Genomic DNA, 50,981 nt, shown 5'->3' with positions numbered 1-50,981 from the left:
CTCACCAACCCGATCACCGGCAAGCACCGCCAGCACCGCCCGATACCGCTGCTCAACTTTCGACAACTCCGTCAGCGCCAATCCCGGCCTCCGGACCACGCGATGCCCGCAAACATCACGCGATCAACAGGCCAAACTCAGCACCTGTCAAGCAGCTACTGGGACGCCGATGTCAAGCATCTACCGGGACAGCACATCCTCGCGCCCATCGGCTCTGTCGAAACTTTCCACACGAGGTCAAGGCGGCTCCGAAGCGCCGCGCCGGGCCCGGAACTGGGCCTCGGCGCTCTGCCTCCGGACGCGCCAGGCCGAGTTCGGCGTAACCATGCATTGGTCGCATCTAGCCGAGATCTTCTGTCGACCGTGTCAGTTTCTTCCGAATGCAGCCACAGCGAAGATGGCTGCGATCAGGTGCAGGGCAGTGGCGACGGCGAGGGCGGCGGTCATCGCTGCACCCCCAGTTCCAGCGGCTGGCTGGTGCAGCCCGCCGCGATGTCGGCCCCGGCGGCCAGCAGCATCGACAGATCGCGTGCGGCTTGTGCGGCCAACTCGTACGCGTCGCCCGTCTTGTCGCGGGAGTTGGCCATTTCAAGGTGGATCTGCGGGCCTTGACCTAGCCCGATGTCGACAATCTCGACAGTCAGGACGAGGGTCGGGCCGCATTTGATCTCGCCGATGAACGCGGTGTGGGCGAGGAGGCGGTCGAAGTGGTTGCGATCGCACCAGGTGGGGTGTCGGGGTGGAATGGCCGATTCGAAGGTGCCGAGCACGTTGACGACGTGCGGTTGGCTGGGATGTGACACTGCTTCTTACCTCCGGTCAATTCGGGGGAGTGGCGGCGCACCCGAGGTCCAAGTCGGGGTGTGCCGCTGCGTTACTTGCCCAACCTCTGTCACTGAGTGATAGTTAGTCGCGTCGCGAGCGGCCAATTTGGTCGCACCCGTCCAGTGAGCCGGCGTTGGCCACCCAACCGCGTACCTAAGTGCGCGGGGCACCCCGCCACGTCGTCACTCTGCTGTCGTGGCGGGGTGCCCCGTTGGGTGGCCGTGGGAGATCCGGCCACTGCTAAGCCCTCAAGCGCCAACCCGAGGACTAGTGAGCAACCTATCTCACTCAACTTATCTATATCAAGAGGCGCAGCATGCTCTGGCGGTAAGTGAGGTGAGTGCGGTACTACTGGGGGTGCCAACCCGAGGACGTGCCCCAATGCCTATGCCGATGAGTTCGACCGAGATCGCCGAGGACATCGCAGCCCGGATCAAGACGGGCGAGTATCCGCCCGGATCTCGGCTGCCCTCGTACGCGCAGCTGAAGGAGATCTATGCCCCCGTCTCGGTGGCGACGATCGCCCGGGTGATTCGCGACCTGCGTATTCGAGGAACGGTCGTGGGGTCGCCTGGTCGTGGGGTCTACGTGCCGGAGTAGCCGCTGGGCTAGCAAGGCCAGGCGAGACCCGGCCGACCTGCCAATACGGCGAAGGGGCGGATGCATGTCGCATCCGCCCCTTCTCATGTACGCCTGTCAGGCGAGCGCTTCGCTCACCCCAGGGGCAGCAGGCCCGCGGCGGTGCCGACCAGCGGCAGCCCGCGCAGCACCTCCATGGAGGTGGCCATGTTGCCCAGGATCGGCAGGTCGTTGATCAGCGGCAGGTTGCCCAGCAGGCCGCTGACGGGCAGGCCGCTCGCGCCGCCGGCACCGCCGGACAGGCCGCCGGTGAGGCTGCCGAGCAGCGGCAGCTCGCCCAGGCCGGGCAGCCCCGCCTCGGTGGTAGCCGACTCTGCGTACTCGGCGTCCTCGCCGGCGACCGGCCGCTCGGTGGCCCGGTGCCGTCCGACGTGCTGCGACGCGGGTGCGGGCAGCGTGGTCGGGCCGGTGAGCTGCTGGCCGGCCGGGAGCTGGGTGTCGACGACCGGAGCCGGGTTGAGCAGGTTGGCGCCGCGGCCCGGGCTCATGCCGTTCAGGCTGCCGGTGACCTTGCCGATGGCGTCGCCGACGATCGGCAGCGAGCCGACCACGGGCAGCGCGGTGCCGGGCTTGCCGCCCTGCACGATGCCGCCGGTGATCATGCCGCCGACGACGGGGAGCTTGGTGATGGTGTCCAGGCTCAGCTGGCCGTTGGCCAGGTCGCGTACGCCGGGCAGTTGCTTGGCGATGTCGCCGACGACCAGCAGGCCGTCCAGCGGGCCGCCGTTGCCCAGCACGTCGCCGAGGATCGGCAGCTTGTCGACGAACGGCAGGCCCTCGGGGTTGGTCATCCCCTCGGTGGCGAGCAGGTCGTCGGCGCTCTTGCGGCCCATCGCGTCGGCGATGAGCGCCGGCACGATCTGCGAGGTCGCGTCGGCGACCTGCCGGGACAGCGCCGGGTCGAGCGTGACGCCCTGGCTGTCGGACGGGTCGAGCGCGTCGACGTCGCCCAGCAGCGGGTCGGGCGTGCTCTGGCGCATCAGCATGTCGGACGGCATGCCGGTGGGCGCGCCGCCGACCCATTCGCCGAAGGTGTCCTGGGTGGCGTCGCCGGCCGGTGCGGGCGCGGGTGCGGGCTGGAGCCCGGCCACGTCGTTGGCCTCGCCGGTGAGGCCGCCGGTCAGGCCGCCCAGGGCGTCGCCGCCGGTGAGGCCGGTGAGGCTCGCCAGCGGGTCGGCGGCACGTCCGCCGCCGTTGAGGCCGCCGCTGAGCCCGCCGGTCAGGTCGCCGAGGCCGCCGGTGAGGCCGCCGAGCGGGCTGTCGCCGCCGGTCAGTCCACCGGTCAGCCCGCCGAGCGGGCTGCTGTCCCCGCCGCCGAGCAGGCCGCCGAGGGTGCCGCCGCCGTCGGTGCCGCCGAGCAGGCCGCCGGTGAGGCCGCCGAGCGGTCCGCTGGAGAGGCCGTCGAGCGGGCTGCCGCCGGGCTGGCCGCCGATCAGGCTGCCGAGCGGTCCGCCGGAGAGCATGCCGGTGACGCCGTCCAGGCCCGGCAGGTTCTCCTCCTTGGAGGTGCCGTTGAGCAGGCCGCTCGTGCTGTTGAGCAGGTCGGTGCTCGGCAGCGCGCGGGTCAGGTCCGGTGCCTTGCCGGTGAGTGAGATGTTCTGCACTCCGGGTGCGTACGCGGTGACGCCGAAGTCGCCGGAGCCCCGTGTGATCGAAAGGGGCCCGTTGTCGAGCAGCCCTGCGTTCAGCCTCGTGTCGGGCATGTCGATCGACAGGCCGAGGTTGTGCAGGCCGCCCGTCGGGGAGAAGAGATCGGCGACCAGCCCTCGCATGGCCTGAAGATCGGCGGTCGGCTGGGCCTCGGTGACCGTTTCAGCGTGCGCGACGCCATTGCCGAGAAGCATGACGCCGCCCGCCACGCCCACGACGCCGACGGCACGGTAGAACCACTTGTTCATGTCCATCCATTCGATTGCTGACCGGTGCACCCCGAAACGCAGGGTGCTGCTTGGTGCACTCGTCTGAAGGAGCAACGACCAAAAGGGGCATATCGTCGCGGGAAAGGCATCTCTGGCGATCCCTCAGGGGTGGTACGGGTGGTGCGCGGTCGATAGCATCCGGGCGTGCTGACCCCCTCCTCGGTCGTGGCCAACCTCCGCCGTGCCCGCAACAACCACTTCGTCATCAACGGCTCCGACGGCCTGGCGTACCGCCTCGCGGAGCAGTTGACCACGCGCTACGGCGTGGACGTGGTGGTGTTGATGAGCGGCGAACAGCGGCGCGACGCGCGCGATTTCAGCGAGCTGCCCCGGGTGCGCGTCGTCGTGGTCGACCGCGTCGACGAACGTGCCCTGGTCAAGGCCGACGTCGCCACGGCGATCGGGCTGGCGCTCACCGTCCAGGACGACGTCGGCAACATCCACGTCGCGCTGCAGGCCCGTGATCTGGTGCCGGGGCTGCGGCTGGTGGTCCGGATGTACAACTCCCATCTCGGCCGCGGCATCGAGGAGCTGCTAGGCAACGCCCGGGTGCTGTCCGACGCCGAGATCGCGTCGCCCGCTCTGGTCGCGATCGCGCTCGACGAGGTCAACGCGGTGCCGCTGCCGGTCGGCGGCCGTACCCTCGTGGTCGCCCGGCGGGCCGACGTGACGCCCGACGACGTGGTCTGCGGGCTGGTGGACACCACGACCGGGGGCACCGCGCCGGACCTGCTGCCCGCCGACCCCGGCCGGGCCGACCTGGTGCTGGCCGAGGCGCGGGTGAGCAGCGGGGTGGCCGACAGCGTCGCCGACACGGTGACCACCGTCGCGCGTACCGTGCGGCGCAACGCGCGACGCTGGCGGCTGCCCGCGGTCGTCGACACCGCGAAGACGCTGATCTCACGCCAGTTCCGCATCGCGGTCGCGGTGGTGCTGCTGATCCTGGTCGGCGCGGGCTTCGCGTTCGCGCGCACCCGGCCGGAGGTCGCCTCGTTCTGGGACGGCGTATACGTCACGCTGGTCAACGCGCTCGGCGGCCCGCAGCTCGACGCGGACATCCCCGGCTGGCAGCAGGTGCTGCAACTGCTCGTCGCGCTGGCCGGGCTGGCCCTGGTGCCGTTGATCACGGCCATGGTCGTCGAGGGCGCGGTCAACGCCCGGCTCGCCGTGGCGCAGGGGCGGCTGCGGCTGCCCGAGGAGGGCCACATCGTGCTGGTCGGCCTGGGCAACGTCGGCACCCGCGTGCTGCGGCTGCTCTACGACCGGGACATCCCGCTGGTCGCGATCGACGTCAAGGAAGAGGCGCGGGGTGTGCCGCTGGCCCGCGAGCTCGGCGTACCGCTGATCATCGGCGACGCGAGCCGGGAGAGCACGCTGCGCTCGGCCCACGTGCAGAACTGCCGCGCGCTGATGACGCTGGCCAGCAACGACGTCATCAACCTGGAGGCGGCGCTGCACGGCCGCAACCTGCAGCCGAAGCTGCGGGTGCTGGTCCGGCTGTTCGACGGCGACCTCGCCGCCCGGGTGCGCAAGACGTTCAGCATCCGGTTCACTCGGAGCGTGTCCTACCTGGCCGCCCCGGCCTTCGCCGAGGCGCTGATGGAACGCGAGGTCATCGGGACCATCTCGGTCGAGCGGCGGGTGCTGCTGGTCGCGGAGGTCGTGGTCGGCACGGGCTCACCGCTCGTCGGGCAGCGGGTGGCCGTGGCGGACATCGCCGGGGCGGTACGCGTGATCGCGCTGGCCGAGTTCGGAGAGCCCCGACCGCTGTGGCGGCCCGCCCCCAACCGGGTGCTCCAGGCGCGCGACCGGATCACCGTGGTGGCCAGCCGCGACGGGCTCAGCCGGCTGATGCGCCAGGCCGCCGGAAACGGGGCAGACGACGACGCGGACCCGGTCGAGCAGGGAGCAGGCGCGACCGCGCCGTGACCAGGCAGCCGCCACCGGCCAGGGCCAGCAGCACCAGGCCCGCGGTGCGCGGCAGGCCGGACGTGTCGACCGGCGGCCCGGAGACCTGACGCCAGGAGTTGAAGCCCACCCCGGCGGCGAACAGGGCGACGGTCGCGTCGCAGCTGCCCGGGGTGGAGTCGGCGACGCACTGCACGCGCAGGTCATGGTCGAGCAGCACGTCGATCTCGGCGCGGGCCGTGGAGTCCAGGGGCGCGCCCCGGCGCTGCGCGTACCGCAGCAGGTCGTAGCCGAAGTCGTGCGCCTTGCATGCGACGGCGAAGTCGAACGGGCGACCCTCGCCGGGCACCGAGCACGAGCCGTCCGGGTTGATCACCCGCAGGGAGCCGTCGGCCAGCCGTGCGGTGGCCGGGGTGTAGTTCATGACCTGCGCGAAGTCCTCCGGCACGGCGGAGAGGTCGCCGGCCGGGAGCGCGTGGATCATGCGGGTCGCGGCGGCGTCCGCGCCGACCTGCGCGTTGCCGGGCGTCGCGACGGTCAGCGCCGCGGCGATGCCGACACCGAGCACCAGCAGCGAACGCAGCCAGCCCGGCAGCGGCCGGCGGTCGGCGGTCGGCACGCGGCGGTCGGCGGCCGGCACGCGGCGGCCGGTGGACGGCGTCCGGCGTGACCCGGCGTGGGCCTGGCCGTCGGATCCGGCCCGGTCGGCGGTGAGCCTGGCGAGGGCGGCCAGGCGCGTCCGTGATCGCATCGTCGCGACCCTTTCGCTGTGCACGGCCCGGCGGGGTGGCACGCCGCTCGGCAGAGCGGCGCGTCCGGACCGAGCGGCCACGCTACCTGCGGTTTTGCTGATCGCCCAGCCTCGTCACCCACGCGAGTTTTATAGACGTTGGCCTATTAGATCGAGAATTTGTAGATCGAACTCGATGTAATAGGCCAACGTCAATGCAAAACGGGGGCGCCGTCAGCGGGCGGCGGGGTCCGGGTCCTCGTCCTCGGTGATGTCGTCGTCGGGGATGAGGTCGGGGTCGGGTTCCTCGTCGGGGTCGTACCCGAGCACGGCCTGCTCGTCAGGGCGGTGCACCAGCACGTTGTTGAGGAACGACTGCACCGCGGGCGCGAGGCCCATGTCCCGGCCGGCGTTCTCGCTCAGCGTCCACCGGTGCTCGATGATCTGCACGAACAGCTCCGGCGGCTCCAGCTTGCCGCGCAGGTGCGGCGGGACCGCGCGGATCACCGGCTCGAACACCTCGGTCAGCCAGCGGTGCGCGGCCTGCGACTCGTCGGGCAGGTCCTCGGACTCGGCCCGGTACGCGTCGAGGTCGTTGAGCAGCGCGCGGGCCTGGTTCTCCTCGGCGTCGAGGCCGGTCAGGCGCAGCAGGCGGCGGGTGTGGTGGCCGGCGTCGACGACCTTCGGGCGCAGCATGATGCTGCGGTGCCCGCCCTCCTCGACGACGGACATCGACACCTCCTCGACGTCGAAGCCGAGTTCGTTGAGGCGGCGGATGCGCTTGTCCATCTGGCGGCGGGTGTCGGTCTCGACGGCCTGCTCGTGGGTCAGCTCGTGCCACAGCGTCTCGTAGCGGCGGACCACCTCGTCGGAGACGTGCTCGGGGTCGATGCCGTCGTGCAGGAAGCCCGCGGCCTGCAGGTCCAGCGCCTCGCCGAAGATGTTGGTGCGGGCGATCTCCAGGTCCTCGCCGCGCTGGCCGGGGGACAGCCGCAGGTGCAGCTGACCGGTCTCGGCATCGACGAGGTACGCGGCGAACGCGCCGGCGTCGCGGCGGAACAGGGTGTTGGACAGCGAGCAGTCGCCCCAGAAGAAGCCGAGCAGGTGCATCCGCACCAGCAGCGCGGCGAGCGCGTCCAGCAGCCGGTTCATGGTGTCGGGGCGCAGCGTGTGCGAGAACAGCGCCCGGTACGGCAGGGAGAACTTGAGATGCCGGGTGACCAGCACCGGTTCCAGGTGCTCGCCGTCGGCGGCGATCCGGTCGGCGACGATCGCGACCGCCTCGACGGACGGGGCGCTGATCCGTTCCAGTGCGCGGAGCAGGTCGTACTCCCGCTCGGCGATCTTCTCGCGGGTCTCCTTCACGGCGTACACGGTGCCCTGGAGTTTGACGAAGCGGACCACGTGCCGCGAGATGCCCTGGGGCAGGGCGACCAGGTGGTCGGCCGGCCACTCCTCCAGTGGAGTGGACCAGGGTAAATCGATCAGGGCAGGGTCGACGAGCGCCGAAGTGATCCGCACGCGAACAGCCTACGGATTCGCCTACAGCTGCCGCGAATCCTCTTTTCGGCCGAGGCACCGGCCGCAGCGCTGCGTCGTTGCACGTAGGGAGCTTGTCCGGAGTCGTTCAGGAGGCTGGTCGCATGCGCCGTACGGTCGCGCTGGTGATGGGAATCTCTGCCGTGTTGGCGCTCACCTCGGCAGCGGGCGCCGCGGTGCTCGGTGAAGGATCCCCGCCCGCCGCAGGGCCGGATGACGCCCGATCGATGATCACGGCGGTGCAGTCCGCCGAGCCGGTGGCCGTACCGCCGGCGGCTGCCGGGGCCGGCGCTCCGGTCACCAGGAGGGGCGGCCAGGACGCGGTGCCGCAGCAGACCGGCCGGGCCGAGGCGGGACGGGTCGAGTCCACGCACGCGGTGCTCGGCTACCTCGACGCGGACCGCAGCGCCACGCTGCGTTACCCCGGTGCCGAGTACGTGAAGGTGCACTTCTCGCAGTTGCTGCTGCTGCCCGGCGACTACCTGACGGTCAGCGACCCGAAGCGCGCCGAGGTGCACCGCATCGACGGCGACGCGGTCGGCTCGGTGCTCGGCAGCGCGGGCCGCTGGGCCATGTCGGTCACCGGGGACACCGCGCTGGTCGAGCTGCACAGCTCGAACCTGGACCTGCTCGGGCTGGGCGGCACGGTGGCCCGGCTCGGCGTCGTGATCGACAAGGTGAGCCGTGGGCACACCGAGCCGGAGCGGGCCGCAGCCTCGGAGTCGTACCAGCGGGCCAAGCGGGAAGCCGCACGCACCGGCCGGGAGGAGACCATCTGCGGCTCCGACCAGAAGGCCGACGCGGTCTGCTACCGCACCACGGAGCCGGTGGTCTACCGGCGCGCCAAGGCCGTGGCCCGGATGCTCATCGGCGGCGTCGAGCTGTGCACCGCCTGGCGGGTCGGGCCGCGCAACCTGCTGCTGACCAACAACCACTGCGTCGCCGACAAGAGCGAGACCAGCGACGTCGAGGTGTGGTTCAACTACCAGTGCGCCGAGTGCGGCGGGTACGACGTGTTCCGGCCGACCAAGGTGTGGCTGAGCGAGCTGATCGCCACGGACCGCACGCTGGACTTCAGCCTGTTCTCGGTGACCGACTTCCCGCTGGTGGAGAAGTTCGGCTACCTGGAGTTGGACCTGCGTCGCCCGGAGAAGGGCGAGGAGCTGTACATCCCGCAGCACCCGGCCGGCGCGCCGGCGATGGTGGCGATCGCCAGTGACCGGGACCGGGCCGGCAACTGCGCGGTGGAGGACAGCGACTACGACGGGTACGCCAAGGACACCGACGTCTCCTACTACTGCGACACCGAGGGCGGCTCGTCCGGCTCACCGGTGCTGTCCCGGCGTACGGACAAGGTCATCGCGCTGCACCACTTCGGCGGGTGCCCGAACTCGGGCGTACGCATGGAACTGATCGGCAAGAAGCTCGCCGAACTGCTCTGAGCTGAGCTCCGCTCCGGCAAGACCCGAAGGAAGGGCACCTTCTTATCGCTATGCGTATAAGAAGGTGCCCTTCTTAACCCTCGCGCCGTGACGTGGCGGAGATGTGCGGGGTCGTGCGGGGCCGGTGCAGGTGTGCCAGGTCGCGGGGCCGGTCAGGCATAGTGGGCCGGTGCGGATTCCGACGCGGCGGTTGAGCCGGTTCGACAGCTGGTGGTGGGACGTCGCCCTGGTGGCGGTGCTGGTGCTGATCACGGCACTGGCGGCGCGCGGTGCGACCGAAGGGCTGGACCTGGGCGTACGCGACTGGGTGCAGAGCCACCAGCCGGGCTGGGCGCATGTCGTCGCGCGGGTGCTGAACTTCCTCGGGCAGGGCTGGCTGGTGATGTGGATCATCACGGGCGGGCTGACGGTGACGCTGCTCGTGCGAACCAGGGACCTGCGGGTGCTGCTGCCCGGGTTGACCGGGTTCGTGCTGACGTACCTCACGATCGGGCCGCTGAAGCTGTGGACGCACCGGGACGCGCCGAGCAGCGCCCTGCCGAACGCGGTGGAGCTGTTCAACCCGCTGGCGGTGGCGTACTCGAACTCGTATCCGTCCGGGCACGTGGTCAACGCGATCGTGTGGTGGGGCGTGATCGTCATCCTGGCCTCGCGGCTGTGGCGGCTGCCGCCGACGCTGGTGCGCTGGATGCGGGTCGCGCCGCCGGTGATCGTGCTGTGCACGACGACGTACCTGTCGCACCACTGGGTCACCGACGGCCTCGCCGCGCTGGCCCTGGGCCTGCTCCTGGACCGGATCATCCACCGGATCGACTGGGACGCGATCCTGCCGCCCACCCGCTGACCCGGGTCCGCGCGGGCCGTGCGCCGCCGCGCTGCCGTGCGCCGCGCTGCCGTGCGCCGCGCTGCCGTGCGCTGGCTGCCGTCAAGATCGCTGTTTCGTGTCGAAAACTGCGGTCGAGCGCTGGATTTCGACACGAAACAGCGATCTTGACAGGGGACGGCTGACCGGCCGGCGCCCGCCGCAGCGGAGGACGCGCTGACCTCGCGGTTCGCGGGGTGAGGGTTGAGAAGGCGCCCCTCCTATACACATAGCGTTAAGAAGGTGCCCTTCCTTTCTTCAATGGGGGCGGGCTAGCCTGCGGGCGTGAACTCGATGTTGGTGCGGCGGCTGGGGTTCGGCGACGCCGTCGTCATCGGGCTGGGGGCGATGCTCGGCGCGGGCGTGTTCGTGGTGTGGGGGCCGGCTGCGGCCGCCGCGGGCACGAGCGGGGCGCTGCTGACGGCGCTGCTGATCGCAGCGGTGGTGGCGGGGTGCAACGCGACCGGTTCGGCGCGGCTGGCCGCCCGGTATCCCGAGTCCGGCGGCACCTACGTGTACGGGCGCGAGCAGCTCGGCGCGTTCACCGGGTTCCTGGCGGGCTGGGCGTTCGTCATCGGCAAGACGGCGAGCTGCGCGGCGATGGCGCTGACCATCGGGTACTACCTGTGGCCGGCGTACGCGCGGCCGGTCGCGGTCGCCGCGGTCGTGGTGCTGACTCTGATCAACATTCGGGGCGTCACGAAGACGGCCGCCGCGACCCGGATCCTTGTCGCGATCACGCTGCTGGTGCTGGTCACGGCTGTGGCGGTCGGGCTGTGGGGCGGCGGTGCGCCGGAGGCCGGGGCGGCCGGGCCGGCGGGGCCGTTCAGTGCGGCGGGGCTGCTGTTCTTCGCGTTCGCCGGGTACGCCCGGATCGCCACGCTGGGCGAGGAGGTCCGCGACCCGGCCCGGACCATTCCACGGGCCGTGCCGGTGGCCCTGGGCGTGGTGCTGGCCGTGTATCTCGTGGTCGCGCTGGTCTGCCTGTCGGTGCTCGGCATGCCGGCGCTGGCCAGGTCCACCGCGCCGCTGGCCGACGTGGTCGCCGCGGCCGGCGTGTCCGGCCTGGTGCCGGTCGTGCGGGTCGGTGCGGGCGTCGCGGTGTGCGGGGTGCTGCTCAGCCTGCTGGCCGGGGTAGGCCGGACGATCCTGGCCATGGCGCGGCGCAGTGACCTGCCGCGGCGACTGTCCGCGGTGCACGGCCGCTACGCGACCCCGTGGCTCGCCGAGCTGGCCGTCGCCGCGGTGATCATCGTGGTGGTGCTGGCCGCGGACGTGCGCGGCGCGATCGGGTTCTCCAGCGTCGCGGTGCTGACCTACTACGCGATCACCAACGCGGCCGCGTGGACGCTCGGCGGGCCGAAGCACCTGCGGGCGACGGCGGCGCTGGGGCTGATCGGCTGCGTCGTGCTCGCGATGACCCTGCCCGAGCCGACGGTGCTGGCCGGTGCGGGGATGCTCGCCGCCGGCGTGCTTGCCTACGCCGTCGGCCGCCGCAAGGGCTGACGCTCAGAGCGCCGGCGCCACTCCGGTGATGACCGCGGCGAGGCGGGTGCCCGGCGCGAACTCGCCTCGTGCGGCCAGGTCGAAGAGGGCGGCGAGCATCTTGCCGGTGTAGACCGGATCCAGGGCCAGGCTGTGGCGGCGGTGGAAGTCGGCGACGAAAGCGTCGAGTTCCGCGGTGCGTTTCGCATACCCGCCGAAGTGGTGGTCCAGGTCGATCCGCCAGTTGGCGGTCGGTGCGCCGAACGCCTGGCGCTGCAGCTCGGTCACCTCGTCGGTGAGGAAACCCGCGCCCTTGAGCACGGCGACCCCGAGCGCACGACGGTCGCCGGTCAGGCCGCCCGCGAGGCCGGCCAGGGTGCCGCCGGTGCCGACCGGGCAGCAGAGCACGTCGAACTCGGCGTCGATCTCGGCGGGCAGTTCCGCGCAGCCGCGCACCGCGAGCGCGTTGCTGCCGCCTTCCGGGATCACGTAGCAATCGCCCCAGACCTGCTTCAGTTCGGCGAGCACGGGGTCGGTGTGCTTGCGGCGGTAGGTCTCCCGGTCGAGGTAGGACAGGGTCATGCCCTGGGCGGCGGCGTACGCCAGGGACGGGTTGAGCGGCAGGTGCTGCTCGCCGCGCACGATGCCCACGGTCCGCAACCCGTGGCGGCGTCCCGCGGCCGCGACGGCCCGCAGATGGTTGGAGTACGCCCCACCGAAGGTCAGCAGCGTGCCGTACCCCTGCTCCCGCGCCGCCACCAGGTTGTACTTGAGCTTGCGCCACTTGTTGCCGGGCAGCTCCGGGTCCATCAGGTCGTCGCGCACCAGCAGCATGGTCACCCCGGCCCGGTCGAGCCGCTCGTCACGCACGCGCTGCGCGACCAGCCCCGCGCGACGATCTTGCGCGAACTGTTGCCGATCGGTCCGGTCTGAGTGTGTCATCCCCACCGTCCGCGCAAGATCGTCTTGGTGGTGGGTCAGAGCAGGGTGAGGAAGTGCTGGACCGTCGCGGACATGGCATCGCGGGCCGGGCGCAGGTATTTGCGCGGGTCCACGAGTTTCGGGTCGGCGGACAGCACCTCGCGGACCGCGGTGGTGGCGGCGATGTTCAGCGCCGTGCCGATGTTGATTTTGACGAGGCCGCCGCGGACGGCGCGGCGCAGCTCGGCGTCGCCGACACCGGACGAGCCGTGCAGCACCAGGGGGACCGTGACGGCCTGCTTCAGGGCGGCGATCAGGTCGTGGTCGAGGGCGGCGTCGCGGCTGGTCATCGCGTGCGACGAGCCGACCGCGACGGCGAGCGCGTCGACGCCGGTCTCGGCGACGTAGGCGGCCGCCTCGGCCGGGTCGGTGCGCGCGCCGGGAGCGTGCGCGCCCAGCGGCGGTGCGCCGTCCTTGCCGCCGACGGTGCCCAGCTCGCTCTCCAGCCACAGCCCGTGCCCGTGGCAGAACTGCGCCGCGGCCCTGGTCGCGGCCACGTTCTGGCCGTACGGCAGGGTCGAGGCGTCGAACATGACCGACGAGAAGCCGTGTTCGGGGGCCTGGTGCAGCAGCGCCGCCGACTCCACGTGGTCCAGGTGCAGCGCCACGTCCACCGCGGCCAGCTCGGCGACGGCGCGGGCGGCGGCGGTGACCGGGCCGAGCCGTCCGCCGTGGAACTTCACCGCGTTCTCGCTGATCTGCAGGATGACCGGCCGGCCCGCGGCGGCCGCCCCGGCGGTGATCGCCTCGGCGTGCTCCAGGGTGATGACGTTGAACGCGGCGACGCCGGTCCCGGCCGCGGCCGCCTCGGCGACCAGCTTGCCGGTGGACACCAGGGCCATCAGATCCACTCTCCCGACTTCATGACGCGTACGACGTGCATGTCGGCGTCCAGTTCGACCAGGTCGGCGCGCAGGCCGGGGCGCAGCGCGCCCAGCTCGGCGGACAGGCCGATCGCGCGGGCGGGGGTGGTCGCCGCCATCGCCGCCACGTCCGTGATGGACAGGCCCGCGCCGAGCGCCTGGCGCGCCGCGGCGTCCATGGTCAACGTGCTGCCGGCGATGCTGCCGTCGCGGGCCAGCCGGGCCACCCGGTCGGCGACGGTGACGGCCAGGCCGCCCAGGTCGTACTCGCCGTCGGGCATACCGGCAGCGGCCATCGCGTCGGTGATCAGCGCGGCCCGCGCGCTGCCCGCGCTGTGCGCCGCGAAGGCCAGCGTGCCGTCGTGCAGGTGCACGCCGTCGGCGACCAGCTCGCAGACGACGGCGGGGGAGTCCAGCAGCGCCACGATCGGGCCCGGCTCGCGGTGGTGCACCGGGCGCATGCCGTTGAACAGGTGCGTGCCGACCGTCGCACCGGCCTCGACCGCGGCCATGACCTCGGCGTACGTCCCGTCGGTGTGCCCGACCGCGGCGACCACGCCGTGCTCGGCCAGCAGCCGGATCGCGTCCAGCGCACCGGCCCGCTCCGGCGCGATGGTGACCATGCGCAGCGTGCCGTCGGCGATCTTGATGATCTCGGTCAGCTCGTCGAGCGACGGGTCGCGCAGGAACTCCGGGTTCTGCGCGCCGCAGCGCGCGTGCGACAGGTACGGCCCCTCGAAGTGCACCCCGGCCAGCACGCCCTCGGCGACCAGCGGCGCGTACGCCAGCACCGCGTCGCGCATCAGCTCGAACGGCGACGAGACCAGGCTCGCCAGCAGCGTGGTCGAACCGTGGCGCAGGTGGAACGCGGCCGCCTCACGGGCCGCCGCGGCGTCGCCGGTGGTGAAGGTGAAACCACCGCCGCCGTGGGTGTGGATGTCCACGAACCCGGGCAGGATCCACCGGTCCGCAGCCGCCGTGCCGGGCTCGATTGCCGCGATACGGTCGCCGTCCACCTGGAGGGAACCCAGGACGACGCCGTCGGGGGTGACGATCCGTCCGCTGACTCGCTCGCTCATGCCTGCTCCTCGCTGCGCTCGATCAGGTCCAGGGCGATCAGGGCAGCCCCGAGGCTGCCGGACTCGTCGCCCAGTTCGGCGCGCACGATCTCCGGTACGCGGTGGAAGGTGACCTTCTTGCCCAGCGCGTCGCGCAGCGGGGCGAGCAGGGCCTCGCCGGACTCGGCCAGGCCGCCGCCGATGACGACGAGTTCCGGGTCGTACAGCGCCTGGCCGGTGAGCAGACCGTCGGCGAGCGCGTCGACGGTCTCCGCCCACACCTGGTCGGCGTGCCTGTCGGCGCCCAGCCGCCCGGCGACCTGCGCCGCGGTGGCGGGGCTGCCCGCGAGTTCGGCGTAGCGGCGCTCGACGGCGCTGGCCGAGGCCACCGCCTCCAGGCAGCCGCGCTGGCCGCAGCCGCAGAGCGGGCCGCCGGGGCGTACCACGATGTGGCCGATCTCCCCGGCCGCGCCGTGCGCGCCCGTCATGACCGTGCCGTCGACGACGTGGGCGGCGGCGATGCCGGTGCCGATGGGCATCACCAGCACGTGCCTGCGCCCGCGGCCCGCGCCGAGCCGGGCCTCGGCCAGGCCGCTGGCCCGCACGTCGTGGCCGACCGCGGTGGGCAGGCCGGTGCGCTCGCCGACCGCGTGGCGCAGCGGCACGTCCCGGAAGCCGATGTTCGACGAGTACGTCGCGATGCCGTTGGCCTCGTCGACGATGCCCGGCACGACCACGCCCGCCCCGACCGGCCGCCAGCCGCGCTGGGCGGCGGTCGCGGCCAGTCCCGCGGCGACGTCGAGGATGGTGCCGAGCACCGCCTGCGGCCCGCGCTCGCGGCCGGTGGCGTGGCGCTCGGTGTGGCGTACCCGGTGGGCGACGTCGACCAGGGCGCACTTCATACCGGTGCCGCCGACGTCGATGGAGACGACGACATCATCGGGCTGGTGGGCAGTCATGCTGTTTCCTCCGGGCCGGTGCCGATCGGGTTCGGCTGACTCATGACAGCACTACCGAGCGGGTCAGGTGGCGCGGGGTGTCGGGGTTCAGGCCCTTGTGCCCGGCCAGCGCCACGGCGAAACGCTGCGCGACTACCAGGTGGGCCAGCGGGTCGAGCGACGGGTCGTGCACGAAGGTCGCGCCGGTCGCCTCGACGTCCTCGCGCAGGCCCGGCGGGACCTCGCCGAAGGCCCACACGGCGCGGCCGGTGGTGCTGATCGAGATGGGGCCGTGCCGGAAGTCCATCGCCGGGTACGCCTCGGTCCAGAACGTCGCCGCCTCGCGGCACTTCAGCGCGGCCTCCTGGGCCAGGCCGTTGGTCCAGCCCCGGCCCACGAAGGTGACCTGCTCGATCGTCGCCGGGTCGAGCGGCAGCGGCAGGTCGAGCGCGCGCTGCGCGTCGTCGGCGGCCTGGGCCAGGTCCTCGCCGAGCGAGGCGCGCAGCAGGATGAGCGCGCTGGTGGCGAAGCGGGTCTGTACCACGGACCGCTCGTCGGCCCAGGGCAGCGCGATCACGTCGCGGGCCAGCGTCACCGCCGGGGTGTCCACGTCGCCGACCAGCACCGTGCTCCGGTCACCGGCCTTGCGCAGGATGTCGAGGACCTCGGTGGTGGTGCCGGACCGGGTGATCGCGATGATCCGGTCATAGGGCCGCTCGACGGGACTGCCATTCCGGTTCCCGGCCAAACGAGTTGCCGGGAACTCGCTGCCCGCGAAGGCGTCGGTCTCGCCCTGGCCGGCGGCCTCGCGCAGCGCGGCGTACGCCATGGCCATGAACCAGGAGGTGCCGCAGCCGACGACGGCGACGCGCTCGCCGGGGCGGGGCAGCGCTCCGGTCACCTCGGCGGCCTGGGCCGCCGCCCGTCGCCAGAGGTCAGGCTGGCTGTTGATCTCTTCGGCGACGTACGTCATGAGGTGGGCTCCTCCAAGCAGGCGTGCGCGTAACGGCTCGAAAGTACGGGTTTTCGCGCGCTATTCTGCGTGACGCCTGGGGCGATGGCAACTCAAGAGTCACATACGCGCAGCACATCGCGTTGCATGGGCGGGTTTCGCGCACTAGTGTGCACGCATCCGCTCAGAAATCGCGCAAACGGAGGTTCGGTGGACCGGTACGCCCGCTGGAACGCGCTGCTGGAACTGCTGACCGAATCCGGCCGGGTGAGCGTCGAGGAGGCCGCCGAGCGGCTGGACGTCTCCCAGGCCACCATCCGCCGCGACTTCGACCAGCTCGCCCAGCAGCAGATGATCACGCGTACCCGGGGCGGCGCGGTCGCCAGCGGCGTCTCCTACGACCTGCCGCTGCGCTACAAGACCGCCAAGCACTCGGCCGAGAAGCAGCGCATCGGCACCGCGGCGGCCGCGCTGGTGCAGCCCGGCATGGTGGTCGGCCTCAACGGCGGCACCACCACCACCGAGGTGGCCCGCGCCCTGGCCGTACGCCCCGAGCTCAACTCGGTCTCCGAGGGCGCTCAGCTCACCGTGGTCACCAACGCGCTCAACATCGCCAACGAGCTGCTGGTCCGCTCCCGGATGAAGATCGTGGTGACCGGCGGCGTGGTGCGCCCGCAGTCGTTCGAGCTGGTCGGGCCGCTCGGCGGCGGCATCCTGCGCGAGGTCACCCTCGACCTGGTGCTGCTCGGCGTCAACGCGATCGACGTGACGCTCGGCGCGGCCGCCCACCACGAAGGCGAGGCGGCGATGAACTCGCTGATGGTGGCCCGCGCCAAGCGTGTGGCGATCATCGCGGACTCGTCCAAGCTGGGCAGTCACGCGTTCGCCCGGATCTGCCCCGTCGAGCGCATAGAAACCCTGGTCACCGACTCCAACGCCGACCCCGCCGCGGTCGCCGCGTTCCGCGAGGCCGGCCTCAACGTCATCGTCGCCTGACCCCATTCCGTAGGGGCTTCCCTACGGGGTGCGGTTGTGAAGAAACCGGGAAGATCAGGGCTGCGTCTCAGGGTGCATACCCCGTAGGGTGCGGGGGTCACTGATACCTAGGAGGTCGCCCGTGACCGCTGTCTTGGAGATCCAAGGCCTGCGTAAGACGTACCGAGCCCGGGGTGGCCCCCGTCGGGCACTGGACGGCTTCGAGATGTATGTGGAGGCCGGACAGGTCCACGGCTTCCTGGGGCCCAACGGCTCCGGCAAGACCACCACCCTGCGTACGCTGCTCGGCCTGATCAAGCCGGACAGTGGCGAGATGCGCATCCTCGGTCACGAGCTGCCGCGGCACCTGCCGCAGGTCGTCGCCCAGGTCGGCGCGATCGTGGAGAGCCCGCAGTTCTTCGCCCACTTCACCGCGCGCGACACCCTCTCCCTGCTGGCCGACGCGGGCAGCCTGCCCAAGGAGCGCGTCGACTGGGCGCTGGAGCTGGTCGGGCTGCGCGAGCGCGCCAAGGAGCGCGTCAAGACGTACTCGCTCGGCATGAAGCAGCGGCTGGCCGTCGCGTCGGCGCTGCTGAAGCAGCCGAAGCTGCTCATCCTCGACGAGCCCGCCAACGGCCTGGACCCGGGCGGCATCCGCGAGATGCGCGACATGATGGCCACGCTGTCGGCCGGTGGCATGACCGTGGTGCTGTCCAGCCACATCCTCGGCGAGATCCAGCTCATCTGCGACAGCGTCACCATCATCTCGCTGGGCCGCCGGGTCGCGGCGGGCCCGGTCGCCGAGGTGCTGCAGGCGCACTCGTCGGGCCAGGTGCGGGTCGCCCTGGAGACGCCGGCGGACCTGTCCGCGGCGGCCCAGGTGCTGATCGCGGCAGGGTTCCAGCTGCAGGCGAACACCGACCACCTCACCCTGTCCGGGGTGGACAAGCCGGCGCTGGTGGCGCGGCTGCTGGCCGAGCGCCAGCTCTACGTCAGCGAGCTCACCCCGGTGACCGCGGACCTCGAAAGCGTGTTCCTGGAGCTGACCGGCACCGCCCCGGTGCCCGGCCAGGTCCGCTCGGTCGATCAGAGCGTGCGGCCGGAGCTCACGCCGCAGAACGGGGTGGGGGCATGAGCGAGCTTTGCGAGCGAATCAGCGGGCTCGGCGATGCCGCCGACGAGCGCAGCGAGGAGAAGGCATGAGTCTGGCGCGTGCTGAGCGGCGGCGCTTCTTCAAGCGCCGGCTGACCCGCTGGGTGTTCCCGATCGGTCTCCTGCTGCTGGTGACGATCGCGTCGATCCTGTTCGCATTCCACTCCAAGCCGACCGCCGAGGCGCGTGCCAGGGGCGAGGTGGCGGCCGAGGCGATGTACCAGGAGCAGGTTCGCTACTACGAGCAGTACAAGCGCGAGTGCGGCGAGAAGTGTCCCGAGGACGGCTGGACCGGACCGCAGCGGTCCGACTTCCGGGCCGAGGACTTCATGCCGCCGTCGTTCGACTTCAAGTCGATGTACGGCGAGCTGTTCCTGGTCTGGGCCGCGATCATGGCGATGGTGGCGTTCCTGCTGGGGGCGTCGTTCGTCGGGGCGGAGTGGGCCTCCGGGTCGATGATGAACCTGCTGACCTGGCAGCCGAAACGGATGAAGGTGCTCGGCACCAAGCTGGGCGTGATGCTGCTGTCGGTGGCCGCGCTGTCCATCCTGGCGCTGGGTGTCTGGACCGGCATCCTGTGGGCGGCAGGTGAGCTGCGCGGCACCACGGAGGGCCTGACGCCGGGGGTGTGGCAGTCGTTCGGGCTGACCGCGTTGCGCGGGCTGGGCATGATCCTGGCGTTCGGGGCGCTCGGCTTCGGGCTGGCCTCGATCGGGCGGCACACCGGTCTCGCGCTGGGCGCGGCCCTGGCCGTGGTGATCGTCGGGCAGGTGGGCCTGACCATCCTGTTCCAGATGGTCCGGGTGCCGTTCTGGGAGCAGTACCTGGTGCCGATCCACATCTTCGCCTGGATGAACAAAGAGATGAAGCTGGTGGACTGGAGTTCGCCGGAGACCGTCTGCGACAACGCGGGCAACTGCAACCCGCCGGAGCTGCTGATCACCTGGCAGGACAGCGGCTCGATGGCGCTGGGTCTGGTCGCGGTGGTGCTGGTGCTCGCCTTCTGGCAGATGCGTCGTCGCGACATCAGCTGAGGCACGCATAGGGCCGGGCGGCCCGGGTATCCGGTCTACGGACACCCGGGCCGCCCGGCCTCTTTTGTGGCACGGCAACCCTGATCACAGGTCTTTCGTTGATCACGACAGCGCACCTAGACTCGTGGGACGTGGCCCATGGGGAGGGGACAAAATGGAGCAGGTCAGACATCGTCCGCGTGCCGACGGCAGCGACCTGGAGGAACTGCCCCTGCTCCCGGCTCCCCGGCGCGAGCCGTCCCCGCTCGACCTGGTCCCGTCCGCCGAGCGCGACGACGAGGTCGACTCCGACCTGCCCGCGGCGGCCGTGGTCACCGAGGACGAGGCGCTGTCCGAGCGGGACCGGCACATCCTCGCCTTCGAGCAGCAGTGGTGGCGGCACGCCGGGGCCAAGGAGCAGGCGATCCGCGATCAGTTCGAGGTCTCCGCGACGCGTTACTACCAGCTGCTGAACGCGCTGCTCGACAACCCGGCGGCGCTGGCGCACGACCCGGTGCTCGTCGGCCGGCTGCGGCGGCTGCGCGGCAGCCGGGCCCGCACCCGCAGCACCCGTTGAGCACTGTCCGCGGCACTCGTTGAACCCTGCCCGCAGCACCGCTGACCCCTGGCGGCGGCGCCGAGTGCCGCAGTTCGGGGGCGGCTGTCATCTTCGCGATCTCTTGATCGTTCCGTGATCCACCGCTGAGACCCTGCCAGCCATGCGATCGAACCTCCGCCGTTGTCTCCCGCTCCTGGCCTTGGCTGTGCTGGGCCTCACCGCCGCCTGCGACGACGGCGGCACCCCCGCCGCCGCGCCCACGGCCATCACCTCGCTTTCCCCGTCGGCCGTGCCGAGCAGTGCGGCGGCTCCCGCGCCGAGCGCCAGCCCGAAGGTGGACAAGGGCTTCATCACCGCAGGCGGGTACGGGCCGTACAAGATCGGGCTGGCCCTGGCCAAGGCCGACGCCGACAAGCTGGTCACCAAGAAGCAGAGCGCGGCGGGCTGCCCCGGCTGGGTCGCCGGGTTCGGCAGCGGCGCGTACGCGGACGTGGCGGTGGTCTTCTACAACGGCGAACTGCTGTGGTTCAGCACGGACGGCAAGTCGCACCAGACCGCGGCCGGGGCGAAGGTCGGCGCGAAGCTCGCCGACGTCAAGGCGATGTACGCCGGGGCCAAGGAGCTGCCCGGCCCGAACGGCGAGAAGGCGCTGTCGGTCAACAGCGGCAAGAACACGCTGTTCTTCCGGTTCACCAAGGCGGGCGTGCTCCAGGGCATCGAGGCGGGCAGCGCCGAGACGCTGGAGTTCCGCTACACCGAGGGCGAGGGCTGCTGAAAGCTGGAGGCCACCCGCACGCCGGCTGAAAGAACTCTCAGCTTGCGTGGGGGTTGTCCCCGATGGGTCCACCGGTGCTGCGCCGTACTGTGGCGGTCATGCGCGCGCTCGCGGCCCGAGTACGGGCGAAGATCAATAGACGGTGGATCGCCGGAGGCGTCGGCGTGGTGCTGCTCGCCGGTCTGGCGGCCTGGGCGGTGTGGCCCGCGGACCCCGGCTACCGCACGGTGGACGAGCGGGTGGCGGTACGCACCGGCCCGCTCGGCGACTCCGATGTCACCCTCGACACCCGGCTCTACCTGCCCGACGGCGCGTCCGCCGGGAAGAAGGCGCCGGCGCTGCTGCTGGCGCACGGGTTCGGCGGCACGAAGGAGAGCGTCGCGACGGACGCCCAGGACCTGGCCGGGCTCGGCTACGCGGTGCTCACCTGGACCGCGCAGGGCTTCGGGGCGAGCACCGGGCAGATCCACCTGAACTCCCCGGACTACGAGGTCCGCGACGCCCAGCGGCTGCTGGACCACCTCGCCAAGCGCGACGACATCCAGCTCGACGCCTCGGGCGACCCGCGGGTCGGCGTGCTCGGCGGCTCGTACGGCGGCGCGCTGTCCCTGCTGCTCGCGGCGCAGGACAAGCGGGTCGACGCGATCGTCCCGATGATCACGTGGAACGACCTCGGCAACTCGCTGTTCGCGCAGTCCGCGGACACCACCGACGACGGCGTGTTCAAGCAGGCGTGGGCCGGGGTCTTCTTCAGCTCTGGCATGTCCGGCGGACGCGGCGGCGGTGGCGGCCTGGACCTGGAGTCACTCGGTGCGGGCGGCGCGAACGGTGCGGGCGGCACGGGCGGCGCGGTGCCGGGTGACGGCGCGGCCGGGCCCGCGAACCTCAACCCGCAGTGCGGGCGCTGGGCCGCCGACATCTGCCAGACCTACCTGCGCGTGGCGGCCGCCGGACGGCTCGACGCGGCCTCGCGAGAGCAGCTCGCGCAGCGCAGCCCGGCCTCGGTGCTCAACCAGATCAAGGCGCCCACGCTGCTGATCCAGGGCCTGGCCGACTCGCTGTTCCCGCTGAGCGAGGCCGACGCCAACGCGCGCGGCATCGCCGCGAACGGCACGCCGGTGCGGGTCGCCTGGTTCAGCGGCGGCCACGACGGCGGCGACGGCCCGCAGTCCGACTCCGACCGGCTCAAGTACCTGACCGCGCAGTGGTTCGACCACTACCTCAAGGGCAACGGCGCGGCCCCGGCGGGCAGTTTCACGTACTCGCGGATCACCGGGCTGGACGCGGTGGACCGGGGCACCATGGCGACCGGATACCAGGTCACCGACTATCCGGGACTGGCCGGGCAGGGCACCGTGCAGGTGCCGGTGAGCGGCGGTCCGCGTACCGTGGCCAACCCGCCCAACGGCACCCCGGCCGCCCTGTCCTCGCTGCCCGGCACGGGTTCGGGCGCGCTGTCGAGCTTCGTCAACGGGGCCGTCAGCGACCTGCCCGGCCAGCACGCGCGCTTCGAGTCGGCGCCGCTGGAGCAGGCGGTGAGCGTGGTCGGCACGCCGAGCGTGCTGATCCGGGCGGCGTCGCCGACGGGCGAGGCGGTGCTGTTCGTCAAGCTGTACGACGTCGACCCGAACGGCTCGGCCGCGCTGAGCATGGGCCTGATCGCGCCGGTGCGGCTGACCGGCCTGCCGACCAGCATCGACCAGGCGCACCCGGTGCGGGTGACGCTGCCCGGCATCGTGCGCGAGTTCGAGGCCGGCCACCGCCTGCGGGTCACCGTCGCCACCGCCGACCAGTCCTACCTGGGCCCGGTAGCCCCGGTCGACTACACGGTGGCGGTCGGCCCGGCCGACGGCGGCGCGGCGGTCACCCTGCCCACGGTCCCCGGGACCCCGATCGCCACCGCCGACGCGATCTGGCTGTACGTGCTGCTCGGACTGCTCGCGCTGCTGGCCGTCGGGCTGGCGATCGTGATCTTCGTGGCCCGGCGGCGGCACCGGCGGGTGGACCACTCGGTCTCCGCCGCGCACGCCGACACCCCGCTGTGGGTGCGCGGCCTGCGCAAGACGTACGGCGACTTCGTGGCCGTGGACAGCATCGACTTCACGGTCGAGCGCGGCCAGGTGGTCGGCCTGCTCGGCCCGAACGGCGCGGGCAAGACCACCAGCCTGCGCGTGCTGATGGGGCTGACCCAGGCCACCGCCGGTGAGGTGCTCATCTTCGGGCACCGGCTGGCCCCGGGCGCGCCGGTGCTGTCCCGGATCGGCGCGCTGGTCGAGGGCCCCGGCTTCCTTCCGCACCTGTCCGGTGAGCAGAACCTCGCCGCGTACTGGCGGGCCACCGGGCGGCCGTGGGAGGAGGCCCGGTTCGACGACGCGCTGGCCATCGCGGGCCTCGGCGACGCCGTCAAGCGCAAGGTCAAGAACTACAGCCACGGTATGAAGCAGCGCCTGGCCGTGGCCCAGGCCATGCTCGGTATGCCGGAGTTGCTGGTGCTCGACGAGCCGACGGACGGGCTCGACCCGCCGCAGATCGCCGAGATGCGCCGGGTGCTGCAGCGATACGCCTCCGACGGGCGGGCCGTGCTGGTCTCCAGCCACCTGCTGGCCGAGGTCGAGCAGACCTGCACCCACGCGGTCGTGGTGCACAAGGGACGGGTGGTGGCGTCCGGCCGGGTCGACGAGATCGTCGGAGACAGCCCGACGACGCTGCTCGACGTGACCGACATCGACCTGGCCAGCAAGACCCTCGACCGCCTCGACGGCGTCGCCGGGTACGCGGTCGACGGCGAGCGCACGCTCGTGGTGGACCTCGGCGACGTCAGCCGCACCGAGGCGGTCTCCGCGCTGGTGCGGGCGGGCGTCGGCATCGACCGGGTGACGCCGCGGCGCCGCCTGGAGGACGCGTTCCTGGCCCTGGTGGGCGACTCGACGGCGGGAAGTGGTGACCGATGAGCGTAGAGCTGAAAGCAGAACGCGCAGCGCAGGGCGACGGGGCGGCGGCGGGGTACCGCGCGGGCCGCACGCTGACCTACGCCGCCGAGTTCGCCCGGCAGTGGCGGCGCAAGCGGACCCAGCTTGCGCTGGGCTTCATGGTGGTGCTGCCGATCATCCTGCTGGTCGCGTTCGAGCTGGGCGGCAGTGACGACGACGGCCGCTCCGGCCGGGGCCAGTTCTCCCAGCTGTCCGACGCGGCGATCTCCGGCGGGCTGAACTTCGCCATGTTCGCGCTGTTCGTCTCGGCCAGTTTCCTGCTGGTCGTGGTGGTGGCGCTGTTCCACGGGGACACGGTCGCCGCCGAGGCGAGCTGGGGCAGCCTGCGCTACCTGCTGGCGGTGCCGGTGCCGCGGGCGCGCCTGCTCGGGATCAAGCTGGCGGTCGCGCTCAGCTACTCGGCGCTGGCGATCCTGACCCTGCTCGGCACGGCCCTGCTGCTGGGCACGCTGCGCTACGGCTGGCATCCGCTGCAGTCGGGTATCGCCGCGGAGATCCCCGCCGGGGAAGGCATGCTGCGCCTGCTGGCCACCGCCGGCTTCCTGGGCATCAACATGCTGGTCGTGGCCGGGCTGGCCTTCCTGCTCTCGGTGCTCACGGACGCACCGCTCGGCGCGGTCGGCGGCGCGGTGCTGCTCTACATCGTGTCCTCGATCCTGGACCAGATCACCGCCCTGGGCGAGCTGCGCAACTTCCTGCCGACGCATTTCGCGCAGGCCTATCTGGGGTTGCTCACGACGCCGATGCAGTTCGACGACATCATCAAGGGCACCATCTCGGCGGTCTGTTACTTCACCGCCTTCTGCGCCCTGGCCTTCTACCGTTTCTCCCGCAAGGACGTCGTCTCCTGACAGACCGCGCGAGCGGCGTGGGCCGCGGCTCGGGGCGCTTCGCAAAGACGTTGGCCTATCTGATCGAGTTCGATCTTCGAAAACTCGATCAGATAGGCCAACGTCTATTACGGGCGGGGTGTCGGGAGCTGCGTCCGGCCCGGTGCCCGGGGTGATCCTGACGTGGCGCTTACATGGCGGGCGCTCCGGTCTGACATGGCGTGGGCAGAGTGCGGTTCATGAGACGTGCCATCGCCATGACGGCCCTAGCGGTCGCCCTCGGGGTCGCGCTGAGCGGGTGCCGTGGGGGCGGCAACCGGGACGCGCTGCCGCCGGCCGGGCCGGACACCGGGAGCGGCGTCGTCGCCACCACCCCCGCGTCCGCGCCGAAGACGACCGCGCCCGTGGACGCGGCCGCCGCGGTCAGCCAGGCCGACAAGGACCTCGTGGAACTCGACAAGCTGCTGGCGGAACTCGACGGACAGCTGAAGAAGGCAGAGGAGAGCCCGAACGATGAAGACTGACCTGCTGATCCGCCGTGGGCTGCTGTTCGCCGCCATGACACTGACCGCGACCGCGCTCGCCGCCGCCACCGGGATGCCGGCGCAGGCGGTCACCCCTGTCGCCGGAGTCGCCGTGCAGGCGGCAGACCAGGCCGCGAACCTGGCCAACGCCAAGAAGCTGACCACCGTACGCATCGACGGCCGGCTCGCCCTGCTGCGCGCCGAGGGGGTGGCGATCCGCAACGCGGCGCGCCTGACCGACGCCCACCAGACGGCGCTGCAGAAGATCATCGATGCGGACATCGCGGGCCTGACCGAGCTGCGCGCCAAGGTCGCCGCCGAGACCACGCCGGAGGCGGTCCGCGCCGACGCCCGCAGCATGGTCGAGGACTACCGCGTGTACCTGCTGGTCCGTCCCCAGGTCCATCTGACGCTGGCGGCAGATGTGGAGTCCGCGGCCCTGACCCGGCTGCGCACCCTGCACGACAAGCTCGCCCAGGCCGTCGCGGCGGCCAGATCCGCCGGCAAGGACGTCGGCGACGCCGAGGCCAAGCTGGCGCACATGAAGTCCGAGCTCGACGCGATGGGATCGGCCCTGTCCGGCCTCGCCGACGAGCTGCTCGCCGTCCAGCCCGGCCCCGACGCCGCCGCCATCAAGGCCAGGACCACCGCCGCCCGCGCCGACGCCCGCACCGCGCGCACCCACCTGCGCGCCGCCACCACCGACGCGAAAGCAATCCGCGACCTCCTCAAGCCTTGAGGAAAGGATGATCGGCCCACGGCAGTGAGACGGGCAGCGGCTCTGCTCATCGGTATACGTGGAGCAAGGGCGCCTTCCTGACGCCCACGGGTCGCGACGGTCTCCCCACCGTCGCGACCCGCCGGTTTTCGCCGCTGTGGCGGGTGAGGCGTGCATCTCATCCGCTGGGAACGCTGGAAACGGCGATCTCGGTTCTGCTTAACTGCAAAGCACAACTGAATACCCTCATCCAGAGGAGCTGAGGGACACGGCCCGACGACGCTCCGGCAACCACCATCGATGGCAGGTGCCAACTCCGTCCGGCGGGCCAGATCGGTGACGCCGGGAAGATGAGAGGAAACATCTCATGACGTCTGCCGTCATCGCGCCCCTCGGTGTCGATTCCCCCGCGCGCGGCCTGGAGTGCCGCGGCTGTGGCGCCCGCTTCCCGCTCGCGGCCCAGCACGCCTGTTACGAGTGTTTCGGCCCGCTCGAGGTCTGGTACGACGCGGAGTCGCTGGCCAAGGTGACCCGCGCCCAGATCGAGGCGGGGCCGCAGAACATCTGGCGGTACGCGGGCCTGCTGCCGGTCGGCCAGCACGCCGCCGACCGGGTGACGCTCAACCCGGGTCTGACCCCGCTGGTACGCGCCGACGCGCTGGCCGCCGAGATCGGCCTGCGCGCACCGCTGTGGGTGAAGGACGACTCGGCCAACCCGACGCACTCGTTCAAGGACCGCGTGGTGTCGGTCGCGCTGACCGCCGCGAAGGCACTCGGGTTCACCCGCTACGCCTGCGCCTCCACCGGCAACCTGGCGAACTCGGTCGCCGCGCACGCCGCCCGCGCGGGTGTGCCCTCGATCGTGTTCATCCCGCACGACCTGGAGCCCGGCAAGATCATCACCACCGCGGTGTACGGCGGTGACCTGGTCGCCATCGAGGGCTCGTACGACGACGTCAACCGGCTGTGCTCCGAACTGGTGGAGACCGACGAGTTCGAGGACACCGCGTTCGTCAACGTGAACGTGCGCCCGTTCTACGCCGAGGGTTCCAAGACGCTGGGGTACGAGGTGGCCGAGCAGCTCGGCTGGCGCATCCCTGCGCAGGTGGTCGTCCCGATGGCCTCCGGCGAGCTGCTCACCAAGATTGACAAGGCGTTCGAGGAGCTGGTGTCCTCCGGCCTGGCCGTCGCGCCCGAGGGCGGCTGGAAGGTGTTCGGCGCGCAGTCGCTGGGCTGCAACCCGATCGCCACCGCGCTGCACGCGGGCACCGACGTGATCACCCCCGTGAAGCCGACCGGCATCGCGAAGTCGCTGAACATCGGCGACCCGGCCGCCGGCCTGTACGCGCTGGAGGCGGTGCGCCGCACCGGCGGCTGGATGGACTACGCCTCCGACGACGAGATCCGGGACGCGATCCGGCTGCTGGCGCGTACCACCGGCGTCTTCGCGGAGACCGCGGGCGGGGTGACCACCGCGGTGACCGCGAAGCTGGTCGCCTCCGGCCGGCTCGACCCGGACCTGGAGACGGTCGTCTACAACACCGGCGAGGGCCTGAAGACCCTGGACGCGGTGGCCGAACTGGTCGGTCCGACGTACCGGGTGAAGCCGTCGCTGAAGGCCGCCCGCGAGGCGGGCCTGCTCGGCTGAGCTCTATGGCTGCTGAAGGCGCCCTTCCCGCTCAGGTGGGAGGGCGCCTTCTCGCATGCCGAGGTCGTGGCCGCGGTGTGCCCGGGCCGCGGACGGCCGCGTCCACGCAGGCCACGCCAGGTGTGAAGTTTGGAAGGTGCCCTTCCTCCACGTATAGCGATGTGAAGGTGCCCTTCCTTCGCAAAAACGGGGTGCGGTGGGGATGGGGGTGGGAGGACGCTGGCGGGCATGAGTCTGCGAATCGCCCCCGTCAGCGTTGACGATCCTGCCTCCATCGACGCGTGGGTGGAGGTGATGGGGCGGATACAGGAGCACGAATTTCCGTATCTTCCGCCGCGGACCAGGCGGTCGGCGGAGTTGATGCTCGTTCACATCTTTCCGGCGCGGGCTGTCGAACACCGGTTGGCCTGGCTGGACGGCGAGCCTGCGGGGCGGCTCGAGGTGTCCCGGATGACGGAGGAGAACCTGAAGGTCCTCTTCTTCACGATCGAGGTGGCGCCGCGTTTCCGGCGGCGGGGCGTGGGCCGGGCGCTGTTCGGCGAGGTGCTGGCGTACGCCCGCGAGCACGACCGCACCGTGCTGATGACGGGCAGCTCGCTGTCCATGCCGGACCTGCCCGCGCCCGACGAGTCCCCGGCCGCGTTCGCGACGGCGTTCGGGTTCACGAACACGCTGCCGGAGCTGCAGCGGCGGCTGACGCTCGCGGAGGTCGACGAGGACGTGCTGGCCGGCATGCTGGCCGCGGCGCAGGCCAAGGCCGCCGGCTACCGCGTGGTGCGCTGGCACGACGCGGCTCCCGAGGAGCTGGCCGAGGGCGTGGCCTATCTGGAATCCCGGCTGATGACCGACGCGCCGACCGGTGACCTGCAGGTCGAGCCGGAGAAGCCGGACGTGGGCCGGCTGCGCCGGTTCGAAGAGGTGGTCGCTGCGCGCGGGCGGCGCACGTTCCACACCGGGGCGGTGCACGAGCAGACCGGCGCCCTGGTCGCCTGGACGACGATCTCCTCCGACGAGGAGACGCCCCGGCACGCCTGGCAGCAGATCACCATCGTGGACCCGGACCACCGCGGCCGTCGGCTCGGCGCGCTGGTGAAGGTGGAGAATCTGCGCTTCTTCCGGGCCGAGATGCCGCAGGTCGAGGTGGTGGACACCTTCAACGCGGCGGAGAACAGCTTCATGATCTCCATCAACGAGCAGATGGGCTTCCGCAGGCTCGCCGCATTCCAGAACTGGCAGCGTGACCTGGCCAAGGACGGTTCCGCCGGGTCGGCGGAATAAAACGGGCCATTTGCCTAAAACGGACTAGCCATAAGACCGGCACCCCGGGGGTGTCGTGATCGTTGATCAGGGACATGAGGCCCCGATTGCTCGTGTCCCTGATCGCCGCCCTCACCGTCGTGCCCACGGCGCTCGCCGTGCTGACCACTCCCGCCACGGCGCTCGCGCCGCCCGCGGGCGGCACGCTCACCGCCAAGGTCTTCGCGACCCGGGAGGGCCTGGTCGGCTGGAAGACCGCCAACGGACACAAGATCACCAAGCGCGACTGGTTCGCCGCGCTGCCGTCGTGGCGCGGGCTGTCGGACCGCGGCGAGGGGGACAAGAGCGTCCGGGTCTGCCACTCCGGCACCGACCGGTGCGTGTTCCTGCCGGTGTGGGACGTCGGCCCGTGGAACACCAAGGACGACTACTGGGCCGACGACCGGCACATGTGGGAGAAGCTGCCGCGCGGCAAGCCCCAGGCGCAGGCGGCGTACCAGGACGACTACCACGACGGCGAGGACGAGTTCGGCCGTGAGGTGCTCAACCCGGCCGGCATCGACATCGCCGACGGCGCGTTCTGGGACGGCCTCGACCTCGACGACAACGACTGGGTCCACGTGACCTTCCTGTGGACCGGCGAGGGCGACCGGGGTGTCGTGGACACCGATGGCGGCGAGTGGCTGCGCGTGCGCTCGGCCCCGAAGGTCAAGGCGGACCTGCGCGGTGGCGCGGGCGAGTACGCCCAGCTGCCGATCCGGTGCCAGGTCAAGGGCGACAAGGTCAAGGGGACGGTGCGCACCACCGACCTGTGGAACCGCGTCGGCGACGGCATCTACGTGTCCCACGCGTACGTCCGGCTGATCGACGGGGCCAAGCCCCGCAAGTGCTGACCGGCCCTCACCCGGCCGCGTGCGGCCAGACAGTCTCCAGCAGGGTCAGCCCGCGGGTGGTCAGCGGCCTGAAGATCTTCATCCGGGACGCGCCGACCAGGTACTCCAGGTAGGGCACGGCCAGCTCCACGACCGCCTTCGTGCGCCGCTGGCCGGGCGTCGTGTCGTGCACCCAGTACACGACCAGCCCGAGCTGGGCCAGCCACAGCAGTTGCGGCAGCCGGGCCCGCAGCTGCGGGTCCATCTTCGTCTCGGTGCTGTCGACCAGCCGCTGGAAGATGCTGGTGGCCAGCTCGCGGGCCTGCGTCGACTCCGCGCTGAACGGGCTCACCGGCGAGCCGGGCACCGCCGCGATGCCGATGAACCGGCCCGCGAACGCGTGGTGCGGCGCCCACACGTCGATGCCCTCGCGCAGGATCGCGCTCAGCCGGTCGCCGAGGGACGTGCCGCCGGCCAGGATCGGCTCCACCCGGGCCAGGTGCTCGCGCTGCAGCTCCAGGTAGAACTCGGAGACCAGCGCCTCCTTGGCAGGAAAGTAGTAGTAGGCGTTGCCGACCGAGACCCCGGCGTCGGCGGCGATCGCCCGCATCGTCGTCTTCTCGTACCCGGCCTCGCCGAACAGCCGGATCGCGCTGGCCACGATCGCCTGGCGGGTCTGCTCGCCCCGGGACGTGTCAGCGGCCCGTCCCCGGGCCGCCTGCTCAGCGGCGGGGGACGAGCCGTTGTCGGTGTGCGTCACGCTGCCCACGCTAGCGGCGGCGTGGTCACGCGGCGGGGGTCAGGCGGCGCGGGTTCGCGTCGGCCTGCCGGTCTGCCGGTCGCTGGTCGGCCGCCTGCTGGGTGAGCGCGGCGGCGGGCACCGGGTACGCCCTGGTCAGTGGTCCCTGCATCTGCCGGCGGAGCCGGCCGAGCAGCAGCACGGTGCCCAGGTGCACCACCACCAGCGCGAGCGTGATGATGCCGATCTTGGTGGCGAGCGTCTCGACCGCGTCGACGGGGCCGGTCACCTCGTCGTAGGTCTTCATGGCGATCGCCATGTAGCCGAGGTTCAGCAGGTAGAAGCCGACCACGAGGAACTTCGTGACGGCGGCGGCGAGCTCCCCGGTCGGGAGCACGTCACGCAGGAAGGCCTGCCCGTGACGCTGCAGGGTGTGGCCGACCCACAGGGTCAGCGCGAGGGTGACGACCGCGTAGGCCAGGTATACGGCCAGCTTCGGGTCCATGTCCCATCTCCGATTTGAACGTGTTCAACTTTCGGACGTTCTCATGCTGACACACGACTTGAACATGTTCAACTGTGGCTCCGCTCACCCCGTCGGGCATGATGAGGGGCATGACTGTCACCACCACGGACCTCTTCACCACCCATGAGGAGCTGCTGAACAGCGCGCTGCGGGCGATCACCGAGCGCGGCTACTGGTCGGCGTACCCGGAGTCGCCGAGCCCCAAGGTGTACGGCGAGACCGCCGCCGCCGACGGCAAGGCCGCCTTCACCGCTCTGCTGGGCAAGGACTTCCCCCTGGACCAGCCCGCCGACGAGTGGGTGGCCCCGGAGCAGTCGCCGTTCGGCATCCCGCTCGGGGTGCGATACCCCCGGACCAGCCCTGATGCTCTGATCGCCGCCGCCAAGGCGGCGCTGCCCTCGTGGCGCGACGCCGGGCCGCAGCAGCGCGCCGGGGTGTGCCTGGAGATCCTCGCCCGCCTGCACAAGCGAGTGTTCGAGCTGGCCAACGCGGTGCACGCGACCACCGGCCAGGCGTTCGTGATGGCTTTCCAGGCCGGCGGACCGCACGCACTCGACCGCGCGCTGGAGGCCGTCGCCTACGGCTACGCCGAGCAGACCCGGCAGGTCGGCTCCGTGGTGTGGACCAAGAAGGCCGACACGCTGGCCAAGACGTACCACCTGGTGCCGCGCGGCATCGGCCTGGTCATCGGCTGCAACACCTTCCCGACCTGGAACTCCTGGCCGGGCCTGTTCGCCTCGCTGATCACCGGCAACCCGGTGCTGGTCAAGCCGCACCCGGGCGCGGTGCTGCCGCTGGCCATCACGGTGCAGGTCGCCCGCGAGGTGCTCGCCGAGGCCGGGCTCGACCCGAACACGGTGCAGCTCGCCGTCGACACCCGTGAGGCGCCGGTCGCCAAGGACCTGGCGCTGCGGCCCGAGATCCGCCTCATCGACTTCACCGGCTCCACCGCCTTCGGCGACTGGCTGGAGGCCACCGCCCGGCAGGCGCAGGTCTACACGGAGAAGGCCGGGGTCAACACCGTCATCGTCGACTCCACCGGCGACTTCGCCGGCATGTGCCGCAACCTGGGCTTCTCGCTCACCCTCTACAGCGGTCAGATGTGCACCACCCCGCAGAACCTGCTCATCCCGGCCGGCGGCATCGAGACCGAGGCCGGGCACAAGAGCTTCGACGAGGTCGTCGACGGCATCGCCGGCGCGGTCCGCGCGATCACCGCCGACCCGGCCAAGGCCGTGGAGTTCACCGGCGCGATCGTGAACGGCGACGTGGTGGACCGGATCGAGGCCGCCCGCAAGCTGGGCGACGTGGTGCTCGACTCGGCCGAGCTGGCCCACCCGGCGTACGCCGACGCGGTGGTCCGCACCCCGATGATCGTGAAGGTGACCGACGGCTACGGCAGCGAGTGCTTCGGCCCGGTGACCTTCGCGGTGCCGACGGCGTCGACCGCGCAGAGCATCGACATCTTCCGGGAGACGGTCGGCGAGAAGGGCGCCATCACCGCGGCGGTCTACAGCACCGACGAGTCGGTGCTCGACGCGGTCGAGCAGGCGGCGATGGAGGTGGGCGTACACCTGTCGGCGAACCTGACCGGCGGGATCTTCGTCAACCAGTCGGCGGCCTTCTCCGACTTCCACGCCTCCGGCGCGAACCCGGCCGCCAACGCGGCGCTGACCGACGGCGCGTTCGTGGCGAGCCGCTTCCGCATCGTCCAGTCCCGCCGCCCGGCCTGACCGCCGCGGCTCTCCGCATCCGCACAGCTCAGCAACCCTAGATAGTTAAGAAGGGCACCTTCTACAACGCATAGCGTTGTGAAGGTGCCCTTCCTTCGTCCCGGGTCAGGGGAGGGCGGGTTTGAGTTGTTCGGCCACGGATTCGCAGAGGTCACGGCCGTGGTCGAAGCCGTAGCGGGCCGGGTAGCGCAGCAGCACGCTCATGCTCCACCGGTCGGTGACCGCCAGGCAGGCCATGTGCCACAACTTGTCCTCGGCACGCAGCAGCCAGCCGTTCTTGATGGCGATGGTCGCCGCCACCTCCGGCGGGAACGCCGCCCGGGGCCCGAAGTCGCCGACCCCGCGCACCAGGCGCATCTGGGTCAGCAGCCAGTCCGTCCAGTGCGGCCCCGCGGCGCGGCCGTCGGCCAGGCAGACCCCCAGCCGCGCCACGTCGCGTGCCGACACCTCCGTGTTCGACCAGTAGCCGTCCAGCCGGTACGGCTTCGACTCGGTCAGGCCGCAGATCTCCACCATCCGCTCGATGCCGGCCCGGCCGCCGTTGCGCTCGTAGAACTCGTACGCGGCCTTGTTGTCCGAGTCGCGGATCATGATGATCAGCCGGTTCAGGCTGCGCTCGTCCGGGTAGTCGGTGCGGCGCAGGAAGTCGGCGGCCAGCCATACCTTCACCAGGGACATGGTGTCGCTGACGGCGTCCAGGTTGGAGGAGCCGGCGAGCTGGCCGGTCCGCCGGTCCAGCATCGCCCAGCTGGCGAACCCGTCGACGTCCAGCTTCACGGGGGGAAGTTCCAGCCTGGCGGGTGACGCGGATTCACCCCCTGCCCGGTCCCGGGAGGCGCCGGGCCGCGGCGCCGCACTGGAGCCGTAGTGCAGCGCCCATTGCATGGCCGCACCGGTGGCGAGTAAGGCGACGGCACAGACGGTCGAAGCGATGAGGGGCAGGAAAGCGGCCGGCAGACGGCGCGAACGGGTGCGGCGGCGGTAGTCCACGTTCCACCCAACCCCCTGGTGGCCCGGCCGGTCACGCGATAGAGCGCGTTCATGGTCAGATTGCCGACTGTCGAACTGTAACGGGGGGACTACAGGTCCGTTTTGGGGCTGTGCGAGGGCACCGGTGCTCGTGTAGCGTGCGAGGACGGCTGACAACACCAGCCGGGGGTGGCCCGCTGAGGACCGCCCAGCTTTACAGAAGTGAGGAAGTGCACCGTGGCACAGGGCACCGTCAAGTGGTTCAACAGCGAGAAGGGCTACGGCTTCATCGCGGTCGACGGAGGGCAGGACGTATTCGTCCACTTCTCCGCGATCGAGATGGACGGCTACAAGGCGCTCGACGACGGTCAGCGCGTTGAGTTCGAAATCGCCCAGGGCCAGAAGGGCCCCCAGGCTGAGAAGGTCCGGGTCATCGCCTGACCGCTTGGCCATCAAAGCTTGCGTAATACGGAAAGGGCTCTGATCCCACAGGATCGGGGCCCTTCCAGTATTTCGGGGCGGCAGCGGAACGCGGGGACAGCGGCGTGCGCGGGACCGTGCCACACTGGGCGGCCCTTTCCCCCCGAGCTGGAGCAGTGCATGTCCGAGCTGACCCCGAACCCGTACGCCGCGGGCGAGCCGTTGCCGCCCGACCGGGGTCACCGGCCGCCCGACGGGGCCACGCCGGGCTATGGTCCCGAGCACGCCGAGCGCCGCACCGTCTCCACGCGACACCTTGTCGAGGAACTGGGCGCACGGTGACCGAGCCGAACCCGACCCGACTGTCCTTCCCCCGCGAGACCCTGGCCCTGCTGCGGGTGTGCTGGGGACGGCTGCTCGCGATCGCCGTCGCCGCCGAGCTGTTCTCCCTCCTCCTCGGCGGCGGGTTGCTGCTGGCCGTCTACAGCGGAGCCGACGGAGGGTTCGACGGCGTGGACGAGCCGGTCCGGCTGGCTGCCGTGTACGCGGTGCCCGGCGTGCTGACCGCGGTGTCCCATGCCTGGGCCTGGGCTGCCGCGAGCGAGGTGTTCCGGGGCGTCGGCGAGGGCCGCCGGGTGGGGTTCGGCGAGGCGCTGCGCCGGGGGCTGCGGCACTGCGGGCGGCTGGCGCTGTGGCTGGCCGCGGTCGCCCTGCTCTCCGCCGCGGGCAGCGCGTACTCGGTCCATGTGCTGCTGGACGGGTATGCGACCGCGGAGTTCGAGGCGATCACCACGGTGGTGACCGTCGGTGGCTGGTACCTCTCCTTCGCCACCGCGCTGCTGCCGCTGGTCGTGCTGCTCGAACGGCGTGGACCGGGCCGGGCGTGGTGGCTGGCGCACAGCCGGGCGGCCACGATCGGGCAGATCGTCGCGGTGCTGGCGTTCGGGTGGGCCACCAGCCGGCTGGCCGACGTCGGGTTGACCCGGATGTATGTGGCCGGCCCGGGCTACGCGTGGTGGGCCGCGGTGGCGGTCGAAACCGTGGTCGGCATCGTGACGTCGATCGTGACGATGGCCGCGCTCACCGTCGTGTACCTGCGCCGGATGTCGCCGGCTGTTCCGTCCGCTCCTGATCCCGCGACGGGCGGCTCCGAGCCTGTCGTGATCGAACTCGGACGCACCTGGTGATCCCGCGCCGCCCACCTGCCGGACGGCGGCGCGGCGTGGTCACGCGTGGCGTCGCGGGCCGGTCTTCGGGGGTCACTGCCAGGTGATACATACGCCGGCGAAGGTGAACGCGGCTCGGTGGCGCGGGTCCGGGAAAGGTTGTGATCATCCCGTGTTCGCTTGCACTCGGGGGGCGAGAGTGCTAAACAGGTGATTGGCACTCTCCTCGTGTGAGTGCCAAATACGAGACCAGAAGTCGGAGTTGCGGGGCTGCCGAATGGTGGCAGCCGGTCGTCGCGGGCCAGCTCTCCGACCTCGGATTGTCCAGGAGGACAACGCCGTTATGGCCAAGATTATCGCGTTCGACGAGGAGGCTCGCCGCGGCCTCGAGCGGGGAATGAACATCCTCGCTGACGCCGTAAAGGTGACGCTCGGCCCCAAGGGCCGCAACGTTGTGCTCGAGAAGAAGTGGGGCGCCCCCACCATCACCAACGATGGTGTGAGCATCGCCAAGGAGATCGAGCTCGAGGACCCGTACGAGAAGATCGGCGCTGAGCTGGTCAAGGAGGTCGCCAAGAAGACCGACGACGTCGCCGGTGACGGCACGACGACGGCGACCGTCCTGGCCCAGGCGCTGGTCCGCGAGGGCCTGCGCAACGTTGCCGCCGGTGCGAACCCGATGGCCCTGAAGCGGGGCATCGAGGCCGCCGTGGCTTCGGTGGCGGAGGAGCTCTCGAAGCTCGCCAAGGACGTCGAGACGAAGGAGCAGATCGCCTCCACCGCCTCGATCTCCGCGGCTGACACCACCGTCGGCGAGATCATCGCCGAGGCGATGGACAAGGTCGGCAAGGAAGGCGTCATCACCGTCGAGGAGAGCAACACCTTCGGGCTGGAGCTGGAGCTCACCGAGGGTATGCGCTTCGACAAGGGCTTCAACTCGGCGTACTTCATCACCGACCCCGAGCGCATGGAGGCGGTCCTCGAGGACCCCTACCTGCTGATCGTCAACGGCAAGATCGCCAACGTCAAGGACATGCTGCCGATCCTTGAGAAGGTCATGCAGAGTGGCAAGCCGCTGCTGATCATCGCCGAGGACGTCGAGGGCGAGGCCCTGGCCACCCTGATCGTCAACAAGATCCGTGGCACCTTCAAGTCCGTCGCCGTCAAGGCGCCGGGCTTCGGCGACCGCCGCAAGGCCATGCTGCAGGACATCGCGATCCTGACCGGTGGCCAGGTCGTGTCCGAGGAAGTCGGCCTCAAGCTCGACAGCACCGGCCTCGACATGCTGGGCCGCGCCCGCAAGGTCGTGGTCACCAAGGACGAGACCACGATCGTCGACGGCTCCGGTGACGCCGACCAGATCAACGGCCGGGTGAACCAGATCCGCGCCGAGATCGAGAAGTCGGACTCCGACTACGACCGCGAGAAGCTGCAGGAGCGCCTGGCCAAGCTGGCCGGCGGTGTTGCCGTGATCAAGGTCGGCGCGGCCACCGAGGTCGAGCTCAAGGAGCGCAAGCACCGCATCGAGGACGCCGTTCGCAACGCGAAGGCGGCCGTCGAAGAGGGCATCGTCGCCGGTGGCGGCGTGGCGCTCGTGCAGGCCGGCAAGACCGCCTTCGACAAGCTGGACCTGTCCGGCGACGAGGCGACCGGCGCCAACATCGTCCGGGTGGCGCTCGACGCCCCGCTGCGGCAGATCGCCGTCAACGCGGGCCTCGAGGGTGGCGTCGTGTCGGAGAAGGTGCGCAACCTGGAGATCGGCCACGGCCTCAACGCCGCGACCGGCGAGTACGTCGACATGCTGAAGGCCGGCATCATCGACCCCGCCAAGGTGACCCGTTCGGCGCTGCAGAACGCGGCCTCGATCGCGGCCCTGTTCCTCACCACCGAGGCTGTGGTGGCGGACAAGCCGGAGAAGGCGGCCGCTGCGCCCGCCGGCCCCGGCGGCGGCGAGATGGACTTCTGATCCTGACGGATCGGAAGCACCGCAAGCCCTGAACACGGCGAAGGCCCCCGAGCTCCGCTCGGGGGCCTTCGCCGTTCCCCGCCCGCCCCGCCGCCGGCCCAGCTACCCGGCGCAACTCTTAACGACTTGCGGCTACCGGGCTGGGATGAGGCCGCGACTCTTTAAGAGTTGCGGCAGGAGGAGGGACGCGGTGCGGGGGCACCGGTCACATGGCTTCGAGTTCGCGGCCCTTGGTTTCGCGGACGGCCTTCCAGACGAAGAGGAAGGCGAGCGCGGCGAACATCGCGTACAGGCCGTAGGCGAAGGTCAGGCCGATGTTCGACAGCGCCGGGAAGGTGGTGCTGATCAGCCAGTTCGCGATCCACTGGGCCGCGGCGGCGACGGCCAGCGCGGTGGCCCGGATCTTGTTGTTGAACATCTCGCCGAGCAGCACCCAGACCACCGGGCCCCAGCTCATGCCGAAGGCGACCACGTACAGGTTCGCGGCGACCAGGGCGACCTTGCCGATCGCCGGGCTCAGCGTGGTCAGCGCCTCGCCGTTGGCTCCGATGGTCTGCGTGGCGGTGGAGAAGCACCAGGCCATCGCGCCGAGCGTGAGCACCATGCCGGCCGCGCCGACGAGCAGCAGCGGCTTGCGGCCGACCTTGTCGACCAGCGCGATCGCGATGAGCGTGGTGACGATGTTGGTGATGCTGGTGATGACGGTGATCAGCAGTGAGTCGGACTCGCTGAAGCCCACCGAGGCCCACAGCGCCGACGAGTAGTAGAAGATCACGTTGATGCCGACGAACTGCTGGAACACCGAGAGCAGGATGCCGACCCAGACGATGGGCTGGAGTCCGAGCCGGGGGCCCTTGAGGACGCTCAGGTGGACCTTCTCGGTGGTGCCCGCCACCGTGCGCTTGATGTCGATGATCCGCTTCTCGACGTCGCCGCCGATCAGCCGCTTGATCACGACGCGGGCCTCGACGACGCGGCCGCGGCGCACCAGGTAGCGCGGGGACTCCGGGATCTGGAGTGCCAGCACCGCGTAGATGACGGCCGGGATGGCGGCTGAGGCGAACATCCAGCGCCAGGCGGCCCCGCCCCACGGCACCGGCTCCATCGCGCCGCCGGCCGCGTCGGCCAGCAGGTAGTCGACGAGCAGGGCGACGAAGATGCCGCTGACGATGGCGAGCTGCTGGAGCGAACCGAGCCGGCCGCGGATGTGGGCCGGCGAGACCTCGGCGATGTACGCGGGCGCGATGACGCTCGCCGCGCCGACGCCGAAGCCGCCGATGATCCGCCAGAACGTCAGGTCGACGGGGCTGAAGGCGAGGCCGGAGCCGATCGCGCTGGCGAGGAACAGGCCCGCGGCGATCAGCATGACCCGCACCCGGCCCATCCGGTCGGCCAGCGGGCCGGCGAACCAGGCGCCTACCGCGCAGCCCAGCAGGGCCGCCGACACGACGAACCCGAGGGCCACCGCGCCGAGCTGGAAGGTGTTGCGCAGGGCGTCCACGGTGCCGTTGATGACCGCGGTGTCGTACCCGAAGAGGAAACCGCCCACCGCGGCCGCGGCGGCGACCAGGATCGCCGCCCCCTTGGTCTCGTGGGGTTCCGCAATAGGGCTGGTCGGGGCTGCCACATGCTCATCGTCCCCGGAAAAACACGGTTCTAATCTGAATTACGAAAAAAGCCCGTTTTACAGTTGTTTGTGGAAGAGGAAGAAGACGCGCTCGATGACCGCCCCGGCCGCTCCGGAGTAGAACGAGACCGGTCCCACCCAGCCGATCTGGGCCTGGGTGAGGCCCCGGTCGGCCTGGTCGCGCAGGCACCGTCGCAGCAGGACGCCGCCGATGCCCAGGCCCGCCGCGGCGGGCAGGGTGCCCATCGGTCCGAACCAGCTCGGGCGGCAGCCGCCCCACGCGGCGAACGCGATCGGCTGCCCGTCGCGGATGGCGAGGTGGCAGCCCCCGGCCCCGCCGACGGCCCGCTCGACCTCGGCCACCCAGGCCGGGCCCCACTCGGCGGCAATCAGCGGCCGCAGCTCCGCCAGGTCGTCGGGGGTGGCCGCGCGAACGACCACGTGCGCGGCGGCCAGCCGCTCCTGGGCGGTCCGGGTCTCGTGCAATGCGGGTGATCCCTCGGCCAGGTCCGCGGTCATGTTCCAGGCCGTACGGTCGTGGGCGTAGCCGAGTGCGGTCAGCGCGCACACGGCCGGGGTGTACCGCACGTCCACGCCGGGCCACACGTGCGTGGGCGGGTTGCCGGCGACGCGCACCGCGGTCAGCCCGCGCGCCCGCAACTGCCCCTCGACCGCCCCGACCAGCTCGCGGGCCAGGCCCTGCCGCCGGAAGGCGGGATCGACCACCAGCAGGTCGAGGTGGCCGACCGTCGGGTCCTTGCGTCCCGTGGAGGCCAGCGCGACCCCGACCACGTCGCCGTCGGGCACGTCGCCGTCGACCGCGACGAAGCCCGCCGAACCGCCCAGCAGGGCCGTGATGTCGGCCGCCTCGGCGGCGTCCTCGGCCAGCAGGGACCGGCCGAGGAGATCGACCACGGCGGCCCGGTGCTGGGGCTCGTAAGGGGTGATCATGGGAGCGAAGCCTACCTGGCGGAGGCCACGACCGCCTCGGCCGCGTTGACGATGCCCGCTCCGGCCTGAGCCGCCTCGGTGTCGCAGGGCGCCGCCGCGGTGGCCAGCAGCGCGGGCTGGGCTGTGTCGCGCAGCAGTTGCTGAGTGCGGGCCAGGTCGCCGACCAGCTCCGGCCGGGCCGACCACAGCAGCGCGATCACCCCGGCCACGTGCGGCGTCGCCATCGAGGTGCCGCTGAGCTCGGCGTACGTGCCGCCGGGCATCGCCGACAGCACCGCCTCACCCGGCCCGGCCAGGTCGGGTTTCGGGCCGGCCGGCCCCCGGCTGGAGAACGAGGTGATCTTGCGGGCCTGGTCCACCGCCGCGATGGTGATCGCCGCCGGGTCGGTGGCCGGCGGGGTGTCCAGCGAGCCGCACTGCGGCCCGGTGTTACCGGCCGCCGCGACGAAGGCGATCCCGGCCGCGGCCAGCGCGGACGTCGCCGGTTGCAGCACGGTGGAGTCGCAGCCCTCCAGCGGCGGGCAGCCCCACGAGTTGTTGAGCACGTGCGGGGCGCGCGCCGGGCGGCCGTCGGTGAACGGGTTCCCGCCGTGCGGGTACGGCGCGAGCATGAACTGCATGCAGTCCAGGTAGAGCGACGGGCTGCTCATGTTGCGTTCCAGGTTGACGCAGCCGATCCACTGGGCGTCCGGCGCGACGCCGACCCGCTCCCGGCCCACCGCGGTGGCCGTGGTGTGCGTGCCGTGGCCGTTGTGGTCGATCGGGGTGCGGCTGTCCGACCACGGGTCCAGCCAGGAGTCGTCGCCGCCGCGGAAGTTGGCCGCCAGCGCGGGATGCGAGCCGTCCACGCCGGAGTCCGAGGACCCGACCACGATGCCCTTGCCGGTCACGCCGCGTTGCCACAGGTCCGGCGCGCCGACCATCTTCAGGTTCCACTGCGGGGTGGTCGGCGGCTGCTGCACCGGCCCCCGCCCGATCGGGACCTCCGCGGGCAGCGGGCGCAGGCGCTGGTCGGTCAGCACCCGGTCCACGTCGGACCGGGACTCCAGCCACATCCTCGTCTCCGGGCCGCCGTCCACCAGGATCGCGTTCACCAGGTAGTACGGCTGGTAGTCGAGATTCCAGCGGTCCAGCTCGGTGCGCAGCGCGGCCTGGGTGCGGTCGGCGTGCTCGACGAGCCGCCGGTAGACGGCGTCGACCCGCTGGTCGCGGCCCGTGCCGAGGCCGGTCGTGGTGGGCAGTCCGGCCAGCGGGGCCTGCTCCTTGAGCACCACGAACAGCTGGTCGCCGAAGAAGCCCGGCTGGCCCGAGGACAGGTAGTAGATCCCCGCGCCGAGGGCGACCGCGGTGGCCAGCCCGGCCGCGAGCGCCCGCCCGCCGGTACGCGGCACGACGTGCCGCCGCTCGGGCCCGACCGGTTCGGGCGCACCCGGCCCACGTGCCTGCGCGCCGACCCACGGGGGCTGCGCGCCCGGATGCGCGCCGGGCCAGGGCGTCGCGGGTTGCTGAGCCGCGGGCCAGGACGCTGCGGGGCCGGGCTGCGCCGGGACGGCCGGTTCGTGCACGGTGCGCAGCAGGCCGATGCCGTACCCGACGCCGAGCGCCAGCGCCACCAGCCAGGCGATCAGGGCCGCGAGCAGGGCGTAGTACGGCACGTCGCGGCCGATCAGGCCGAGGTTGATCTCGTCCGGGTCGACGAAGCCCAGCGGCCCGAACGCGGCCAGGGCGACCAGGGTCAGCGTGGTCCAGCCACGGGGTGAACCGGGGGCGAGGGCGGCGACCGCGAAGCCGAGCGGCGGCAGCACCAGCAGGGTCAGCACCTGTGTCCCGGCCGCGCCGGCACCGCCCGCGAGCAGGGTCAGCACCACCCCCGCGACCAGCCCTCCGGCCAGCACCAGCGTCGGCCGGCCGCGGTGGAGGTAGTGCCGCCACAGGCCGGGTCCCAGGATCACCATGGCCAGCGCGCCCACGGCGAGCGCGGCCAGGGCGGCGGCGAGGGACTCGGTGAGCCCGCCCAGCGCGCCCGCCCACAGGTAGGGCAGCAGCACCAGCACCCCGGCGAGCACCGCCCAGCCCAGCGATCCCGGCGTACCCGCCGCAGGCCCCGGGCCGCCGGGCGCAGTGCCGTCGGCGGACCTGCTCGCGACCTGCCCGGCCCCGGGCCTGTCGGCCCCGGCGGTCGCGCCGGTCGCGGTGGCGGCAGCCGCATGCTCGTCGGCGACAGCCGCGGTGGCCGGGTGCGCCTGTTCGTCGGCAGCAGCCGCGGCGGCGGCGGACGGGAGCTGGGCGGCGGTGCGGCGGTAGAGGAGGAACGCGGCGGCGCCGGCGAGCACCGCGTACATCAGCAGGTAGAGCTCGTTGGCGGTGGCCGGGATCAGGCGCAGCGCGCTGCCCGCGCCGAGCGCCAGCGCGCCGAGGAGGAAGGCGCGGCCGGCGGCCCGTACCGGCTCGTGTTTGGGCAGCAGGGCCAGCAGCAGCGCCGGTCCGCCGACCAACAGCGCGAGGAGGAATCCGGCCAGCGGCCAGAGGAACCCGGGCAGTTGCATGCCGAGCTGGCCCAGCACCTGCGCGGTGAGCACGATGCCGTACTGGGAGAGCACGGCGACGACGACCGCCCACACTCCGACGAGGACGGCGGCGACGATCGCGCCGACCGGGGACCGTGGCGGGGCATCCGCGTACGCGGATGGGGGCACGGTCGGAACATGAGGCGGAACACCCTGCCGGTCACCGTGTGGGAGCACAGCCGCACGGTACCTTGGTGGGATGCGTGACCGCAGCGTGTCCCGCTTCGCCGCAGGTGCTCTGTCCCCGGAGCGCCGCGCAGCCGACCTGCGCAGGCTACGCGACGAAGAGTTCGATGTCCTGGTCGTCGGCGGCGGGGTGACCGGCGTCGGCGCGGCGCTGGACGCCGCGTCCCGCGGCCTGCGCGTGGCCCTGATCGAGGCGAGCGACCTCGCCGCGGGCACGTCCTCGCGCTCGTCCAAGCTGATCCACGGCGGCCTGCGCTACCTGGAACAGCTGGAGTTCCCGCTGGTGCACGAGGCGCTGCGGGAGCGCGGCCTGCTCGCCACGCGGCTCGCCCCGCACCTGGTGCGGCCGGTGCCGTTCCTGGTCCCGCTGCCTGCTGAAACGCCCGGCGTGGCCGGGGTGGCCAAGCGGGCCTGGCACCGCCTCTACTACGGGGCCGGGGTGGCGCTCTACGACGCCTTCGCGGGCCTGGTCGGCGGCGGGCGCGGCATGCCGCTGCACAAGCACCTGACCCAGCACGGCGCCCGCCGCCTGTTCCCGTCGCTGCGCGAACAGGGCCTGGCCGGCGCGATCCGCTACTACGACGGGCAGGTCGACGACGCCCGGTTCGTGGTGACGGTGGCCCGCACCGCGGCCAGCCTCGGCGCGGCCGTGCTGACCGGCGTCAAGGCCGTCGGCCTGCTCCGGCAGGCCCGCCAGGTGACCGGCGTACGGGTCAGCGACGGCGTCGAGGAGTTCGACGTGCGCGCGAAGACCGTCGTCGCGGCGACCGGCGTGTGGAGCGACGACGTCTCGTCCTGGCTGCCCGACGCGCGGGTCGGCTTCCGGGTGCGCGCCTCCAAGGGCGTGCACCTGGTGGTGCCCCGTTCGGCGATCACCGGCGAGGTCGGCCTGATCCTGCGTACCGCGTCCAGCGTGCTGTTCGTCATCCCGTGGGGCGGGCACTGGATCATCGGCACCACCGACACCGACTGGCAGCTCGACCGCGCGCACCCGGCCGCGTCCGCAAAGGACATCGACTACCTGCTGTCGCACGTCAACGAGGTGCTCGACCGGCCGCTGCGCCGCGAGGACATCGAAGGGGTGTACGCGGGCCTGCGTCCGCTGCTGCGGGGGGAGTCGGACTCGACGTCGGCGCTGTCCCGCGAGCACGCCGTCGTCGAGCCTCTGCTCGGGTTGCTGCTGGTGGCGGGCGGCAAGTTCACCACGTACCGGGTGATGGCCCAGGACGTGATCGACAAGGCGGTCCGGCGGCTCGGCGACGTGCGGCACAGCGGCACGGCCGACCTGCCGCTGCTCGGGGCCGACGGCTACGAGGCGATGTGGCGTGACCGCGCCGACCTGGCCCGCCGCCACGAGCTGAGCGTCGGGGCGGTGGAGCACCTGCTGGAGCGCTACGGCACGCTCACCACCGAGCTGCTCGCGCTGATCGACGAGGACCGCTCGCTGGCCGATCCGCTGCCCGGCGCACCGGAGCACCTGTCCGCCGAGGTCGTCTACGCGGCCCGCCACGAGGGCGCGCTGCACGTCGTCGACGTGCTCGCCCGGCGTACCCGGATCTCCATCGAGACCGCCCACCGCGGCGTCCAGACGGCCCGCCGCACCGCCGAGCTCATGGCCCCCGTCCTCGGCTGGTCTCCCGCCACCACCGCATCCGAGATCAGCGCCTACCTGGCCCGCGTCGACGCCGAACGCGAATCCCAGCGCATGCCCGACGACGCCGCCGCCGACGCCGCCCGCCTCACCGCCGTCTGACCCTAGGGTCGGCGCCGGCAGTCATGATCGGCGTTCCGTGTCATGATCTGCGGCCGGACCGCAGATCATGACACGAGACAGCGATCATCACCCGGCCCGACCGGCGGGGTCAGCGCAGGACCTTGCCGGGGTTCAGGAGGTTGGTCGGGTCCAGGGCGGACTTGATGGCGCGCTGGACGTCGACGCCTACCTCGCCCAGCTCGGTGGCCAGCCAGTCGCGCTTGAGCAGGCCGACGCCGTGTTCGCCGGTGCAGGTGCCGCCCAGCGCCAGGCCGCGCTCCATGATCTCGTCGAAGACGCGCTGGCCTGCCGCGACGCTGGCCGGGTCGGCGCGGTCCACCACGATGTTCGGGTGCAGGTTGCCGTCGCCCGCGTGGCCGACCACGCCGACCGGCACGTCGTGCTTGGCGGCGATCTCCACGATGTCGTCGAGCAGCTCCGCCAGCCGGGTGCGCGGCACCGCGATGTCGTCGATGATCAGCCCGCCGTGCTCGTACAGCGAGAGGGCCAGATGCTCCATCGCCGGGTGCGCCAGGCGGCGGGCCTGCAGCAGCTCGGCGGCCTCGGTCGCGTCGGTGGCCTGCCAGACGTCGCTCGCCCCGGCCTGCCTGGCCAGCTCGGCGATGGCCTCCAGGTCCGCGGCGGCCCGCGACCCGGTGTCCACCGCGGCCAGCAGCAGCGCGGCGGCCGAGGTGTCCAGCCCCATCGGCCGGTATGCCTCCAGCGCCTCCAGATGCACCCGGTCCAGCAGCTCCAGCAGGCTGGGGGACAGCCCCGCCGCGAAGATCCGGTTCACCGCGTCGCCCGCAGCGGCCGTGGTCGGGAAGACCGCGACCATGGTCAGCGACTCCTCGGCGGCCGGCCGCAGCGCCACGGTGATCTCGGTGATGACGCCGAGGGTGCCCTCGGACCCCACGAACAGCCTGGTCAGGTCGTATCCGGCGACGCCCTTCGGGGTGCGGCGGCCGGTGCGCAGCACGCGCCCGTCGGCGAGCACGACCTCCAGGCCGAGCACGTACTCGGTGGTGACGCCGTACTTCACGCAGCACATGCCGCCCGCGTTGGTGGCGACGTTGCCGCCGATCGTGCTCGACTCCCACGAGCCCGGGTCCGGCGGGTAGCGCAGCCCTTCGGCGAGCGCGGCACGGGCCAGCACCGCGTTGACCACTCCCGGTTGGACGGTGGCGACCCGGTTGGCGATGTCGAGGTCGACGATGCGGTTCATGGCGAGCATCGACATGACCAGGCAGCCGTCGACGGCGTTCGCGCCGCCCGCCAGCCCGGTCCGCGCGCCCTGCGGCACCACGGGCACGCCGTGCCGCGCAGCGATCGCCATCGCGGCGGCGACCTGGGCGGTCTCCTCCGGGCGTACGACTGCCAGCGGCATACCCGCGTCGCAGAGATCCGCCTCGTCACGCCGGTACGAGATCAGCAGGTCGTGATCGGTGATCACGCGGTCGGGGCACAGAGCAGCCGTCAGCTCGTCGAGGAAGGTCACCTTCGCACGCTAGCGTGGACGCGTGATCCATGTCGACAGCCCGGTCTGGCCCGCGCACGGCCGGCTGTGGGCGCATCTGGTCAGCGACGTGTCGCTGGCGGAACTGCACGTGTTCGCCGAGTTGCTGGGTGCTCCCCGCCGCGGCTTCGACCGCGACCACTACGACATCCCCGCCGAGCGCGTCCCGGTCGCCCTGTGGCTCGGCGCCCGCTACGCCACCTCCCGCGACATCGCCCGCATGCTCCGCGCCGCCAACCTCCGCATCCCCAAGCACCTCACCCGCGCAGCACCCGCCCCTCCGCGTTGATCATGAACTTATGGCACGGCTCGGCGGCGTGTCGTGGCCACAACCTCATGATCGATGGAGCTGCCTGCCTCTGTTGCCCGCCGGCCGACCGGATGGTGGCACGCGAAGGTGATCATGAAGTTGTGTCGGCGGCACGCCGCTGACCCGTGCCATAAGTTCATGATCAACCCGGGGGTGGGGTCGGGGTGAGGGAGGACAGTTCGCGGCGGAGGTTGGCGCGGGCGGGGGACTCCAGGTGGGGGGTGTGGTGGTAGAGGGTGGGTAAGGCCAGCAGGGACTGCAGGACGGTGCTGCGGCCGATGCGCCACAGCTCGTCGGGGACGTGGGCGTACTCGGCGCGGACGGCGGCCACGTAGTGCACGTAGTCGGGCCACGGGGCGGCGAGGACGGCCAGGTCGGCGTCGGCCAGCAGGGCACCGTTGCGGTCGCCGGGGGCCACCGAGTGGCCGGCGGTGAGGCGTACCAGGCGGGTGACCTCCTCGATCACCGCGATCGGCAGCCGGCACTCGGTCAGCAGCTCGGCGGTGAGCACGGCGCTGCGTTCCTCGTTGTCCGCCGCCGTCGGGTCGTAGACCGCGTCGTGGCCCCACACCGCCAGCGCGACCGCCGGCTCGTCGCCGACCAGTTCCAGGCACGCGGCCAGGTGTTCCACGGTGTGGTAGTGCCGCTGCGGCTCCGACCACCGGTTGATCAGCTCGGTGCCGACCTCGGCCAGCACGCTGTCGGGACCGGTGGCCCCGGCGGCGCGGGCCGTGGCGGCGAACCGGTCGGCGGTGAGCGGGGTCGTCTCGGTGGCCATGGCCAAATCTTGGCGCATCCGTCCGGCTCGCGGTGCGGGGTAGGCCACAGTTAGGTGATGGACGCCGCCGAGCTGGGCCGCCGCACGCGGGTCACGCTGCGCGACCGGGTGCGGCGGGTGCGCGGCAGCGTCATCCTGTCCGTGCAGGCCGCGGTCGCGGCGGGGCTGGCCTGGTACGTGGCGCACGACCTGCTCGGCCACTTCCAGCCGTTCTTCGCGCCGATCGCGGCCGTGGTCACGCTGGCCATCTCGGTGGGGCAGCGGATGCGGCGCGCGGCCGAGATCGTGGCCGGCAACGCGGTCGGCATCCTGCTCGGCGAGCTGCTGATCCTGGTGATCGGCCGGGGCGCCTGGCAGGTGTCGCTGGTGGTGCTGCTCGCGATCAACCTGGCCATCTTCATCGGCGGCTCGGCGTCGCTGGTGAGCCAGGCGGCCTCGTCCGGCATCCTGGTCGCCACGCTGCTGCCGATCACCAGCGACTACTACCTCAGCCGCTTCGTCGACGCGGTCGTCGGCGGCGGCATCGCGCTGCTGGTGATGGCGCTACTGCTGCCGCTGAACCCGCTGACCGAGGTGAAGCGGGCGGTCGGGCCGCTGATGGACGCGCTCGCCGACGGGCTCGACGAGGCGGCCGAGGCGCTGGCGCACGGCGACGCGGCGGTGGCGCAGGAGGCGCTGGACCGCATGCGGGAGGCGGAGTCGCACCTGCGGTCGTTCGGCGAGTCGCTGAAGACGAGCAAGGAGCTGGCGACCATCGCCCCGCTGCACTGGGGCAAGCACGGCCTGCTGTCGGCATACATCGAGGCCGCGGACCATCTGGCGCGCTCGCTGCGCAACAGCCGGGTGCTGGTACGCCGCATCGTGTCGATGATCCGCGACGGCGAACCGGTGCCGGCCTCCCTGGTCGCCGCCGTGCACGCGCTGGCGCGGTCGGTGTCGTCGCTGCGCCGCGAGCTGGCCGACGCGATCGAGCCGGAGCAGGCGGCGCAGGCCGCGGTGCACGCCGTTCGGGAGGCCCGGGAGGCCCATCAGGCGGGTCTGGGGTTCTCCGGCGAGGTGGTGTTCGCGCAGGTGCGCTCGACGGCGACGGACCTGCTGCAGGCCGCCCAGCTGTCGCGTGAGGACGCGGAGCGGCAGATCAGGAGAGCCGTCGGTCGGATCGACCCGTATCGGTTGAGCCGTGCGGAGACCGGTGCCGTGCCGAAGGGCGAAGAGGGCGGCGCCGCGCCGCCGAATGGCGAAGAGGGCGCCGCCGCGCCGAAGAGCGATTAAGGCCGGTGACCCGGAACGGGCCACCGGCCGTTGCCTTGGCGCGGGTTCAGGCGACGTGGCGCTAGGTCAGACGATGGCGCGCAGCGCGGCGACGAACGTGTCCACGTCGGCGTCGGTGGTGCCGATGCCGATGCTGGCGCGCAGCGCGGTGGCTGGCACGCCGTCCCAGCCGGCCCGCACCGACGCCTCGCCGAGCAGGCGGCGGGCCAGCGGGTGGGCGCAGAACAGGCCGTCGCGCACGCCGATGTTGTGCTCGCGGGCCAGCCGCTGGGCGATCTCGGCGGAGTCGCGGCCGCGCACGGCGAAGGAGACCACGCCGATCCGGGCCGCGTCGGCGTCGAAGGTGCGCAGCTCCGCCACGTCGGGCAGCTCGGCCAGCCCGGCCCGGAGCCTGCCCAGCAGGCGCTGCTCCTCGGCGTGCAGCGCGTACCGGTCGGCGGCCTCCAAGGTGGCGCACACGGCGGCCAGCGCCACCGCGCCGAGCAGGTTGGGCGTGCCCGCCTCGTGCCGGGCCGGGCCGGTGGTCCACCGCACGTCGTGGGTGGCGTCGCCGACGCCGCTGGTCGCGCCGCCGCCGGCCAGGTAGGGCTGGGCGGTGTCGAGCCAGTCGCCGCGGCCGACGAGCACGCCCGCGCCGAACGGCGCGTAGAGCTTGTGCCCGGACAGCGCCACATAATCGACGTCGAGCGCGGTCAGGTCGACCGGCACGTGCGGGGCGAGCTGCGCCGCGTCGAGCACGATCCGCGCGCCGAACCGGTGCGCGATCAGGGCCAGCTGCGCGACCGGCCACAGCTCGCCGGTGACGTTGCTGGCACCGGTGACGGCGACCAGGATCTCGCCGTCGGCGTTGCCGCGGCGCACCTCGGCCAGCGCGGCGGCCAGGTAGCGCACCGCGGCGTCGGGCGAGCCCGGCACCGGCAGGCGCACCGCGTTGGACCAGGGCAGCAGGTTGGCGTGGTGCTCACCGGCGTACGTGATGACCGTGGTGCCCGCGGGCAGCACGTGCGCCAGCAGGTTCAGCGCGTCGGTCGTGTTGCGGGTGAACACGACGTGGTCGGTCTCGCGCGCGCCGACGAAGTCGCCGACCGTCTGCCGGGCGCGTTCGTACTCCAGCGTGCAGCGCTGCGACAGGGCCCCCGCGCCCCGGTGCACCGAGCCGTACCAGGGCAGCAGTGCGCTGACCGCGTCGGCGGCGGCCCGCAGGCAGGGAGCGGTGGCGGCGTAGTCGAGGTTGATCTGGCCGGGCACGCCGAGCACGGTCAGCTCGGCTGCGGCCACGCGCAAGGGCGTGACCTCGGCTGCCTCGACGGCGCTGCAGGGTCGTTGGGCGATAGCGGTCATGGGGCACCTCCGGGGTCTGGGACCCCTGGGCCGCCGGTGGAAGTCCTCGGCGTTCCGCCGTGCAGGCGGTCGTCAGGACGGGCCACTGGCGGAGGCATGGGTCCGCGCTTGCCCAGCACGACAACGGGCTGGGCCCGGTCATCACCCGGGGCACCCCACCGCGAACTACAGAGGGTTGCCGGTCAGCAAGCCGGGGCTTTGCTCCATCTTTCGACACTTTCGACTGCTTGCGCAGGCGAATGTGAGAGCGGCTGACACTCGTGACCTTTCGCCGAGCATAGCGGAGGTAGGCTGCGCCCATGTCCGACCTCCCGACTCCTGGGACCGCACCCGGCACGGCCGGGCTGGGCCTGCCGCCGCTGCTGCCGGAGCCGACACTGCCGCTCAAGCGCCCGCGGCGCTGGCTGCCGCTGCTGCTCGCGATCGTCGTGGTCGGCGGCTCGGCCCTGGGCATGCTCGGCTACCTGGGCTGGAAGATCGGGCCGCTCGCGTTCGCGGTCGGCCTGTCCGCGGCGCTGCTGCCGGTGCCGGTGCTGATCGCAGCCTTCCTCTGGCTAGACCGGTACGAACCCGAGCCGCCGCGACTGCTGGTGATCAGCTTCCTGTGGGGCGCGTTCCCGGCGACGCTGCTGGCGCTCGGCGTCAACTCCTTCTTCACCGGTTGGCTGAACGTGGTCACGCTGCCCGACGCGGTGGTCGCCACGGTCGTCGCGCCGTTCATCGAGGAGCTGGGCAAGGCGGCGTTCCCGCTGTGGATCCTCTGGCGCCGCCGCCGCGAGCTGTCCGGCATCACCGACGGCATCGTCTACTGCGGCCTGTCCGGGGTCGGCTTCGCGATGGTGGAGAACATCCTCTACCTGGGCGGGCACGGCTTCTACGCGGGCAACGAGCAGTGGGGCCCGTACTCCGGGGCGCAGCTTGTCTTCGGCATGTTCCTGGGCCGCATCCTGATCTCCGGGTTCGCGCACCCGCTGTTCACCTCGATGACCGGCATCGGCATCGGCATCGCGGCGCGCTCGGCCAGCAGCTGGGTGCGCTGGTGCGCGCCGGTGGGCGGGCTGCTGCTGGCGATGATGCTGCACGGCTCGTGGAACCTGATGGCGACCCTGTCCGCCGAGATCAGCCCCTACTTCTTCCTGTACGGCTACATCGCGGTCATGGTGCCGGTGTTCCTGACGGCGATCGGCGTCGCGCTGTGGGTACGAGCCCGGGAGGGCCGCCTGGCGTTGCAGGTGCTGCCCGCGTACGCCACGGCGGGCTGGCTCACCCCGCCCGAGGTGGCGGCGATGGGCACGCTGGCCCGGCGGCACGCCGCCCGGGTCTGGGCCAAGCGCGTCGCCGGGGAGCCGGGCCGCAAGGCGATGAAGGAGTTCCAGTTCGCCGCGACGCGGCTGGCGCTGGTGCGCGACGGCATGAACCGCGGCCTTGACGAGAACCCCGCCGACCAGGCCCGCAGCGTCGCGGAGGAGCGCGATCTGCTGATGGTGGTCAGTGGCACGCGGGCAATGTTCGTGGGCCGCGACCCGCAGGTGCCGCCGTCCTTCTTCGACGGGACGGCGTACCGGATGACGTTCCCGGACGGGGTGACCCGCACGGTGCCCATGCCCGCCGAGCCCGTGGTGCCGGTGCCGGTGCTGCTGCCCCCGCCCGCACCCGCGTACCCGGCGTACCCGCAGCCGGGGTACCCGTACCCGCCGCAGCCGTATT

At 71.9% G+C, this 50,981-nt stretch carries 43 protein-coding genes, 1 pseudogene and 2 riboswitches (1 of these 46 only partly in view); of the genes and pseudogenes, 26 read left to right on the top strand and 18 right to left on the bottom strand.

Features of this window, described 5'->3' with window-relative positions:
* Nucleotides 1-443 precede the first annotated feature (443 nt).
* Nucleotides 444-803, bottom strand: coding sequence for a hypothetical protein (locus tag F6W97_RS38750; RefSeq protein ID WP_155375577.1), 360 nt, complete (start codon nucleotides 801-803; stop codon nucleotides 444-446).
* A 415-nt stretch (nucleotides 804-1,218) separates the two neighbouring features.
* On the opposite strand from F6W97_RS38750, the gene F6W97_RS38745 reads away from it, so the two are divergent.
* Entirely contained in the window at nucleotides 1,219-1,425 is a 207-nt protein-coding gene (locus F6W97_RS38745; RefSeq protein WP_407924646.1) for a winged helix-turn-helix domain-containing protein, read from the top strand.
* A gap of 113 nt (nucleotides 1,426-1,538) precedes the next feature.
* Here F6W97_RS38745 and F6W97_RS38740 read toward each other — a convergent pair whose 3' ends face one another.
* Entirely contained in the window at nucleotides 1,539-3,362 is a 1,824-nt protein-coding gene (locus F6W97_RS38740) for a hypothetical protein (RefSeq protein WP_155375575.1), read from the bottom strand.
* A gap of 165 nt (nucleotides 3,363-3,527) precedes the next feature.
* Here F6W97_RS38740 and F6W97_RS38735 point away from each other — a divergent pair, with 165 nt between their 5' ends.
* A complete protein-coding gene (locus F6W97_RS38735; protein ID WP_155375574.1) occupies nucleotides 3,528-5,312 on the top strand; it encodes a potassium channel family protein in 1,785 nt (594 codons plus the stop codon).
* On the opposite strand, the gene F6W97_RS38730 is transcribed toward F6W97_RS38735, so the two are convergent.
* Together F6W97_RS38730 and F6W97_RS38725 are read right to left on the bottom strand one after the other, a co-directional pair.
* Nucleotides 5,224-6,042, bottom strand: a complete 819-nt coding sequence (locus F6W97_RS38730; RefSeq protein WP_155375573.1) for a phospholipase A2 — start codon at nucleotides 6,040-6,042, stop codon at nucleotides 5,224-5,226. The genes F6W97_RS38735 and F6W97_RS38730 overlap by 89 nt on opposite strands.
* Before the next feature lie 294 nt (nucleotides 6,043-6,336).
* Nucleotides 6,337-7,542 (bottom strand): annotated as a pseudogene (locus F6W97_RS38725) (DUF4032 domain-containing protein); the annotation flags it as partial.
* A gap of 146 nt (nucleotides 7,543-7,688) precedes the next feature.
* Between F6W97_RS38725 and F6W97_RS38720 the strand changes: the two are divergent.
* The 3 genes from F6W97_RS38720 (at nucleotide 7,689) to F6W97_RS38710 (ending at nucleotide 11,370) form a co-directional block, all read left to right on the top strand.
* Nucleotides 7,689-9,002: a trypsin-like serine peptidase gene (locus tag F6W97_RS38720; protein ID WP_230687335.1), complete on the top strand. Its 1,314-nt coding sequence runs from the start codon at nucleotides 7,689-7,691 to the stop codon at nucleotides 9,000-9,002.
* A gap of 169 nt (nucleotides 9,003-9,171) precedes the next feature.
* Complete coding sequence (locus F6W97_RS38715) at nucleotides 9,172-9,846, top strand: phosphatase PAP2 family protein (protein ID WP_155375570.1); 675 nt, start codon at nucleotides 9,172-9,174, stop codon at nucleotides 9,844-9,846.
* 312 nt (nucleotides 9,847-10,158) lie between these two features.
* Nucleotides 10,159-11,370 (top strand): APC family permease, encoded by a 1,212-nt coding sequence (locus F6W97_RS38710; protein ID WP_155375585.1) that lies wholly within the window; start codon nucleotides 10,159-10,161, stop codon nucleotides 11,368-11,370.
* Nucleotides 11,371-11,373: 3 nt separating this feature from the next.
* On the opposite strand, the gene F6W97_RS38705 is transcribed toward F6W97_RS38710, so the two are convergent.
* The 5 genes from F6W97_RS38705 to F6W97_RS38685 all read right to left on the bottom strand — a co-directional run bounded on the left by F6W97_RS38705 (nucleotide 11,374) and on the right by F6W97_RS38685 (nucleotide 16,162).
* A complete protein-coding gene (locus F6W97_RS38705; RefSeq protein ID WP_230687333.1) occupies nucleotides 11,374-12,219 on the bottom strand; it encodes a 1-aminocyclopropane-1-carboxylate deaminase/D-cysteine desulfhydrase in 846 nt (281 codons plus the stop codon).
* A 107-nt stretch (nucleotides 12,220-12,326) separates the two neighbouring features.
* A complete protein-coding gene (locus tag F6W97_RS38700; protein ID WP_155375568.1) occupies nucleotides 12,327-13,172 on the bottom strand; it encodes a class II fructose-bisphosphate aldolase in 846 nt (281 codons plus the stop codon).
* Nucleotides 13,172-14,272, bottom strand: coding sequence for an N-acetylglucosamine-6-phosphate deacetylase (nagA, locus tag F6W97_RS38695; RefSeq protein ID WP_155375567.1), 1,101 nt, complete (start codon nucleotides 14,270-14,272; stop codon nucleotides 13,172-13,174). The genes F6W97_RS38700 and nagA overlap by 1 nt, the downstream gene beginning before the upstream one ends.
* Nucleotides 14,269-15,210 (bottom strand): ROK family protein, encoded by a 942-nt coding sequence (locus tag F6W97_RS38690; protein WP_155375566.1) that lies wholly within the window; start codon nucleotides 15,208-15,210, stop codon nucleotides 14,269-14,271. The genes nagA and F6W97_RS38690 overlap by 4 nt, the downstream gene beginning before the upstream one ends.
* Before the next feature lie 40 nt (nucleotides 15,211-15,250).
* A complete protein-coding gene (locus F6W97_RS38685; protein ID WP_155375565.1) occupies nucleotides 15,251-16,162 on the bottom strand; it encodes an SIS domain-containing protein in 912 nt (303 codons plus the stop codon).
* A 189-nt stretch (nucleotides 16,163-16,351) separates the two neighbouring features.
* Here F6W97_RS38685 and F6W97_RS38680 point away from each other — a divergent pair, with 189 nt between their 5' ends.
* The 12 genes from F6W97_RS38680 to F6W97_RS38625 all read left to right on the top strand — a co-directional run bounded on the left by F6W97_RS38680 (nucleotide 16,352) and on the right by F6W97_RS38625 (nucleotide 29,475).
* Nucleotides 16,352-17,137 carry a DeoR/GlpR family DNA-binding transcription regulator gene (locus F6W97_RS38680; protein ID WP_155375564.1) on the top strand — a complete coding sequence of 262 codons (786 nt, stop codon included), beginning with the start codon at nucleotides 16,352-16,354 and terminating at the stop codon, nucleotides 17,135-17,137.
* Between the two features lie 121 nt (nucleotides 17,138-17,258).
* Entirely contained in the window at nucleotides 17,259-18,251 is a 993-nt protein-coding gene (locus tag F6W97_RS38675) for an ABC transporter ATP-binding protein (protein WP_155375563.1), read from the top strand.
* A 64-nt stretch (nucleotides 18,252-18,315) separates the two neighbouring features.
* Nucleotides 18,316-19,302, top strand: a complete 987-nt coding sequence (locus tag F6W97_RS38670; RefSeq protein ID WP_155375562.1) for an ABC transporter permease subunit — start codon at nucleotides 18,316-18,318, stop codon at nucleotides 19,300-19,302.
* A 154-nt stretch (nucleotides 19,303-19,456) separates the two neighbouring features.
* On the top strand, nucleotides 19,457-19,858 hold the full coding sequence (locus F6W97_RS38665) for a DUF3263 domain-containing protein (protein WP_155375561.1): 402 nt from the start codon (nucleotides 19,457-19,459) through the stop codon (nucleotides 19,856-19,858).
* Nucleotides 19,859-20,039: 181 nt separating this feature from the next.
* Entirely contained in the window at nucleotides 20,040-20,615 is a 576-nt protein-coding gene (locus F6W97_RS38660) for a hypothetical protein (RefSeq protein WP_155375560.1), read from the top strand.
* 98 nt (nucleotides 20,616-20,713) lie between these two features.
* Nucleotides 20,714-23,566: an alpha/beta fold hydrolase gene (locus F6W97_RS38655; RefSeq protein WP_155375559.1), complete on the top strand. Its 2,853-nt coding sequence runs from the start codon at nucleotides 20,714-20,716 to the stop codon at nucleotides 23,564-23,566.
* On the top strand, nucleotides 23,563-24,456 hold the full coding sequence (locus F6W97_RS38650) for an ABC transporter permease (RefSeq protein ID WP_155375558.1): 894 nt from the start codon (nucleotides 23,563-23,565) through the stop codon (nucleotides 24,454-24,456). The genes F6W97_RS38655 and F6W97_RS38650 overlap by 4 nt, the downstream gene beginning before the upstream one ends.
* Nucleotides 24,457-24,674: 218 nt before the next feature.
* Complete coding sequence (locus F6W97_RS38645; protein WP_155375557.1) at nucleotides 24,675-24,959, top strand: hypothetical protein; 285 nt, start codon at nucleotides 24,675-24,677, stop codon at nucleotides 24,957-24,959.
* The gene (locus tag F6W97_RS38640; protein ID WP_155375556.1) at nucleotides 24,949-25,698 is read left to right on the top strand and encodes a hypothetical protein; all 750 of its coding nucleotides are present in this window, start codon (nucleotides 24,949-24,951) and stop codon (nucleotides 25,696-25,698) included. The genes F6W97_RS38645 and F6W97_RS38640 overlap by 11 nt, the downstream gene beginning before the upstream one ends.
* A gap of 222 nt (nucleotides 25,699-25,920) precedes the next feature.
* Nucleotides 25,921-26,034, top strand: a riboswitch (SAM riboswitch).
* A gap of 10 nt (nucleotides 26,035-26,044) precedes the next feature.
* The gene (thrC, locus tag F6W97_RS38635; RefSeq protein WP_155375555.1) at nucleotides 26,045-27,325 is read left to right on the top strand and encodes a threonine synthase; all 1,281 of its coding nucleotides are present in this window, start codon (nucleotides 26,045-26,047) and stop codon (nucleotides 27,323-27,325) included.
* Between the two features lie 228 nt (nucleotides 27,326-27,553).
* Complete coding sequence (locus F6W97_RS38630) at nucleotides 27,554-28,603, top strand: GNAT family N-acetyltransferase (RefSeq protein ID WP_155375554.1); 1,050 nt, start codon at nucleotides 27,554-27,556, stop codon at nucleotides 28,601-28,603.
* Nucleotides 28,604-28,677: 74 nt separating this feature from the next.
* On the top strand, nucleotides 28,678-29,475 hold the full coding sequence (locus tag F6W97_RS38625) for a hypothetical protein (protein WP_155375553.1): 798 nt from the start codon (nucleotides 28,678-28,680) through the stop codon (nucleotides 29,473-29,475).
* Nucleotides 29,476-29,482: 7 nt separating this feature from the next.
* On the opposite strand, the gene F6W97_RS38620 is transcribed toward F6W97_RS38625, so the two are convergent.
* Together F6W97_RS38620 and F6W97_RS38615 are read right to left on the bottom strand one after the other, a co-directional pair.
* Complete coding sequence (locus F6W97_RS38620) at nucleotides 29,483-30,214, bottom strand: TetR/AcrR family transcriptional regulator (RefSeq protein WP_155375552.1); 732 nt, start codon at nucleotides 30,212-30,214, stop codon at nucleotides 29,483-29,485.
* 25 nt (nucleotides 30,215-30,239) lie between these two features.
* Nucleotides 30,240-30,698 carry a hypothetical protein gene (locus F6W97_RS38615; protein WP_155375551.1) on the bottom strand — a complete coding sequence of 153 codons (459 nt, stop codon included), beginning with the start codon at nucleotides 30,696-30,698 and terminating at the stop codon, nucleotides 30,240-30,242.
* A 110-nt stretch (nucleotides 30,699-30,808) separates the two neighbouring features.
* On the opposite strand from F6W97_RS38615, the gene paaN reads away from it, so the two are divergent.
* Nucleotides 30,809-32,452, top strand: a complete 1,644-nt coding sequence (gene paaN / locus F6W97_RS38610; protein ID WP_407924645.1) for a phenylacetic acid degradation protein PaaN — start codon at nucleotides 30,809-30,811, stop codon at nucleotides 32,450-32,452.
* A gap of 105 nt (nucleotides 32,453-32,557) precedes the next feature.
* On the opposite strand, the gene F6W97_RS38605 is transcribed toward paaN, so the two are convergent.
* Nucleotides 32,558-33,229, bottom strand: coding sequence for a serine hydrolase (locus tag F6W97_RS38605; protein WP_155375550.1), 672 nt, complete (start codon nucleotides 33,227-33,229; stop codon nucleotides 32,558-32,560).
* A 429-nt stretch (nucleotides 33,230-33,658) separates the two neighbouring features.
* Between F6W97_RS38605 and F6W97_RS38600 the strand changes: the two genes are divergently transcribed.
* The 4 genes from F6W97_RS38600 to groL all read left to right on the top strand — a co-directional run bounded on the left by F6W97_RS38600 (nucleotide 33,659) and on the right by groL (nucleotide 36,973).
* A complete protein-coding gene (locus F6W97_RS38600) occupies nucleotides 33,659-33,862 on the top strand; it encodes a cold-shock protein (protein WP_033342363.1) in 204 nt (67 codons plus the stop codon).
* A 159-nt stretch (nucleotides 33,863-34,021) separates the two neighbouring features.
* Complete coding sequence (locus F6W97_RS38595; RefSeq protein ID WP_155375549.1) at nucleotides 34,022-34,183, top strand: hypothetical protein; 162 nt, start codon at nucleotides 34,022-34,024, stop codon at nucleotides 34,181-34,183.
* Nucleotides 34,180-35,028: a hypothetical protein gene (locus F6W97_RS38590; protein ID WP_155375548.1), complete on the top strand. Its 849-nt coding sequence runs from the start codon at nucleotides 34,180-34,182 to the stop codon at nucleotides 35,026-35,028. Before F6W97_RS38595 ends, F6W97_RS38590 begins: the two co-directional genes overlap by 4 nt.
* 322 nt (nucleotides 35,029-35,350) lie before the next feature.
* Complete coding sequence (gene groL, locus F6W97_RS38585) at nucleotides 35,351-36,973, top strand: chaperonin GroEL (protein WP_144127789.1); 1,623 nt, start codon at nucleotides 35,351-35,353, stop codon at nucleotides 36,971-36,973.
* A gap of 205 nt (nucleotides 36,974-37,178) precedes the next feature.
* On the opposite strand, the gene F6W97_RS38580 is transcribed toward groL, so the two are convergent.
* Genes F6W97_RS38580 through F6W97_RS38570 form a run of 3 tightly spaced genes read right to left on the bottom strand, consistent with a single transcriptional unit; the run spans nucleotide 37,179 to nucleotide 42,247 of the window.
* Nucleotides 37,179-38,600 (bottom strand): sugar porter family MFS transporter, encoded by a 1,422-nt coding sequence (locus F6W97_RS38580; RefSeq protein ID WP_155375547.1) that lies wholly within the window; start codon nucleotides 38,598-38,600, stop codon nucleotides 37,179-37,181.
* 57 nt (nucleotides 38,601-38,657) lie between these two features.
* A complete protein-coding gene (locus tag F6W97_RS38575) occupies nucleotides 38,658-39,551 on the bottom strand; it encodes a GNAT family N-acetyltransferase (protein ID WP_155375546.1) in 894 nt (297 codons plus the stop codon).
* A gap of 11 nt (nucleotides 39,552-39,562) precedes the next feature.
* Complete coding sequence (locus F6W97_RS38570; RefSeq protein WP_230687331.1) at nucleotides 39,563-42,247, bottom strand: S8 family serine peptidase; 2,685 nt, start codon at nucleotides 42,245-42,247, stop codon at nucleotides 39,563-39,565.
* Nucleotides 42,248-42,317: 70 nt separating this feature from the next.
* Here F6W97_RS38570 and F6W97_RS38565 point away from each other — a divergent pair, with 70 nt between their 5' ends.
* Nucleotides 42,318-44,057 (top strand): glycerol-3-phosphate dehydrogenase/oxidase, encoded by a 1,740-nt coding sequence (locus F6W97_RS38565; protein WP_155375545.1) that lies wholly within the window; start codon nucleotides 42,318-42,320, stop codon nucleotides 44,055-44,057.
* 109 nt (nucleotides 44,058-44,166) lie between these two features.
* Here the strand turns inward: F6W97_RS38565 and F6W97_RS38560 are convergent, their stop codons facing one another.
* A complete protein-coding gene (locus F6W97_RS38560; RefSeq protein ID WP_155375544.1) occupies nucleotides 44,167-45,555 on the bottom strand; it encodes an FAD-binding oxidoreductase in 1,389 nt (462 codons plus the stop codon).
* Nucleotides 45,556-45,577: 22 nt separating this feature from the next.
* Between F6W97_RS38560 and F6W97_RS38555 the strand changes: the two genes are divergently transcribed.
* Nucleotides 45,578-45,862, top strand: coding sequence for a DUF4031 domain-containing protein (locus F6W97_RS38555; protein ID WP_155375543.1), 285 nt, complete (start codon nucleotides 45,578-45,580; stop codon nucleotides 45,860-45,862).
* Nucleotides 45,863-46,025: 163 nt separating this feature from the next.
* Here F6W97_RS38555 and F6W97_RS38550 read toward each other — a convergent pair whose 3' ends face one another.
* Nucleotides 46,026-46,661, bottom strand: coding sequence for an HD domain-containing protein (locus F6W97_RS38550; protein WP_155375542.1), 636 nt, complete (start codon nucleotides 46,659-46,661; stop codon nucleotides 46,026-46,028).
* A gap of 57 nt (nucleotides 46,662-46,718) precedes the next feature.
* Here F6W97_RS38550 and F6W97_RS38545 point away from each other — a divergent pair, with 57 nt between their 5' ends.
* Nucleotides 46,719-47,933 carry an FUSC family protein gene (locus F6W97_RS38545; RefSeq protein ID WP_155375541.1) on the top strand — a complete coding sequence of 405 codons (1,215 nt, stop codon included), beginning with the start codon at nucleotides 46,719-46,721 and terminating at the stop codon, nucleotides 47,931-47,933.
* Between the two features lie 66 nt (nucleotides 47,934-47,999).
* Here the strand turns inward: F6W97_RS38545 and F6W97_RS38540 are convergent, their stop codons facing one another.
* Entirely contained in the window at nucleotides 48,000-49,274 is a 1,275-nt protein-coding gene (locus tag F6W97_RS38540) for an aminotransferase class V-fold PLP-dependent enzyme (protein ID WP_155375540.1), read from the bottom strand.
* Between the two features lie 99 nt (nucleotides 49,275-49,373).
* A riboswitch (SAM riboswitch) is annotated at nucleotides 49,374-49,490 on the bottom strand.
* Between the two features lie 83 nt (nucleotides 49,491-49,573).
* On the opposite strand from F6W97_RS38540, the gene F6W97_RS38535 reads away from it, so the two are divergent.
* Nucleotides 49,574-50,981: the 5' portion of a PrsW family intramembrane metalloprotease gene (locus F6W97_RS38535; protein ID WP_155375539.1), read on the top strand. The gene runs 20 nt beyond the window's last position; the window shows 1,408 of its 1,428 coding nt (coding positions 1-1,408); it begins with the start codon at nucleotides 49,574-49,576; its stop codon lies off the right edge, out of view.

The sequence above is a fragment of the Catellatospora vulcania genome (genome assembly GCF_009720385.1).
Lineage (GTDB): Bacteria > Actinomycetota > Actinomycetes > Mycobacteriales > Micromonosporaceae > Catellatospora > Catellatospora vulcania.
The sequence above is the reverse complement of the archived record's forward strand: the minus strand, read 5'-3'. Positions and strand labels throughout refer to the sequence as shown.

Coding starts and splice junctions, on each gene's coding strand:
- F6W97_RS38745 (WP_407924646.1), top strand. CDS start 1,219: ATGAGTTCGACCGAGATCGCCGAGGACATCGCAGCCCGGATCAAGACG.
- F6W97_RS38740 (WP_155375575.1), bottom strand. CDS start 3,362: ATGAACAAGTGGTTCTACCGTGCCGTCGGCGTCGTGGGCGTGGCGGGC.
- F6W97_RS38730 (WP_155375573.1), bottom strand. CDS start 6,042: ATGCGATCACGGACGCGCCTGGCCGCCCTCGCCAGGCTCACCGCCGAC.
- F6W97_RS38720 (WP_230687335.1), top strand. CDS start 7,689: ATGGGAATCTCTGCCGTGTTGGCGCTCACCTCGGCAGCGGGCGCCGCG.
- F6W97_RS38710 (WP_155375585.1), top strand. CDS start 10,159: ATGTTGGTGCGGCGGCTGGGGTTCGGCGACGCCGTCGTCATCGGGCTG.
- F6W97_RS38700 (WP_155375568.1), bottom strand. CDS start 13,172: ATGGCCCTGGTGTCCACCGGCAAGCTGGTCGCCGAGGCGGCCGCGGCC.
- nagA (WP_155375567.1), bottom strand. CDS start 14,272: ATGAGCGAGCGAGTCAGCGGACGGATCGTCACCCCCGACGGCGTCGTC.
- F6W97_RS38690 (WP_155375566.1), bottom strand. CDS start 15,210: ATGACTGCCCACCAGCCCGATGATGTCGTCGTCTCCATCGACGTCGGC.
- F6W97_RS38685 (WP_155375565.1), bottom strand. CDS start 16,162: ATGACGTACGTCGCCGAAGAGATCAACAGCCAGCCTGACCTCTGGCGA.
- F6W97_RS38670 (WP_155375562.1), top strand. CDS start 18,316: ATGAGTCTGGCGCGTGCTGAGCGGCGGCGCTTCTTCAAGCGCCGGCTG.
- F6W97_RS38665 (WP_155375561.1), top strand. CDS start 19,457: ATGGAGCAGGTCAGACATCGTCCGCGTGCCGACGGCAGCGACCTGGAG.
- F6W97_RS38655 (WP_155375559.1), top strand. CDS start 20,714: ATGCGCGCGCTCGCGGCCCGAGTACGGGCGAAGATCAATAGACGGTGG.
- F6W97_RS38650 (WP_155375558.1), top strand. CDS start 23,563: ATGAGCGTAGAGCTGAAAGCAGAACGCGCAGCGCAGGGCGACGGGGCG.
- F6W97_RS38645 (WP_155375557.1), top strand. CDS start 24,675: ATGAGACGTGCCATCGCCATGACGGCCCTAGCGGTCGCCCTCGGGGTC.
- F6W97_RS38640 (WP_155375556.1), top strand. CDS start 24,949: ATGAAGACTGACCTGCTGATCCGCCGTGGGCTGCTGTTCGCCGCCATG.
- thrC (WP_155375555.1), top strand. CDS start 26,045: ATGACGTCTGCCGTCATCGCGCCCCTCGGTGTCGATTCCCCCGCGCGC.
- F6W97_RS38630 (WP_155375554.1), top strand. CDS start 27,554: ATGAGTCTGCGAATCGCCCCCGTCAGCGTTGACGATCCTGCCTCCATC.
- F6W97_RS38625 (WP_155375553.1), top strand. CDS start 28,678: ATGAGGCCCCGATTGCTCGTGTCCCTGATCGCCGCCCTCACCGTCGTG.
- F6W97_RS38615 (WP_155375551.1), bottom strand. CDS start 30,698: ATGGACCCGAAGCTGGCCGTATACCTGGCCTACGCGGTCGTCACCCTC.
- paaN (WP_407924645.1), top strand. CDS start 30,809: ATGACTGTCACCACCACGGACCTCTTCACCACCCATGAGGAGCTGCTG.
- F6W97_RS38595 (WP_155375549.1), top strand. CDS start 34,022: ATGTCCGAGCTGACCCCGAACCCGTACGCCGCGGGCGAGCCGTTGCCG.
- groL (WP_144127789.1), top strand. CDS start 35,351: ATGGCCAAGATTATCGCGTTCGACGAGGAGGCTCGCCGCGGCCTCGAG.
- F6W97_RS38575 (WP_155375546.1), bottom strand. CDS start 39,551: ATGATCACCCCTTACGAGCCCCAGCACCGGGCCGCCGTGGTCGATCTC.
- F6W97_RS38565 (WP_155375545.1), top strand. CDS start 42,318: ATGCGTGACCGCAGCGTGTCCCGCTTCGCCGCAGGTGCTCTGTCCCCG.
- F6W97_RS38550 (WP_155375542.1), bottom strand. CDS start 46,661: ATGGCCACCGAGACGACCCCGCTCACCGCCGACCGGTTCGCCGCCACG.
- F6W97_RS38545 (WP_155375541.1), top strand. CDS start 46,719: ATGGACGCCGCCGAGCTGGGCCGCCGCACGCGGGTCACGCTGCGCGAC.
- F6W97_RS38540 (WP_155375540.1), bottom strand. CDS start 49,274: ATGACCGCTATCGCCCAACGACCCTGCAGCGCCGTCGAGGCAGCCGAG.